The organism is Kitasatospora sp. NPDC094016 (assembly GCF_040304045.1).
GTDB lineage: Bacteria > Actinomycetota > Actinomycetes > Streptomycetales > Streptomycetaceae > Kitasatospora.
Window position 1 is genome coordinate 1 of the sequence record NZ_JBEOUK010000030.1, and the last position, 55,389, is coordinate 55,389.

At 74.0% G+C, this 55,389-nt stretch carries 51 protein-coding genes and 1 pseudogene (1 of these 52 only partly in view); 25 read left to right on the forward strand and 27 right to left on the reverse strand.

Translation table 11 applies throughout. From position 1 onward, the window contains the following. Positions 1-214: 214 nt before the first annotated feature. Entirely contained in the window at positions 215-1,045 is an 831-nt protein-coding gene (locus tag ABT015_RS24935) for an SAM-dependent methyltransferase (protein WP_402452990.1), read from the reverse strand. Between the two features lie 244 nt (positions 1,046-1,289). Here ABT015_RS24935 and ABT015_RS24940 point away from each other — a divergent pair, with 244 nt between their 5' ends. The 4 genes from ABT015_RS24940 to ABT015_RS24955 all read left to right on the forward strand — a co-directional run bounded on the left by ABT015_RS24940 (position 1,290) and on the right by ABT015_RS24955 (position 5,843). Continuing rightward, entirely contained in the window at positions 1,290-1,637 is a 348-nt protein-coding gene (locus ABT015_RS24940; RefSeq protein ID WP_387816669.1) for a PRC-barrel domain-containing protein, read from the forward strand. A gap of 172 nt (positions 1,638-1,809) precedes the next feature. Next, positions 1,810-2,076 carry a metal-sensitive transcriptional regulator gene (locus tag ABT015_RS24945; protein ID WP_063350689.1) on the forward strand — a complete coding sequence of 89 codons (267 nt, stop codon included), beginning with the start codon at positions 1,810-1,812 and terminating at the stop codon, positions 2,074-2,076. A 327-nt stretch (positions 2,077-2,403) separates the two neighbouring features. Then, on the forward strand, positions 2,404-3,837 hold the full coding sequence (locus ABT015_RS24950; protein ID WP_350882673.1) for an endonuclease/exonuclease/phosphatase family protein: 1,434 nt from the start codon (positions 2,404-2,406) through the stop codon (positions 3,835-3,837). A gap of 14 nt (positions 3,838-3,851) precedes the next feature. Continuing rightward, complete coding sequence (locus ABT015_RS24955; protein WP_350882675.1) at positions 3,852-5,843, forward strand: phosphocholine-specific phospholipase C; 1,992 nt, start codon at positions 3,852-3,854, stop codon at positions 5,841-5,843. A 100-nt stretch (positions 5,844-5,943) separates the two neighbouring features. Here ABT015_RS24955 and ABT015_RS24960 read toward each other — a convergent pair whose 3' ends face one another. The 3 genes from ABT015_RS24960 to ABT015_RS24970 form a co-directional block, all read right to left on the reverse strand. Continuing rightward, positions 5,944-7,179 carry an FUSC family protein gene (locus tag ABT015_RS24960; RefSeq protein WP_350882677.1) on the reverse strand — a complete coding sequence of 412 codons (1,236 nt, stop codon included), beginning with the start codon at positions 7,177-7,179 and terminating at the stop codon, positions 5,944-5,946. Positions 7,180-7,294: 115 nt separating this feature from the next. Then, positions 7,295-8,035 (reverse strand): polyprenol monophosphomannose synthase, encoded by a 741-nt coding sequence (locus ABT015_RS24965; protein WP_350882679.1) that lies wholly within the window; start codon positions 8,033-8,035, stop codon positions 7,295-7,297. A gap of 260 nt (positions 8,036-8,295) precedes the next feature. Further along, positions 8,296-9,873: a N,N-dimethylformamidase beta subunit family domain-containing protein gene (locus ABT015_RS24970; RefSeq protein ID WP_350882681.1), complete on the reverse strand. Its 1,578-nt coding sequence runs from the start codon at positions 9,871-9,873 to the stop codon at positions 8,296-8,298. 356 nt (positions 9,874-10,229) lie between these two features. Here ABT015_RS24970 and ABT015_RS24975 point away from each other — a divergent pair, with 356 nt between their 5' ends. Beyond that, a complete protein-coding gene (locus ABT015_RS24975) occupies positions 10,230-12,131 on the forward strand; it encodes an APC family permease (protein ID WP_350882683.1) in 1,902 nt (633 codons plus the stop codon). A 60-nt stretch (positions 12,132-12,191) separates the two neighbouring features. Here ABT015_RS24975 and ABT015_RS24980 read toward each other — a convergent pair whose 3' ends face one another. Together ABT015_RS24980 and ABT015_RS24985 are read right to left on the reverse strand one after the other, a co-directional pair. Further along, positions 12,192-12,461 (reverse strand): GlsB/YeaQ/YmgE family stress response membrane protein, encoded by a 270-nt coding sequence (locus ABT015_RS24980; RefSeq protein ID WP_350882685.1) that lies wholly within the window; start codon positions 12,459-12,461, stop codon positions 12,192-12,194. A gap of 287 nt (positions 12,462-12,748) precedes the next feature. Beyond that, positions 12,749-13,438 (reverse strand): TetR/AcrR family transcriptional regulator, encoded by a 690-nt coding sequence (locus ABT015_RS24985; RefSeq protein WP_502897401.1) that lies wholly within the window; start codon positions 13,436-13,438, stop codon positions 12,749-12,751. 136 nt (positions 13,439-13,574) lie between these two features. On the opposite strand from ABT015_RS24985, the gene ABT015_RS24990 reads away from it, so the two are divergent. After that, positions 13,575-14,849 (forward strand): FAD-dependent monooxygenase, encoded by a 1,275-nt coding sequence (locus ABT015_RS24990; RefSeq protein WP_350882689.1) that lies wholly within the window; start codon positions 13,575-13,577, stop codon positions 14,847-14,849. Here ABT015_RS24990 and ABT015_RS24995 read toward each other — a convergent pair. Continuing rightward, positions 14,833-16,683, reverse strand: a complete 1,851-nt coding sequence (locus ABT015_RS24995; protein WP_350882691.1) for a hypothetical protein — start codon at positions 16,681-16,683, stop codon at positions 14,833-14,835. The genes ABT015_RS24990 and ABT015_RS24995 overlap by 17 nt on opposite strands. A 328-nt stretch (positions 16,684-17,011) precedes the next feature. Between ABT015_RS24995 and ABT015_RS25000 the strand changes: the two genes are divergently transcribed. Continuing rightward, on the forward strand, positions 17,012-17,641 hold the full coding sequence (locus tag ABT015_RS25000) for a CBS domain-containing protein (protein ID WP_350882693.1): 630 nt from the start codon (positions 17,012-17,014) through the stop codon (positions 17,639-17,641). Between the two features lie 158 nt (positions 17,642-17,799). Further along, entirely contained in the window at positions 17,800-18,450 is a 651-nt protein-coding gene (locus tag ABT015_RS25005) for a LamG domain-containing protein (RefSeq protein ID WP_350882695.1), read from the forward strand. Between the two features lie 10 nt (positions 18,451-18,460). Here ABT015_RS25005 and ABT015_RS25010 read toward each other — a convergent pair whose 3' ends face one another. Further along, positions 18,461-18,832, reverse strand: a complete 372-nt coding sequence (locus tag ABT015_RS25010; protein ID WP_350882697.1) for a hypothetical protein — start codon at positions 18,830-18,832, stop codon at positions 18,461-18,463. Between the two features lie 156 nt (positions 18,833-18,988). Between ABT015_RS25010 and ABT015_RS25015 the strand changes: the two genes are divergently transcribed. Then, complete coding sequence (locus tag ABT015_RS25015) at positions 18,989-19,342, forward strand: SHOCT domain-containing protein (RefSeq protein WP_350882699.1); 354 nt, start codon at positions 18,989-18,991, stop codon at positions 19,340-19,342. A gap of 119 nt (positions 19,343-19,461) precedes the next feature. Here ABT015_RS25015 and ABT015_RS25020 read toward each other — a convergent pair whose 3' ends face one another. Further along, on the reverse strand, positions 19,462-19,872 hold the full coding sequence (locus ABT015_RS25020; RefSeq protein WP_350882701.1) for an organic hydroperoxide resistance protein: 411 nt from the start codon (positions 19,870-19,872) through the stop codon (positions 19,462-19,464). Positions 19,873-19,988: 116 nt separating this feature from the next. Here ABT015_RS25020 and ABT015_RS25025 point away from each other — a divergent pair, with 116 nt between their 5' ends. The 3 genes from ABT015_RS25025 (at position 19,989) to ABT015_RS25035 (ending at position 21,977) form a co-directional block, all read left to right on the forward strand. Beyond that, entirely contained in the window at positions 19,989-20,462 is a 474-nt protein-coding gene (locus ABT015_RS25025) for a MarR family winged helix-turn-helix transcriptional regulator (protein WP_350882703.1), read from the forward strand. Between the two features lie 256 nt (positions 20,463-20,718). After that, complete coding sequence (locus tag ABT015_RS25030) at positions 20,719-21,291, forward strand: RNA polymerase sigma factor (protein ID WP_350882705.1); 573 nt, start codon at positions 20,719-20,721, stop codon at positions 21,289-21,291. Continuing rightward, positions 21,288-21,977, forward strand: a complete 690-nt coding sequence (locus tag ABT015_RS25035) for a hypothetical protein (RefSeq protein ID WP_350882707.1) — start codon at positions 21,288-21,290, stop codon at positions 21,975-21,977. The genes ABT015_RS25030 and ABT015_RS25035 overlap by 4 nt, the downstream gene beginning before the upstream one ends. Positions 21,978-22,029: 52 nt before the next feature. Here the strand turns inward: ABT015_RS25035 and ABT015_RS25040 are convergent, their stop codons facing one another. From ABT015_RS25040 to ABT015_RS25060, 5 genes are all read right to left on the reverse strand, one after another. Then, complete coding sequence (locus tag ABT015_RS25040; protein ID WP_350882709.1) at positions 22,030-22,698, reverse strand: GAP family protein; 669 nt, start codon at positions 22,696-22,698, stop codon at positions 22,030-22,032. Between the two features lie 370 nt (positions 22,699-23,068). Next, positions 23,069-24,493, reverse strand: coding sequence for an argininosuccinate synthase (gene argG / locus ABT015_RS25045; RefSeq protein ID WP_350882711.1), 1,425 nt, complete (start codon positions 24,491-24,493; stop codon positions 23,069-23,071). Positions 24,494-24,727: 234 nt separating this feature from the next. After that, positions 24,728-25,258: an ATP-binding transcription factor AbmR gene (gene abmR, locus ABT015_RS25050; protein ID WP_350882713.1), complete on the reverse strand. Its 531-nt coding sequence runs from the start codon at positions 25,256-25,258 to the stop codon at positions 24,728-24,730. A 74-nt stretch (positions 25,259-25,332) separates the two neighbouring features. Further along, complete coding sequence (locus ABT015_RS25055) at positions 25,333-26,022, reverse strand: rhomboid-like protein (protein WP_350882715.1); 690 nt, start codon at positions 26,020-26,022, stop codon at positions 25,333-25,335. 71 nt (positions 26,023-26,093) lie between these two features. Further along, a complete protein-coding gene (locus ABT015_RS25060) occupies positions 26,094-27,740 on the reverse strand; it encodes a serine/threonine-protein kinase (RefSeq protein WP_350882717.1) in 1,647 nt (548 codons plus the stop codon). A gap of 217 nt (positions 27,741-27,957) precedes the next feature. Here ABT015_RS25060 and ABT015_RS25065 point away from each other — a divergent pair, with 217 nt between their 5' ends. After that, positions 27,958-28,665, forward strand: coding sequence for a rhomboid-like protein (locus ABT015_RS25065; RefSeq protein WP_350882719.1), 708 nt, complete (start codon positions 27,958-27,960; stop codon positions 28,663-28,665). A 45-nt stretch (positions 28,666-28,710) separates the two neighbouring features. Here the strand turns inward: ABT015_RS25065 and ABT015_RS25070 are convergent, their stop codons facing one another. Beyond that, positions 28,711-29,604: a YhjD/YihY/BrkB family envelope integrity protein gene (locus ABT015_RS25070; protein WP_350882721.1), complete on the reverse strand. Its 894-nt coding sequence runs from the start codon at positions 29,602-29,604 to the stop codon at positions 28,711-28,713. 154 nt (positions 29,605-29,758) lie between these two features. Beyond that, positions 29,759-30,088 carry a hypothetical protein gene (locus ABT015_RS25075; protein WP_350882723.1) on the reverse strand — a complete coding sequence of 110 codons (330 nt, stop codon included), beginning with the start codon at positions 30,086-30,088 and terminating at the stop codon, positions 29,759-29,761. Between the two features lie 261 nt (positions 30,089-30,349). Here ABT015_RS25075 and ABT015_RS25080 point away from each other — a divergent pair, with 261 nt between their 5' ends. Next, complete coding sequence (locus ABT015_RS25080) at positions 30,350-31,957, forward strand: YDG/SRA domain-containing protein (RefSeq protein WP_350882725.1); 1,608 nt, start codon at positions 30,350-30,352, stop codon at positions 31,955-31,957. 142 nt (positions 31,958-32,099) lie between these two features. Here ABT015_RS25080 and ABT015_RS25085 read toward each other — a convergent pair whose 3' ends face one another. The 7 genes from ABT015_RS25085 to ABT015_RS25115 form a co-directional block, all read right to left on the reverse strand. Then, on the reverse strand, positions 32,100-32,480 hold the full coding sequence (locus ABT015_RS25085; protein WP_350882727.1) for a VOC family protein: 381 nt from the start codon (positions 32,478-32,480) through the stop codon (positions 32,100-32,102). A gap of 123 nt (positions 32,481-32,603) precedes the next feature. Continuing rightward, the gene (locus ABT015_RS25090; protein WP_350882729.1) at positions 32,604-33,566 is read right to left on the reverse strand and encodes an STM4011 family radical SAM protein; all 963 of its coding nucleotides are present in this window, start codon (positions 33,564-33,566) and stop codon (positions 32,604-32,606) included. Beyond that, complete coding sequence (locus ABT015_RS25095; RefSeq protein WP_350882731.1) at positions 33,563-34,894, reverse strand: STM4012 family radical SAM protein; 1,332 nt, start codon at positions 34,892-34,894, stop codon at positions 33,563-33,565. The genes ABT015_RS25090 and ABT015_RS25095 overlap by 4 nt, the downstream gene beginning before the upstream one ends. Then, on the reverse strand, positions 34,891-35,769 hold the full coding sequence (locus ABT015_RS25100) for an STM4013/SEN3800 family hydrolase (RefSeq protein WP_350882837.1): 879 nt from the start codon (positions 35,767-35,769) through the stop codon (positions 34,891-34,893). The genes ABT015_RS25095 and ABT015_RS25100 overlap by 4 nt, the downstream gene beginning before the upstream one ends. 47 nt (positions 35,770-35,816) lie before the next feature. Next, on the reverse strand, positions 35,817-36,956 hold the full coding sequence (locus ABT015_RS25105; RefSeq protein WP_350882733.1) for an STM4014 family protein: 1,140 nt from the start codon (positions 36,954-36,956) through the stop codon (positions 35,817-35,819). Between the two features lie 15 nt (positions 36,957-36,971). Further along, a complete protein-coding gene (locus ABT015_RS25110; RefSeq protein WP_350882735.1) occupies positions 36,972-37,913 on the reverse strand; it encodes an STM4015 family protein in 942 nt (313 codons plus the stop codon). A 73-nt stretch (positions 37,914-37,986) separates the two neighbouring features. Beyond that, entirely contained in the window at positions 37,987-38,943 is a 957-nt protein-coding gene (locus ABT015_RS25115) for an STM4015 family protein (RefSeq protein ID WP_350882737.1), read from the reverse strand. 201 nt (positions 38,944-39,144) lie between these two features. On the opposite strand from ABT015_RS25115, the gene ABT015_RS25120 reads away from it, so the two are divergent. The 3 genes and pseudogenes from ABT015_RS25120 to ABT015_RS25130 form a co-directional block, all read left to right on the forward strand. After that, positions 39,145-39,471, forward strand: a complete 327-nt coding sequence (locus ABT015_RS25120; RefSeq protein ID WP_350882739.1) for a DUF8820 family protein — start codon at positions 39,145-39,147, stop codon at positions 39,469-39,471. A 198-nt stretch (positions 39,472-39,669) separates the two neighbouring features. Continuing rightward, a complete protein-coding gene (locus tag ABT015_RS25125; RefSeq protein ID WP_350882741.1) occupies positions 39,670-40,788 on the forward strand; it encodes a DUF6745 domain-containing protein in 1,119 nt (372 codons plus the stop codon). A 127-nt stretch (positions 40,789-40,915) separates the two neighbouring features. After that, positions 40,916-41,251 (forward strand): annotated as a pseudogene (locus ABT015_RS25130) (SAM-dependent methyltransferase); the annotation flags it as partial. Positions 41,252-41,294: 43 nt separating this feature from the next. Here the strand turns inward: ABT015_RS25130 and ABT015_RS25135 are convergent. Then, the gene (locus tag ABT015_RS25135) at positions 41,295-42,896 is read right to left on the reverse strand and encodes an ABC-F family ATP-binding cassette domain-containing protein (RefSeq protein ID WP_350882743.1); all 1,602 of its coding nucleotides are present in this window, start codon (positions 42,894-42,896) and stop codon (positions 41,295-41,297) included. Positions 42,897-43,151: 255 nt separating this feature from the next. On the opposite strand from ABT015_RS25135, the gene ABT015_RS25140 reads away from it, so the two are divergent. After that, the gene (locus ABT015_RS25140) at positions 43,152-44,051 is read left to right on the forward strand and encodes an ATP-grasp domain-containing protein (protein ID WP_350882745.1); all 900 of its coding nucleotides are present in this window, start codon (positions 43,152-43,154) and stop codon (positions 44,049-44,051) included. 89 nt (positions 44,052-44,140) lie between these two features. Here ABT015_RS25140 and ABT015_RS25145 read toward each other — a convergent pair whose 3' ends face one another. After that, complete coding sequence (locus ABT015_RS25145; protein WP_350882747.1) at positions 44,141-45,367, reverse strand: NAD(P)/FAD-dependent oxidoreductase; 1,227 nt, start codon at positions 45,365-45,367, stop codon at positions 44,141-44,143. Positions 45,368-45,938: 571 nt separating this feature from the next. Between ABT015_RS25145 and ABT015_RS25150 the strand changes: the two genes are divergently transcribed. The 3 genes from ABT015_RS25150 (at position 45,939) to ABT015_RS25160 (ending at position 50,377) form a co-directional block, all read left to right on the forward strand. Continuing rightward, entirely contained in the window at positions 45,939-47,108 is a 1,170-nt protein-coding gene (locus ABT015_RS25150; RefSeq protein ID WP_350882749.1) for a magnesium and cobalt transport protein CorA, read from the forward strand. A 442-nt stretch (positions 47,109-47,550) separates the two neighbouring features. After that, positions 47,551-48,372 carry an SDR family NAD(P)-dependent oxidoreductase gene (locus ABT015_RS25155; RefSeq protein ID WP_350882752.1) on the forward strand — a complete coding sequence of 274 codons (822 nt, stop codon included), beginning with the start codon at positions 47,551-47,553 and terminating at the stop codon, positions 48,370-48,372. Between the two features lie 529 nt (positions 48,373-48,901). Further along, positions 48,902-50,377 (forward strand): GlnX family signal transduction membrane protein, encoded by a 1,476-nt coding sequence (locus ABT015_RS25160; protein WP_350882754.1) that lies wholly within the window; start codon positions 48,902-48,904, stop codon positions 50,375-50,377. A gap of 83 nt (positions 50,378-50,460) precedes the next feature. Here the strand turns inward: ABT015_RS25160 and ABT015_RS25165 are convergent, their stop codons facing one another. Continuing rightward, positions 50,461-50,835: a hypothetical protein gene (locus tag ABT015_RS25165; RefSeq protein WP_350882756.1), complete on the reverse strand. Its 375-nt coding sequence runs from the start codon at positions 50,833-50,835 to the stop codon at positions 50,461-50,463. 95 nt (positions 50,836-50,930) lie between these two features. Here ABT015_RS25165 and ABT015_RS25170 point away from each other — a divergent pair, with 95 nt between their 5' ends. The 4 genes from ABT015_RS25170 (at position 50,931) to ABT015_RS25185 (ending at position 53,888) form a co-directional block, all read left to right on the forward strand. Continuing rightward, positions 50,931-51,527 (forward strand): helix-turn-helix domain-containing protein, encoded by a 597-nt coding sequence (locus ABT015_RS25170; protein ID WP_063350727.1) that lies wholly within the window; start codon positions 50,931-50,933, stop codon positions 51,525-51,527. Positions 51,528-51,595: 68 nt separating this feature from the next. Continuing rightward, positions 51,596-52,600 carry a signal peptidase I gene (lepB, locus tag ABT015_RS25175; protein WP_350882758.1) on the forward strand — a complete coding sequence of 335 codons (1,005 nt, stop codon included), beginning with the start codon at positions 51,596-51,598 and terminating at the stop codon, positions 52,598-52,600. A gap of 138 nt (positions 52,601-52,738) precedes the next feature. After that, a complete protein-coding gene (locus ABT015_RS25180) occupies positions 52,739-52,987 on the forward strand; it encodes a hypothetical protein (RefSeq protein WP_350882760.1) in 249 nt (82 codons plus the stop codon). A 241-nt stretch (positions 52,988-53,228) separates the two neighbouring features. After that, positions 53,229-53,888 carry a double zinc ribbon domain-containing protein gene (locus ABT015_RS25185; protein WP_350882762.1) on the forward strand — a complete coding sequence of 220 codons (660 nt, stop codon included), beginning with the start codon at positions 53,229-53,231 and terminating at the stop codon, positions 53,886-53,888. 120 nt (positions 53,889-54,008) lie between these two features. Here ABT015_RS25185 and ABT015_RS25190 read toward each other — a convergent pair whose 3' ends face one another. After that, positions 54,009-55,389 carry the 3' portion of an LCP family protein gene (locus ABT015_RS25190; protein ID WP_502897395.1) on the reverse strand. The gene runs 362 nt beyond the window's last position, so 1,381 of the gene's 1,743 nt are visible here — the last part of the coding sequence; its start codon lies off the right edge, out of view; its stop codon occupies positions 54,009-54,011.

A 55,389-nucleotide genomic window follows, 5' to 3' on the forward strand; every position in this document is an offset into this window, starting at 1 on the left:
CAGCACAACCCACCCCCACAAACAGCCAACCCACCCCAACCGGCAGGCACTTACTGTCCCACAGCCACCCCGAACCACTTCGCCAGCAGAATCGCGGGTTCGACTTCCTGTGCGCAGGGCGGAATCGTCGGATCAGCGGTTGTTCAGGGAGGGCCGGGGCTTCGGGCAGGAAAGAGTCTGTAGACCGGTCGGTATATTCGTTCGGGGGGAGCCGTCAGGGCTTGCGCCCCACCGCGCCGTAGATGCTGACGCGGTCGGCGCCGGGGGCGGGGGCGGTGTCGGGGCGCCAGAGGGGGACGGTGGTGACGCCGGGGTCGAGGAGGTCGAGGCCGTCGAAGAAGGCGCGGACCTCGTCCCGGGTGCGGCCGACGAGGGGGGCGGTGGCCTTGTCGTAGATGCCGGTGACGCGGTCGCGGACCTCGGCGGGGATGAAGTCGGCGGTGCCGTGCGAGAGAACGAGGTGGCTGCCGGAGGGGAGCGCGTCCATCAGCGTGTCGACCGCCTGGTGGGGCTTGTCCTCGTCGCGCAGGAAGTGCAGGACGGCGGCCAGGACGAGGCCGACCGGTCGGGAGAGGTCGAGGAGCCCCGCGGCCTCGACGGCGGCGAGTACGGCGGACGGCTCGCGCAGGTCGGCCTGGAGGACGGCGGTCCGCCCCGGGCCCGTGCCGGACATCAGGGCGCGGGCATGGCTGAGCACGATCGGGTCGTTGTCGACGTAGACGACCTGCGCCCCGGGACTGGCGGCCTGGGCGATCTCGTGGGTGTTGCCGGCGGTGGGGATGCCGGTGCCGACGTCGAGGAACTGGTCGATGCCGAGGCCGGCGACGCAGCGCACCGCGCGGGTGAGGAAGCCGCGGTTGGCCCGTGCGGTGGAGCGGAACTCCGGATTGGCGGCGAGCGCCTTCTCGGCGGCGGCCCGGTCGGCGGGGAAGTTGTCCTTCCCGCCGAGGTAGTAGTCGTACATCCGGGCCGGGTGCGGGATGTCGGGCCGCAGGTCGGCCGGGGTTCCGGCCTCGCCGGACTCCCACAGGTCGTCGTGTCCCACGGCCGCCGCCTCCGTCTGTTGACGATCGGATGATCTGCTTGCAATTCCCTCGGCGGACAGCCTAAAGCCCAGGTCACGGCCCTGGTGGCGGTTGGCCAGGTCACCCCTGTATGTCCGTTTTCGTCGCCCATCGCGCGCCCCCGGTCGTCCCGGCGGAGGATGGGAGGTCCCGGCGGCGAACCGTCGCCGGGCGACGGAAGCGCAAAGACCGGGGAACAGGAGGTCCGACGCTGTGGTGATCGCTATGGCAGACATCCGCGAATGGCGCGGCCACGCCGTGGTCGACGAGAAGAGCCACCGCATCGGCTCGCTGGAGTCCGTCTACGTGGAGACGGCCACCGACCAGCCGTTCTTCGCCACCGTCACGGTCGGCCTGGTGGCCAAGCGCCGTCTGGTGTTCGTCCCGCTCGACGGGGCCGTCGTCGGGCCGGACTACGTCCAGGTGGCGTTCCCGAAGAGCCAGGTCAAGCAGGCGCCGTCGATCGGCACCGACGACGTCCTGCCCGCCGAGGAGGAACCGGCCGTGTTCGCGCACTACGGGCTCCCGTACGAGACCGGCGCCGGTGGCGAGCGCCGCCTCGCCCGTCGCTGAACACAGTTCGCTGAACATCGGCGCTGAGCAAAGCCGCTGAGCAAAGCCGCTGAACACCGCCGCTGGACCACCGAACACCCCGGTGCCCCCGCCCGCATCGCCCTGCCCCTGGAATGGATACCCCGCCGGGTACAGTTGTCAGTCGACAGTCGATGCGAAAGGCGGCCCGGACATGCAGGTGGACGAGGAGTCGGTCGGCGCGGTCCTGAACCGGCTGCGCCGTGCCCAGGGCCAGTTGGCCGGGGTGATCGCGATGATCGAGGCGGGCCGTGACTGCAAGGACGTGGTCACCCAGCTCGCGGCGGTCTCGCGCGCCCTGGACCGGGCCGGGTTCAAGATCGTGGCCAGCGGCATGCGCCAGTGCATGGCCGTCTCCGACGAGGACACTCCGCCGATGAGCGAGGCCGAGTTGGAGAAGCTGTTCCTCGCCCTGGCATAGGCCGAGAAGCCAAGAAGAAGCCAAGAGAGGCGCAGCAACGCAGCAGCGCAGGAGGGCCGCGGCGGATCCCGTCGCGGCCCTCCTGCGCTTCCGGCCTCCGGGGTTTCCGTCAGGGGTTCCCGCCGCCCGCCACGGAGTTCCCGAACCGCCCGATGGGCCGTCACACGCCGTTCACGTCCCGGTCGCTGACTTTCGGATGAATGAGGGCCGCCCACAGTTGTACAGCCAACTGCCGGGCCTTCCCTTCCCCAGCCTCCGTGACCAGCCGCGCGCGGGCCCGGCGCCGACCCCCGGCGGACCGGCCCCCGGGCGGCGGACAGGACAACCGTGGCCGCAGGCAGCGCCCTGACCCTCACCTCCTCCGCCAACCCCACCGAAGGCGACCGGCTCACCTTCCACTGGACGACCGACGCCCCCGACGCCAAGAACTGGGTCGGCGTGTACGACGGCGGCCGCCAGCCCGGCAACGGCAGCTCCCTCGTCTGGAAGTACGTCCCGGGCACCTCCGGCGACCTCCAGCTCGACACCTCCGCGCTGACCGGCGGCCCGTACACCGCCTACCTGCTCGCCAAGGACGGCTACGGCGTCCTCGCCCAGACGGCCCCGTTCAGCTTCCGCGCCAAGCCGGCCGTCGTCCGCCCGCACAGCGCCGTGGACGCCCTCACCACCGCGCCCGTCGCCCCCGGCTCGGCGGTCTCCGTCAAGCTCGGCGGCCTCTGGTCCCGCCCGGCCGGCAACCCGGCGGGGACCGCCGCCTTCCGCAAGGTCAGCGGGCCGTCCTGGCTGAACGTCACCGCCGACGGCACGCTCACCGGCACCGCGCCCGCGGCGGGCAAGAGCCCCGAGGTGGCCGTCGTCGGTGTCAAGGACAGCGCGGGTGCCGTCGACACCGTCACCGTCCTGATCCCCGTGGTGGACCCCGCCGCGCCGCCGCGCCTCAAGGCCGCCAGCTGGAACCTGCACGACGCCGGCGCCGGGTACACCGACGCGCTGGAGAAGCAGCTGCGGGTCGTCCTCGCCCAGGGCCTGGACGTGCTGGCCCTCCAGGAGACCGCCGGTGAGCGGGCGAAGACCCTGGCCGACGCGCTCGGCTGGTACGCCTACCAGAGCCCCGGCAGCGTCGGCATCCTGAGCCGCTACCCGCTCGCCGACGTCACCCCGCCGACCGCCGACCTGCCCGCCGCCGGGGCCACCGTGCAGCTTCCCGGCGGCCGGGCCGTCCGGTTCTGGGCCGCGCACCTCGACGAGGCCGGCTACGGCCCGTACGCGCTCCAGGACGGTCGGACGGCCGCCCAGACGGAGGCGGCCGAGACCGCCTCGCTCCGCCTGAAGCAGGCCAGGGCCCTGGCCGCCGCGGTGCGCGCGGACATCGCCCGGCGGACTCCGGTGGTGCTCGCCGGTGCCCTCTCCTCGCCGTCCCACCTGGACTGGACGGCGGCCACCGCCGCCGCGCACGGCGGCGTCGGGGCGCTCAACTGGCCCGTCAGCGTGGCTCTTCAGGGCGCGGGGCTGACTGACACCTTCCGCGAGGAGCACCGCGACCCGGTCAGGTTCCCGGGCGCGACCTGGTCGCCCACCCGCAAGCAGCGCGGCGCCAAGCCCGAGCCGCAGGACCGCATCGACTACGTCCAGTACGCGGGCCCGCTGAAGCTGGTCGAGGCGCACTCCCTGGTCGCCGACTGGCCGCAGCCCGAGCCGAACACCGCCGCCAACGAGTGGCCCTCCGACACCGCCGCCGCCGTCGCCACTTTCCAGCTCTGAGAGGCCAGTTCGTGATGTCCGAGCTCTCCCGCCGCACCTTCGTCGGCGCCACCGCGGCCGTCGGCGCCACCGCCCTGACCGGATTGGGCACCGCCCCCGCCGAGGCCGCTCCCGCCGCCGCCCCTGCCGCCTCCGGCCGGCTGACGGGCACCATCAAGGACGTCAAGCACGTCGTCGTGCTGATGCAGGAGAACCGCAGCTTCGACCACTACTTCGGCACGCTCAGTGGCGTCCGCGGCTTCGGCGACAAGCAGGCGCTCCAGTTCCCGGACGGCGCCGACGTGTTCCGCCAGCCGGACAGCCGTCGCAGCGACGGCGGCGCGATGCTGCCGTACCGGATGGACACCTCGAAGTACAACGCGCAGAACGCCGGCGGCCTGCCCCACGACTGGGCGACCGGCCACCAGGCGATCAACAACGGCGCGATGAACAAGTGGATCGCCGCCAAGGGCGAGCGCACCATGGGCTACTTCACCCGGGACGACATCCCCTACCAGTACGCCCTGGCCGACGCGTTCACCCTCTGCGACGCCTACTTCACCTCCCTCGCCGGCCCGACCGACCCCAACCGGCTCTACCTCTGGACGGGCACCTCCGGCCCCGGCCGCGACGGCACCACCGGGCCGTGGATCGACAACACCCCGGTCACCGACAACCCCGTCGCCGACTGGACCACCTACGCCGAGCGCCTGGAGCAGGCCGGCGTCAGCTGGCGGGTCTACCACAACCCCAGCAAGGACGACCGCACCGGCGACTACGACGACAACGCCCTCTCCTACTTCAAGCAGTTCCACAACTTCCCGCCCACCGACCCGCGTTACATCAACGCGATGACCAAGTTCGACCCGGCCGCCTTCGACCGCCACTGCAAGGACGGCACCCTGCCGACCATCTCCTGGCTGGTCGCCCCCTACCTCTTCTCCGAGCACCCGGAGGCCGGCCCGGCGTACGGGGCGCACTGGGTCAACCAGGCCCTCCAGTCGCTGATGTCCAACCCGGCCGTGTGGCAGCACACCGTCTTCCTGGTCATGTACGACGAGAACGACGGCTACTTCGACCACATGGTCCCGCCCACCCCCGAGGCCGGTACCCCCGAGGAGTTCACCCAGGGCCGCGCCATCGGCCTCGGCAACCGCGTCCCGCTGTGGGTCGTCTCGCCCTGGTCGCGCGGCGGCTGGGTCAACTCCCAGGTCTTCGACCACACTTCCGTGCTGCGCTTCATGGAGCTGGTCACGGGTGTCGCCGAGCCGAACATCTCGGCCTGGCGCCGGTCCGTCTGCGGCGACCTCACCAGCTGCTTCGACTTCGCCGCGCCGAACCAGTCCGTCCCGTCGCTGCCCGACACCACGGCCCTGATGGCCAAGGCCGACGCGGGCACCAAGCTGCCCGGCGTCGCCCTCCCGGCGGTCGGAGCCCAGGCGATGCCCGTCCAGGAACGCGGCGAGCGCCCGCACCGCCCGCTGCCCTACCAGCCGTGGGCCGACGTGGAGGTGGACCGCAAGACCGGCAAGGTCACCTGCACGATGAGCAACGACGGTTCGGTGGCCTTCCCGTACACCGTCTACCCGAACATCGCGCTGCCCTTCGCGGGCACCCCGTACACCGTCGCCCCCGGCGCCACCGCCCGGTACGTCTGGGACGCCGCCACCACCAACGGCCGCTACGACTTCACCGTCCACGGCCCGGACGGCTTCGTCCGCCGCTTCGCCGGCACAGTGGTCCGGGACGGGCAGGACGGCCAGAACGACGTCGGCGTGCCGATCGTCACCGCCGACCTGCACGGCAGCGTGCGGCTCACCCTGCAGGTGGCCAACGACGGCATGACCGACGTCTCCTTCACCGCCGCGCCCAACGACTTCGCCGGCACCGCCCAGACCGTCCGGGTCAAGCCCGGGCAGCAGGTGAACCTGTCCTGGCCGCTGGACAAGCAGGGCCGCTACGACGTCGTCGTCACCGCCCACACCGGCCTGCGCTTCGTGCAGCGCTACGCGGGCTGGGTGCACTGACCCGGTAGCGGGCGGGCCGCGGGCCGGGGGCGCCGAACCGGTGACCCCCGGCCGTGGTCCCCCTTCTGACCCTCGACCCCCCCCGGAGTCCGACGCAGGGTCAGCGCCCGGCCCGCACCGCCGGGCGCGCCCGCTCGCCCCGGACGAACCGGCGCAGCCCGGCGAACCGCGAGAACCGCTCCCGGCTCGCCACCGAGGCCCGGTCCAGCTCCTCCATCAGCCGCCGGCTGCGGTGCTCCAGGTCCAGTTCGTCCAGGATCCGGTCCACCTCGGCCAGTATCGAGCCGTGCAACTGCCAGGCCTCCGGGTGCTCCCGCACCTTCTGCAGCAGTACCTGGGCGACGTTCTCCCGGCAGGTCCAGGCCGCGGCCAGCTCGGCGGTCAGCCGCCGCTCCGCCTCCTCGGCGCTGCGGCTCACCTGGGTGGTGACCAGCACCGCGAAGCTGACCATGGCCCCGCCGACGTGCGCCAGCAGTTCCTCCAGGCCCACCGCGACGTCCGGCGGGAACAGCCGCTCGCCGGGCGCGCGCCGCTTGGCCAGGTCGGTCAGCGAGCGCGCCAGCACCCGGATCACCACCACGCAGATCTCCAGGGTGTCCAGCCCGGTGCGCAGCACCAGCCGGGACAGCAGCCCGTCGTTGATCCGCGGATTGAGCCGCAGGCTGTCCTCGGCCTGGCGCAGTGCCACGTCCACGTCGGCGATGGCGTGGTCGAGCCGGCGGGCCTCGTGCAGCTGCTCGGCGGCCCGGGCGACCGGGGTCGGACGGCCCAGTTGCTCGGCGATGTCCAGCAGCAGCTGGCGGGCCCGCCGGGCGAGGTCCTCGATCGACTCCCCGGCGGTGTCCACCCAGACCGGCGGGGCGAACAGCAGGTTGAACAGCAGGCCGACGGCGGCGCCGATCAGCGTCTCCAGCACCCGGTCCCAGGCCTGCGAGGCGAGCCCGCTGACGCCGAGGATCAGCATGGCGCTGATCGCGACCTCCTGGACGAACTCCTCGACCCGGACGAACCGGCCGACGACCAGCGACGCCAGGATGATCAGCCCGAGGCTCCACCAGGAGAGCCCCACCACGGCGCTGAAGCCGGTCGCGATCAGCACGCCGACCACCACCGAGTTGACCCGGCGGATGCTGGTCTTGAGCGTCGAGTAGACGGTGACCTGCACGACCAGCAGCGCGGTGAGCGGGGCCGTCAGCGGGGCCGGCTCGCTGCTGAGGCGGGTGGCCACCGCGAAGGCGAGGGTGGCGGCCACGGTGGCCCGCACGGTCTGGACGACGAAGGGTTCTCGGGCACCGCGGCGGATCAGGGCCGTGAGGGACTCCGGGAGAAGGGGCATGTCGCCCTTCTTTCCCCCTGGTCGCCCTTCACACCGCCGAGCCGCCCGACCGGCACCCGTATGCCCTGGCCCTGCCCTCGACCCGGGCGAGGGCCACGGTCCGGCGGGCCACGCCCTACCGCGGGTCCTGGCGGTTCAGCCGCAGCTTCCAGGGCGCCAGCGCCGACTCGACCTGCACCCCGATGCTCATCTTCGACGCGCCCTCGATCCGCTCCTCGAAGCGGATCGGCACCTCGCGGATCGTCAGGCCGCGCTGGACGACCCGGTAGTTCATCTCGACCTGGAACGAGTACCCGCTGCTCTGCACGGTCGGCAGGTCGATCGCCCGCAGGGTGCTCGACCGCCAGGCCTTGAAACCGGCGGTGGCGTCCCGGACGCCCAGGCCGAGGATGGTGTTGACGTAGAGGTTGGCCCAGGCGGACAGGGCCTTGCGGTGCCAGGGCCACTCCGCGGCGGTCGAACCGCCGGGCACGTAGCGGGAGCCGAGCACCACGGCGGTGTCGTCGGCCAGCAGGGCCTCGACCATCGCGGGTATCGCCGAGGCCGGGTGCGAGAGGTCGGCGTCCATCTGGACCACGACGTCGGCGTCCTCGTCCAGGGCCCGGGCCATGCCGGCCAGGTAGGCGCGGCCGAGGCCGTCCTTCTCGGTGCGGTGCAGCACGCCGACGGTGCCGCCGGACTCGGCGGCGAGCTTGTCCGCGATCTCGCCGGTGCCGTCCGGCGAGTTGTCGTCGACCACCAGCAGGTGCAGGCCCGGTACCGGGAGGTCCGCGAGAAGACCCGCGAGGACCGGAAGGTTCTCCCGCTCGTTGTACGTGGGGACGACGACAACGACCTTCGGGGAGGCCTCGACCATGTTCTGTTTCCCTCGTGCCCTTTCCGGCCGGCACCCGTGCCACGCCGGACGGTTGTCCTTGACGACCTGCGGTGGATGAGACCGTGTGAGTGTATCGGTGTGGCGGACGGTTCCTCGCCCCGGGTGACGGGCTGGGCACGGCCGGCCACGGTCCGGAAAACCGTTCGACCGCGATGCGTGCCCGGGGCGCCGCGTCACCGCCCGATCCGTCGTCCCGGGAAATTTCTTCGACGGTTCCTCGACCGGTGGGCCCAGGGTGTCTACGCCCCGCCGTAGACGGACGCGAGGTTGTCCCGGGCCGGGTGGGTCGGTCCGGCCGGGCCGGCGGCGAAGGTGCGCAGGACGTTCTCGGTGACCCGGCGGACCAGGTCCCCGGCCCGTGCGTCGATCCCGTGGTCGGCGCTGCCGCCCCCGGGCCCGTGCGCGTCCAGGGCCTCCACCCAGCGCATCGTCCCGGAGGCGAACACCCCGGCGCCGCCCGGCACGGTGTAGTACGCGGTGTCGGAGTGCGAGCGGCGGCCCTCGCAGACCACGGGGGAGTGCGCGATCACCTCGATCGGACGCGGGGTGGGGAAGGCGGTGTCCACCCGGTCGTACTCGACGCCGACCAGGTGCGGGAACGACGCCCCGGCGGCGACGCCGGTGCCCTCGAACGCCCAGTGCTCCGGCGAGCCGACCACGTACGGGGCGTCCACCGGGTAGCCGTCGTAGATCACGCCGAGCATCGAGCTCTCCGGGTCGGCGCCCGGGCCGGCCCGGAAGTCGGTGGTCGCCGGGGCGCCGGCCTGGTGGCCCGGGTCCTGCGCCCACGCGTCCTTGTAGCAGACCACCGTCCGGTCCGGGCCCAGTTCCGAGGGCTCGAAGCGGACCCGGCGGAAGCAGCAATTGGCGCCCAGGATCGCCAGGTTGGTGCCGGCGTCCCGGGCCGCGACCACCTGGGCGCGCTGCTCGGGGGACCAGTACTCGTCGTGGCCGAGCGAGAGGACGGCGCTCGCGCCGCGCAGCAGCCCGGGCTCCCGGGCCACGTCGATCCCGGTGGTGTAGGCGAGCGGCAGCCCGAGCCGCTCGGCGAGCGCGACCAGCGGCGCCTCGTACACCAGGAACAGCCCGGCGCCGTGGTCGAAGTCGTAGGGCCGGTCGAAGACCACCCGCAGCGAGCGGGTGGCCAGGCCGCCGGTGGGGCCGTTGTAGAGGCTGTACCCGCCCCACTCGTTGTACGCCTGCCAGGTGGCGGGGGCGCTCATCACGACCGTCCGGCCGGCGGTGGCGGCGGAGCGGACGGTGAGCGGGACGTAGCGCTGGCCGGAGCCGTCCTCGGCGTCCAGACGCAGCAGGTAGGCGCCCTCGGGCCAGCCGGTGGTGTCCACGGCGAGGGTGCGCTGCCAACCGGTCAGCACCGTCCTGGTCGTCGGGTCCACGTGCGGGGCGGGCTGCCGGCCGCCCGGGACGTGCTCACGGCGCCAGACCAGTCGGGCGCGGGCGCCGTCGTACCAGCCGATGCGGTAGGCGGAGACGGTGAAGGCGGCGGCCGGGGTGGAGACGTGCAGGCCGAACTGCTCACCGGGCAGCACGCTGACCCGGTCGGCGAAGCCCTCGACGGCGTCGGCGCGGCCGGGGTCGGTGATCTCCCAGTCGGGCGTGCCGGGCAGGGACTGCTCCGGCGGGACGCCCACGTGCTGGGCGTCGGCGGTCGGGGCGGGGCCGTCGGGGGAGGGGCTCGGTGCCGGGCCGTCGGACGAGGAGTGCGGGGCGGGGTCCGGGTGGCGGGTGCCGCAGGAGGCGGTGGCCGCCGCCAACAGGCCCAGGCCCAGAATCCCCCGCCGACTCGGTTCCGCCACCGCTGCCTCCCTGGTGTCCGTCCACGGCAAACCCGCGCGCATCCGTCGATCGCGCGGACATCCTCGCCGGTTCCGGGCAGTGCGTGCAGCCCGCCGCGCCGGGACGAGCAGCACGGCGGGGCGCCGCCCGCCACCGCTGAGGGCCGTCCGGGGCACCCTGGCGTGTCCGGACGCGCTGCTCCCCGGCGGCACCGATCCGGTCCCCTAGCCTGACCAGGCCCGCCGTCCGGCGGCCTTCGGGGGGCCGGAGCCGAGCGCGGCCGGCCGACTGGTGGACAGGGGTGCACGTGGTGTCGTCGGGTTCGGCCGATCCGGGGGTGGCGCCCGCGACCCACGGTGCGAGGTTCCGGGCGTGGATGCTGGAAGGCCTGTCCGACATGGCCAAGCAGCACCCCGGCCCGCACGCCGAGGCGCCGCACGTCAAGGGCCAGCGCTGGTGGCGGGTGATGTGCCTGACCGGCCTCGACTACTTCTCCACGCTCGGCTACCAGCCCGGCATCGCCGCCCTCGCCGCCGGCCTGCTCTCGCCGCTGGCGACCATCGTGCTGGTGGTCGTCACCCTGCTCGGCGCCCTGCCCGTCTACCGGCGGGTCGCCCAGGAGAGCCCGCACGGCCAGGGCTCGATCGCGATGCTGGAGCGGCTGCTGTCGTTCTGGCAGGGCAAGCTCTTCGTGCTCACGCTGCTCGGCTTCGCGGCCACCGACTTCATGATCACCATCACCCTGTCCGCCGCCGACGCGACCGCGCACCTGGTGGAGAACCCGCATCTGCACAGCGTGCTGACCGGCAGGCAGGTGACGATCACCCTCATCATGGTGGCCCTGCTCGGCGGGGTCTTCCTCAAGGGCTTCAGCGAGGCGATCGGCATCGCCGTCGTCCTGGTCGCGGTCTACCTCGCGCTGAACGTCGTGGTGGTGGCCAACGGACTCTGGCACGTGCTGAAGGCCCCGCACGTCGTCGGCGACTGGACCGCCGCGCTCACCACCGAGCACGGCAGCGTGATCGCGATGATCGGCGTCGCACTGATCGTCTTCCCGAAGCTCGCGCTCGGCCTGTCCGGCTTCGAGACCGGCGTCGCCGTGATGCCGCACATCGAGGGCGACCCGGACGACACCGAGGAGAAGCCCACCGGCCGGATCCGCGGCGCCCGCAAGCTGCTCACCACCGCGGCCGCGATCATGAGCTGCTTCCTGATCACCACCAGCTTCATCACCACCCTGCTGATCCCCGCGGACGCCTTCAAGGCCGGCGGCCAGGCCAACGGGCGAGCCCTCGCCTACCTCGCCCACCAGAACCTCGGCAACACCTTCGGCAGCGTCTACGACCTGTCCACCATCGCCATCCTCTGGTTCGCGGGCGCCTCCGCGATGGCCGGACTGCTCAACCTGATGCCGCGCTACCTGCCCCGCTACGGCATGGCCCCGCACTGGGCCCGCGCGGTGCGCCCCACCGTGATCGTCCTCACCCTGATCGCCTTCCTGGTCACCTGGCTGTTCGACGCCAACGTGGACGCCCAGGGCGGCGCGTACGCGACCGGCGTGCTGGTGCTGATCAGCTCGGCCGCCATCGCCGTCACCATCGCCGCCCACAAGTCCGGGCAGCGCCGCAGGACGGTCGGCTTCGCCGTGATCGCCGGGGTCTTCCTCTACACCACGGCCGTGAACATCGCCGAGCGGCCGGACGGCGTCAAGATCGGCGGCTGCTTCATCGCCGGCATCATGCTGGTCTCCTTCCTCTCCCGGCTCAAGCGGGCCTTCGAGCTGCGCGTCACCGACGTGGTGCTCGACGTCGTCGCCGAACGCTTCGTCCGGGACTACATGCACCGCCCGCTGCGGCTGATCGCCAACGAGCCGAACAGCCGGGATCTCGCCGAGTACCGCGACAAGATGCGCCAGATCCGCGCCGACAACGACATCCCGCCCGAGGACGACCTGGTCTTCGTCGAGGTCACCGTGCTCGACCCGTCCGACTTCGAGGCCGAACTGACCGTGCGCGGCGAGGTGCTGCACGACCGCTACCGGGTGCTGACGCTGCAGAGCTCCAGCGTGCCGAACGCGCTGGCCGCCCTGCTGCTGCGGGTGCGGGACCTCACCGGGCAGCAGCCGCACATCTACTTCGAGTGGACCGAGGGCAACCCCTTCGCCCAGTTCCTCAGGTTCTTCCTCTTCGGCCAGGGCGAGATCGCCCCCGTCACCCGCGAAGTCCTGCGCGAGGCCGAACCCGACCGCAGCCGCCGCCCGGCCGTGCACGTCGGCTGACGGCACCTCCCCGCCGAACGCGTCGGCCGCCTCCTGCCATCGGGGGCCGGGTCGTCCGGGTCAGCGGCTCGGGTGGGACTTGGTCCAGGCCGGGGCGACGAAGGCCACCAGGGCGACGGCGAAGCCGAGTTGGAGAAGGTGCCGGATCCAGTCGATGCCCGAGGTGTGGCGGACGCCGATCCATCCGGAGACGGCGTTGCCGAGCCACGCCCCGGCGGCGCCGAGCAGCATCGTCAGCCACCAGGGGATCGACTGCGGCCCGCGCAGGATCAGCTTGGCCAGTACGCCCAGCACGAAGCCGATGAGCAGAATCCACAGGAGCTGGAACATCGCAGTCCACCTTCCGGGCGCCGCCGGACTGACACCGGTGCGCCGAATCGCCGAGACGCGGTTCGTCCCATGATCGCCCGGATCGGCCGAACGGGCACGTCGGGAGCTTCTACGGATCCGGCTGCACCCGCTCGGTCCCGAGCTTGACCGACGACTCCTGGCAGCCGAAGCGCGTCTCCTGACGGCCGGCCCTCAGCGCTCCAGTGCCGCCTCGACGGCGGCGGGCCCATCGGATTTCCTCGCGAGGCGAGGCGAGGCGCGGCGCGGCGGGGGCAGGGCCGGAGGCGTCAGGCGGTGCCCGCGCGGTGGGTGATCAGGGCGGCCAGGCCGTCGAGGATGCGGTCCAGGCCGAAGTCCAGGGCCTGATCGCGTCCGTTCTCCCCGGTCATGGCGGCGGCCAGGGCGGGGTAGCGGTCGGCGTGCTGGTGCACCAGTGTGCCCAGGGCGGTGAGGAGTTCGGCTTCGGGGGAGCCGTCGGGCCCGGCGGCGCGGGACTGCTGGGCGATGCTGCGGACGTGTCCGGCGAGCAGGACGGCGGCGTCCATCCGTTCGGGGCCGGTCAGTCCGTGGCCGTCGAGGGCGGTCACCACCCGTTCCAGCCAGGTGAGTTCCTTCGGGCCCATCACCCGGGGGCCGACGGTGGCGTCGAGCAGCCACGGGTGGCGGCCGAACGACTCGGTCAAGTGGTGTGCCCAGGCGGTCAGTTGGGACCGCCAGTCGTGGGCGTTCCGGTCCTGCGGGGGCTCGCCGACGGCGGCCTCGACCATCAGGGCGACGAGTTCGGCCTTGCCGGGCACGTAGCGGTAGAGCGACATCTTGGTGAAGTCGAGCAGCCCGGCGACCTTCTGCATCGAGACCGCGCCGAGGCCTTCGGCGTCCGCGATCTCGACGCCCGCCGCCGCGATCCGCTCCAGACTGAGGGCCGGCTTCGGCCCGCGGGTGGGCTTGGCCGGGGGGCCCCAGAGCAGCCGCACCATGTCGTTCGCCGCCTCGCTCACATTCCGCTCCCGTTCTGGGGGTTGCTCGTCCGACCTAACTGCGTCTACCGTACACAGCGGCAAACAGTATCCGCTGGACACAGTTTCTCGATCCTCTCGGACGGAGTGGTTTCCCATGAGTACCAAGGTCCTGATTTCGGGTGCGAGCATCGCAGGCCCCGCCCTGGCGCACTGGCTCGGCCGGTACGGCTTCGAGGTCACCGTCGTCGAACGCGCCCCGGCGCTGCGCGGCGGCGGCCAGAACGTCGATTTCCGCGGCCGCACCCACCTGACGGTGCTGGAGCGGATGGGCGTCCTCGACGAACTGCGCGCGCTCGACACCGGCGGCAGCCCGATGACCTTCCTCGGCGCCGACGGCCGCCGACTCCTGCACCTGCCCGCCGAGTTCGCGGGCGGCGAGCTGGAGATCCCGCGCGGCGAGCTCGCCCAGCTGTTGTACCGGCACAGCCGCACCCGCGCCGAGTACGTCTTCGGCGACTCGATCACCGCCCTGGAGGAGACCCCGGGCGGTGTGCGGGCCGCCTTCCGGCACGGCGCGCCGCGCGAGTTCGACCTGGTGATCGGCGCCGACGGGCTGCACTCCAACGTCCGCCGGCTCGCCTTCGGCCCTGAGCAGCGCTACGTCCGCCACCTCGGCTACTACGCGGCCACCTGGCAGTTCCCCAACGACCTCGGCCTGCCGCCCGGTTCGGTCGGCCTCAACGTCCCCGGCCGGCTCGCCTCGATCGGCGCCGACCACCGCGACCCGGCCCGCGCGGGCGCCTTCTGCCTCTTCGCCTCGCCCGAACTGCGCTACGACCGCCACGATCAGGAGCAGCAGAAGGCCCTGGTGCGGGACGCCTTCGCGGGCCTCGGCTGGCAGGTGCCGCGCCTGCTGGAGAGCCTGCGGCACGCCCCCGAGCTCTACTTCGACTCGATCAGCCGCGCCGACGTCCCCACCTGGTCCAGCGGCCGGGTCGCCCTGCTCGGCGACGCGGCCTGCGGGGCCACCATCGGCGGCATGGGCACCGGCACCGCCGTGGTGGCCGCGTACGTCCTGGCCGGCGAACTGGCCCGGGCCCGCGGCGACCACCGCACCGCCTTCGCCCGGTACGAGCAGCTGCTGCGCGGCTACGCCGAGGGCTGCCAGAAGGGCGGGGACCGCACCGGCCCGTTCCTGGCGCCGCGCACCGCCACCGGACTGCGCGTGCGCAACGGGCTGCTGAACCGGCGCTGGGTGCTGAACCGGATGCTGGAGCTGGGCAAGCAGGTCTCCGGCGTCGAGTTGCCGCACTACGAGCTGCCGGAGTACGAGCCGCTTGAGAGCGAGCTGCCGGGCAACGAGCGATTGGAGGGCGAGCTGCCGGAGTACGCGCGCGAGTCGGCCGGTCGGTTCAGTGCGGCGGGCTGATCCGGGCGCCGCCGTCCAGGGCCGCCTCCACCTGGACGGTCGCCCGGGCCGGGCGCTCGACGGCCAGCGTGTGGTCCGGGGCGGGCCGGTCGGCGGACCAGTCCGGGCCCTTGACGGCGAGCCGGGTGATCCGCCGGCTGCCCGCCGCGAGCAGGAACTCCGCCCCCTGCGGGGATCGCCACCAGGCCCAGCCGACGACGTCCTGCTCGAACCGGCTGCACGCCCGCCCCGGGCCGCCGCCGGTGCGCTGCGGGCCGCGGGCGGTCGGCAGCAGGACGGCGGTGGCGGCGCTGCCCTCACCGGTCCAGCGGTCGGCGCGCAGGCAGACCCAGGACGCCGAGCCCGCGTTCTGCGGCAGCGGCTGCACCGCGAAGGCCCACAGGTTGAGCTGCTTGACGCCCGGCGTGCCGTCCGGGACGGCGCAGCCCGCGCGGGCCCAGGCCAGCAGCGCGTCCTGGCCGGTGGCCTCGCGCGGCTCGCGGGCCGGCTGGGTGCGGTCCGGCGGCGGGGAGTAGGTGAGGTGCGCGGGGACGAGCCCGCCGAGGTCGGTCAGCAGGAAGGCGTGCTTCTCCGCGATGGCGGGGGAGGAGTGCAGCTGGAGCACCGTGGCGCCGTGGCAGTCCGCGAGCCCGCCGCCCGGGACCGCCGCCGTGACCCCGTCAGGGTGGTCCAACGTCCGCGCGGGGGAGTCGGGTTGGTCGATCCGGCGGGTCTCGGCGGCGTCCACCCAGGGGGCCAGCAGATAGCGCACGGCGGTGCCCTGGCGGCGCAGCACCACCGCGCCCGCCGTGGTCACGTCCGAGTCGTCGGCCCGGGCGAGGTCCAGACCTCCGTCGCGCCCGTCGGTGTAGCGGGCGAGCCGCCGGCCGTCGAACAGCACCACCACGGCGGTGCCGTCGACCGTTCCGGCGAACAGCAGTGTGGGCGGGGCGACGGGCGGCGTGGCGTCCACGCCCGGCTCGGCGCGGGTCTGCGGGCCGGGCCGCTCCCAGGCGGCCAGGGCGCGGCCGAGCAGTGCGCCGTCGTCGCGGCGGTCGCCGCGGGCGGGCCAGGCGGTGAAGTCGACCCGCGCGGTGTGCTGCCACCGGTCCGGCTCGACCCGGGTCAGGCGGGCCGGGTCGGCCGCGGTGCCGGACGGGGCGGGCGCGGGGCGGGCCGCGGGCGCGGCAGGCCCGGAGTCGGCCACCACGGCCGCCGTCGTGCTGAGTCCGAGCAGGACGACCAGCAGCGCGGCGCTCCACGTCCGGCGGCGGCGCAGCAGGTCGGTGGGCTGGACCCGCACCGCGCACGGGTCGAAGGCGGGCGGCTCCGGGTCCGTCCCGGCGGTCACGCCGGCCGCCGCCGCGACGGCCGCCTCGGGGTGCTCGACCCCGGCCTGCCGCAGTGCCCCGGCCGCCTGCTCCGGTGTCAGCCCCTCGACCGCGCGCAGGGCGAAGGCCGCCCGGGCGGGGGCGTCGAGGGCCGCGAGTGCGTGGTCCAGCGCCGCGTCCTCCTCGCCGCCGTGCGGGGTGAACAGCCGCAGTCCCCAGATCCGGGGAGCGGGCAGCCGCCGCGCGGGGTGCGGCCGCAGCGCGGCGTGCAGCACCCGCAGGCGCAGTGCGGCGTACACCGGGTCCTGGTCCGCCGCCGACGGGCCGGCCGGGCGGGTCCAGCGGGAGGGCAGGGCGCGCTGGACGGTCGCGTGCGCGGCCAGCACCCGGCTGTGCCGGTCCCGGTCGGCGGGCAGCGCGAGGTACGCCAGCCGGGCCAGCCTGCGGTAGTGGCGCACCAGCGCGGCCTCGGCCTGGGCCACCGGGCGCGGCGCGGCGCCCTGCGCAGGCGATGCCGTGCCCATCGTCCGTCCTGCCAACGTGCCCTCCCCGGATGCCGTGCGTGCTGTCGTGGTGGACGGTCCAACGAGTCGATCATGTGATGGTTGCGCCGTCCGGGTCACCGGGTCACCGGGTTGCCGGGTTGCCGGTTCGGAGGTGTCGGTTCGGTGCGGTGTCGGATCCGTGTTCGGCGGGCGGGCCCAAGGTCCCACCCGTTCAGCCCCTTGGCCCCTGGCGGCCGGTGCCGCCGGGCGCGATGCTGCCGGTACCGGCCGGGACGATCCGTGCCCGGCCGCAAGAGTGTCGTGGACGAGGTGAACCGGCGTGCGGCATGCCACCGTCGAATCAGTGATGACCAGCCCCGTGGTCCGGGTCGCGCCCGAGACCGGCTTCCGGGAGATCGTCGCGCTGCTGACCGAGTACGACATCACCGGGGTGCCGGTGGTGGACGCGCAGGGGCGCCCGCTCGGGATCGTCTCCGAGGCCGACCTGCTGCGCACGCTGGCCGCGCAGGAGGATCCGGGCGCGCTGCTGCCCGCCCCCGAGGCGGCCCAGGCCGGTCCGGGCGGTGCCGTGACCGCGGCCGACCTGATGACCGGGCAGCCGGTCTGCACGACCCCCGGGACCAGTGTGGTCGCGGCGGCCCGGCTGATGAGCCGGCACGGGCTGAAGCGGCTGCCGGTGCTGGACGAGGACGGGCGGGTGACCGGCATGGTCAGTCGCGGGGACCTGCTGCGGGTGTTCCTGCGCGAGGACGTGGTGATCCGCCGGGAGATCGTCGAGGAGGTGCTCGGCCGGATCGACGGGGTGAGTCCGGCGGAGATCGGCGTCGAGGTCGATCAGGGCCGGGTGGTGCTCAGCGGTACGGTGCCCGAGCCGTACCTGGTCCCGATCGTGCTCAACCTGTGCCGCTCGGTGGACGGCGTGGTCTCGGTCACCGACCGGCTCGGTGCGGGCGGGGCGGCCGCTCCGGTGGGCTGATCCGGCGATCCTGCGATCTGTCGATCCGTAGATCCGACCGCTGCGCGCTGCTCCGGCCCGAGCGTCCCGCTCCGCATACTGCGGAGCGTAGCGGGTAACTCACCCTGTGTGCCTGGCGGGTCGAACTGCCGGGGCGCCGGAGCACAGGGGAGGCGGCCGTGGCGGTCGTGTTCGACGCGGACTTCACTTCGACCAGACAGTGGACCGCGGGGCGCAGCAGTGCCTACCCGCGGATGGGGCCGACCAACCGGGGCGACCACAAGCTCGACTACCTCGGCCGCGGCTACTGCCCGGGCGGCGTGTTCAGCGCCACCCGGCGGCTCGTCGGCGGGCTCTGGACGTGCAACCTGCTCACCACCGAGGGCAGTCCGGACGGCTTCCAGGCCCGCACCGGCGACCAGCTGTCGGCACGCATCACGCTGCCCGTCGGGCTGGGCGCCTGGCCGGCCCTCTGGACCTGGCGGAACGGCGGCAACGAGGTCGACCTCTTCGAGTACCACCCCGACCATCCGGACCTGTTGGAGTTCTCCAACCACGTACGGGGCGGGTACCGGTACTGGCACGGCGCCGGCTCGGGGATCGCGCCCGGGGCGACCTTCGACCTGCGGGTCGTGCTCGGCGCGAACTCGGTGGACTGGTACGTCGAGGACGAGCTGGTCTACGCGGACCTGCACGGGGTCGGCCCCAGCTGGCAGGCGTACCTGATCGTCAACCTGTCCGTCGCGGACGGCACGTACCACGACCGGCCGCCGCTGCAGGGGCCGGACCGGCTCAGCTGGGTCTGCCACAGCCTTCAGGTCGAGCGCTGAGCGTCCCGCCTCACGGGGCGAAGGTGGCGGTGACCGGGCCGCGCGGACCGGAGCGCTGGAACCAGACCGTCCGGCGGTGCGCGCCGATGTGCGCGGGGTGGGTCACGTACAGGTCGTCGCGCGGGGCGCGTTCGTTGCCGGGGGCCAGGGCCGCGTCCACGGCGCGTGCGGCGATGGCGTGCAGCAGGGCGGTGGCGGTCGCGTCGGCCGCGGGCGGTGCGATGGCGAGCGCGGTGAGTTCGGCCCAGAGCGCGGTGGAGACGTAGCTGATCGGGGAGTGGCCGAGCGCGGGGAGGGGGCGGTGGTCCCCGTGGCGCCGCAGCACCCCGGCCGCGACGAGCTGCTCGGGCGAGCGGTCGTCGGCCGGTGGGTGGTGGTTCATGGGCGTCAACGCTACCCCGGTGGGCCGGGCGCTGAGCGCCGGAACGTTTTCTCAGGCTTTCTTCAGGGCGCTTCGGCCCGGTGCGGGCGCACGATGGTGGTGAGGCGCTGGTCACCTCGGCGGGCCCCGGTTGCGGGGCCGGAGGAGGAGGTCCCGATGAGGTACTGGCACGGACACGGCCACGTCCTGGGTGGCTGGGGCATCGGCGTGATGGCGGTCATGACTCTGCTGGTCCTGCTGGTGCTGGTGCTCGCCGCCATCGCCCTGTTCCGGTACCTGTCGCGGTCGCGCCGACCGCTGCCGCACGGCCCGGCGGGTCCGGGTGCGGGCCCGGGCCTGGCGGCTTCGGGTGCGGCGGGGCCGGGGTGGGGCGCACCGCACGGCGCCGTGGGCGGGCCGACGCCCGAGCAACTGCTCGCGGAGCGGTTCGCGCGCGGCGAGATCGACACCGAGGAGTACCGGCACCGGCTCGACACGCTGCGCTCGGTGAACGGGCCGGGTGACGGCTGAGCCGGGGCGCGGACGGGCCCGCCACACGGTGGTGCGTGTGGCGAGCCCGTCCGCGGTGGCGGCCTGGCCGGCGTTTGCGTAGCCCGTTCGGCCTACCCGGCGTGCGTGGCCTGCTGGGCCTATTCGACGACCAGCTCGACCGGGATGTTGCCGCGGGTGGCGCGCGAGTACGGGCAGACCTCGTGCGCCTGCTTGACCAGCTGCTCGCCGGTCCCGTCCGCGAGCGCCTCGGGCAGCTCGACGCGCAGCACGACGGCCAGGCCGAAACCGGCGCCGTCCTTGCTGATGGATACCTCGGCGGTGACCGAGACCTCGCTGGTGTCGACCCGGGCCTGGCGGCCGACCAGGCCGAGGGCGCTGGCGAAGCAGGCCGCGTAGCCGGCCGCGAACAGCTGCTCGGGGTTGGTGCCCTGGCCGCTGCCGCCGAGCGCGGGCGGCATCGCCAGCGCGAGGTCCAGCTGCCCGTCGGAGCTGACGGCGCGGCCCTCCCGGCCGTTGGCGGTGGCGGCTGCGGTGTAGAGCGCGTCCATGGTCGGTTCCCTTCGTGTGTTCCGGCGGCCGCGGGGCCGCCCTCCGGAGATAAGTAGAGCACGCAATTCAATTGCGCACAACTAAATGGCGTGAGGGTGATCGGTACCATGGAGTCATGACCACGCTCCCCGGCATGGCGGACGAGGAACTGCTCCGCCTCGACCAGCAGATCTGCTTCTCGCTGAACGCGGCCTCCCGCGCCTTCGGCGGCGTCTACCGGGTGCTGCTGCGCGACCTCGGGCTCACCTACCCCCAGTACCTCGTCCTGCTCGTGCTCTGGGAGGACGGCGACCTGCCCGTCAAGCGGATCGGCGAGCGCCTGCGGCTCGACTCCGGCACGCTCTCCCCGCTGCTCAAGCGGCTGGAGGCGGCCGGACTGGTGCGGCGCGAGCGCAGTCCGGACGACGAGCGGTCGGTCACCGTCAGCCTCACCGCCGAGGGCTCCGCCCTGCGCGAGCGGGCCGGACGGGTGCCGCGCCGGCTGTTCGACGCGACCGGGCTGCCGGTCGAGGACCTGGCCGCGCTGCGCGTACTGCTGGAGCGGGTGACCGCCGCGCTGGACTCGGCGGTGGTGGAGCCGGCGCCGTAGTCGCGGCATCCGCCCTGTCAAATCGGACGGCCCGCGACCTGTGACGTGGGTCACGTGTGTCCGGGCCCCGGGCTCCTGTCGGGGCCGAACCGGCAGGTCAGCGCCGGTGTTCGAAAGTGAACGGAAACGGTCGCCAATTGTCCGCCCGATCCGGTCAACAACCCGGGCCGCCCGGACGGTTACACCACGAGCCCCCAGGGGCCGTCGGCGTGCCACCCGGTGGGCCGGCCAGCTGACCCACGAAAGGGGGGCGCGTGTGCTGAACACCCCCGGGCCGGGCGAGAAGCGGGACCTGCGGGCGGACCCGCTCGGCGCGCTGCCGGCCGACTTCGAGGCCTTCTTCACCCGCGAGCACCCGGGCTACCTCCGGTACGCCCAGCAGCGCCTGCGACATCGCGAGGACGCGCAGGACGCCGTCCAGAACGCGGGCGCCACGCTCTACAAGAACTGGCGCCGCGCCCTGGCCAGCGCCGACCCGCAGGCCTTCGCCTTCAAGGTCGTCAAGGACGCGGTGGTGGACCTCCTGCGCGAGCGCCGCCGCGCCGAACGCAAACGGCTGCGCGTCATCGCGCAGCGCCGGCCCGACACCAGCCAGGACGAACTGGACCAGCTCGCCGAACTCGACGCGCTGGACTGGGCGATGGAGGAACTCGCGCGCGCCGCCCCGGTCCAGGCCGACGTCGTCCGGCTGCGCCAGGCGGGCCTGTCCTACCCGGACATCGGCCGCAGCCTCGGCATCGCGCACACCACCGCCCGCACCTACTACAGCCTCGGGCGGCGCCACCTGGAATACCTGCTGGAGCAGCCGGACGACGGGCAGGCCCCGTGAAGGTCACCGAACTGCTGCGGGCGGACGCCGCCCTGCTGGAACGCGAGTTCCGCGACCACGACCCGGCCGCCTTCACCCGCCGGCTGGCCGAGCGGCTCGCCGCCGGCCGCCGGCCCGCGCCGCCCGCCCGCGAACGCCCGGCCCGCCCGCCCGCGAACGCCCGGCCGCCGCACGCCTGCGGCGAGCCCCCGTGGGCCGGCGGCCGGACGGAGCTCCGACGCGACCTGCGGCACCTGTGCGCCACCGTGGCGGGCGCGGTGGAACCCGGCGAACTGGCGCTGGACCTCGAACTCGCCGAGAAGACGGCCTTCCGCACCCTCGGCTGCCTGCTCTACGGGATGGGCCGCACCGCGGACGGCGTCTTCTGGTGGCGGATCGCGACGCAGTACGGCGACCGGCTGGCCGTGCACTGCCTGGCCGTCCACTACGCGGCCGAGGGCGAGACCCGGGACGCGGCCCGCTGGGCCGCCCAGGCCGAGGACCTCAGCGCCCCCGGCCACCTGCCCGCCCTGGCCCCGGACGCCGGGCCGGGCGGCGCCGCGCAACTGGCGCGGGAACTGGCCGAGCGCTACGACGGCGAGATCCTGCTGACGCTCAGGGACGTGCTGGCGGTGCGCCCGGGGGCGGACGGCGGACGGCTGGGCCTGCGGTCGGTGCGGGGGAGAGGGGTGGTGCGCATCCGGTGAGCCGGGCGGTGGGGCGGTGGTGGGGGGAGAGCGTCGGCGGCCGAGGGCCGGCTCACGCGAGCCCGGTGATGGCGTCGCCGACGTACCCGGCCCCGACCACGGCCAGCACGGTGGTCGTGATCGCCGTGCTGTGCGTGGCCAGCCAGGCCTTCCACTCCCCGAGGGTCCGCGCCGAGCGGTCCCCGCGGAGCAGGTGGACCACGAGCGGAAGCAGCGTGCACAGCGAACCGATCAGCACCATCAGCGCGGCGGCCGCCACCCTGCCCCCGACCCCGGCCGTACTGGCGGCGATCGAGGCCGCGCCGCCGACGGCCAGCGCCAGGTTCTTGGGGCCGGCGGCGACCAGGGCCACCGCGAGACCGGCCGACCGGCCCGCGCTGAAGCGGCCCACCTCCCGCATCCACCTCGGCGGCGCGGTGACGTGCCCCGCGCGGGGCCGGTCGCGCCACTGCTTCCAGGTCATCAGGACGAACAGGACGCCCAGCGCGAGCTCCAGCCAGTACGGCCAGGCCGGTCGGCCACCACCCGAGGCCAGTGCGCTGCCCGCCGCCACCACGGCCGCCACCACCGCCGCCAGGCCGGCCGCCCAGCCGGCCGCGAAGGCGAGCCCGATGGTCCGCCCGCGCGGTGCGGCCAGCATCAGGACCACCGCGACCAGCGCCGGCGGGCTGATCGCGATGCCCACCGCCGACGCCAGCATCGAACCGACCGCCTCGCCCATCCCGCTCCCGCCTCCTCGCCGTCGCCCGGGCCCGCCCGGCGGGGCCGCCGCCCGGGCCCGCGTCCGGTGGAGCCGCTGCCCGGGGCCGTCCGGTGAAGCCGTCGCCCGGGCCTGCTCCCGCCGGGCACACGTCTGCCCCATTCAGCTACGCCCGGGGCCGCCGCGCACGGCCGGGGCCGCTGTGCGGGTGAGGTCCGGAGGGCTGGGGCGTGTCTCATCATTCGCGTCGGATCAGCGCCCAACGCCGCGCGCCCGGCGGGAATGATGAAACACGCCCTCGGGCCCGGAACGGACGCGGTTCGCCCGGAACCGCCGAGGGCCGCCGCACCGGTGTGGTGCGGCGGCCCTCGGCGGTGGTCACGGCAGCGGATCAGTCGGTGCCCGACTCGATCGCAGCGCTGTCGAGCGCGGTGGACTTGGCCGCCAGCGCCTCGGCGTCCGGGCCGGCGGCGGCGATCGGCGCAGCCCCGCCGGGCGCCAGCTCGCCGATCAGGCCGCTCCACGGCGCCAGCTGGCCGTGCACCGCGTACTGCTCCAGCTTGTCGCGCGAGTCGGCGATGTCGAGGTTGCGCATGGTCAGCTGGCCGATGCGGTCGTCCGGGACGAACGCGGCGTCGACGCTGCGCTCCATGGACAGCTTCTCGGGGTGGTAGCTGAGGTTCGGGCCCTGGGTGTCGAGCACCGAGTAGTCCTGGCCGCGGCGCAGTCGCAGCGTGACGCTGCCGGTGACCGGCTGGCCGACCCAGCGCTGCAGGCTGTCGCGGAGCATCAGCGACTGCGGGTCGAACCAGCGGCCCTCGTACAGCAGCCGCCCGAGCCGACGGCCCTGGGTGTGGTAGGTGGCGACGGTGTCCTCGTTGTGGATCGCGTTGAGCAGCCGCTCGTAGGCGGTGTGCAGCAGCGCCATGCCGGGGGCCTCGTAGATGCCGCGGCTCTTGGCCTCGATGATGCGGTTCTCGATCTGGTCCGACATGCCCAGGCCGTGGCGCCCACCGATCCGGTTGGCCTCGTGCACCAGCTCGACGGCGTCGGCGAACGCCCGGCCGTTGATGCGGACCGGACGGCCGAACTCGAACTCGATCGTCACGTCCTCGGTCTGGATCTCGACCGCCGGGTCCCAGAAGGCCACGCCCATGATCGGGCTGACGATCTCCATCGAGGTGTCCAGGTACTCCAGCCGCTTGGCCTCGTGGGTGGCGCCCCAGATGTTGGCGTCGGTGGAGTAGGCCTTCTCGGCGGAGTCGCGGTACGGCAGGTCGCGCTCGGAGAGCCAGGCGGACATCTCCTTGCGGCCGCCGAGCTCGGTGACGAACCGCTGGTCCAGCCACGGCTTGTAGATCCGCAGGCTGGGGTTGGCGAGCAGACCGTAGCGGTAGAACCGCTCGATGTCGTTGCCCTTGTAGGTGGAGCCGTCGCCCCAGATGGAGACCTCGTCCTCGTGCATCGCGCGGACCAGCAGGGTGCCGGTCACGGCGCGGCCGAGCGGGGTGGTGTTGAAGTACGTCTGCCCGGCGGAGCGGATGTGGAAGGCGCCGCAGGCGAGGGCGGCCAGGCCCTCCTCGACCAGCGCCGCCCGGCAGTCGACCAGCCGGGCCTGCTCGGCGCCGTAGGCGCGGCCGCGGGCCGGGACGTCGGCGAGGTTCGGCTCGTCGTACTGGCCGATGTCGGCCGTGTAGGCGTAGGGGACGGCGCCGTGCTCGCGCATCCACGCGACGGCGACGGAGGTGTCCAATCCACCGGAGAATGCGATGCCGATCCGTTCACCGACCGGCAGCTTGCTCAAGACCTTCGACATGCATGCACCCTTGACCCGCGAGGCGCGGGCTCCTGACTTAGCGACGTGTGAGGGGATTCGGCGTATCCGATGCCCGCACTCTGGCATAGGTTTGCAGAGTACCGCAAGAGCATACGATCGGCTCGGCGAGGGGTGGCCGCTCCTGATGCCGCCCCCCGCCGTGGCCGCTCGGTGGTCGCATGGCGCCAACCCGGCCCTCTCCCAGGCGCGTTGGGTGAGGTCGGGTGAGGGGGGTCAGGAGGCGCTGTCGGCGTCCGGCCCCTGGGCGCGCAGGCGGCGGACGTTCTCCAGCGACTCGCGCAGTTCGGTGAGCCAGGTGTCGGAGTGGCGCTGCACCAGGCGGACGCACCAGGCGAGCGCCTCGCTGCGGCTGCGGGCGACGCCCGCCTCCACCAGGGTGTCGAGCACCTGCCGTTCGGGCTGGCGCAGCCGGGTCATGACGGGGGCGGAGAGGGTGGTGAACATGCCCCTCAGGCCGCCGCACTCGGCGCCCCAGGAGACCTTGCGGCCGTAACGGTGCTCGGCCTCCCGGGCGACGGCGATCCGGGCGTCCCTGGTCCGGTCGCGGAACTCGGCGATCCGGCCCTCGAACGCCGCTTCGCGCTCGGCGTCCGAGGCCGTCCGGTCGAGGGTGGGCTCGGTGATGCGGCCGACGATGGTGATCTCTTCGCGGTCCGCGGTGATCTCGACGAGATCGGTGAACAGGTCGGCGGGGAGGCGGCCGGTGAACCACCCCCGGAGCTCTTCGGGCGAGGTTGTAATCATGTAATCAGCATTACTCGGGGCGGGGGTGATCGCAAGACCCCGGGAGGAGCGAGGGGAGGAACATCGGAGGGCCGTCAGCGCGTGGCGGAGGCCGGCAGCCGGGCCCGGGCCCGCGCCCGGCTGCGCAGCCAGGGCGTCCGCGCGGCCAGCGCGCCGAGGCCGAGCGCCACCAGGTGCCCGGCGTCGGCCAGTTGCTGGTCCAGCGCCCAGGTCACGGCCAGCCCCAGCCCGAGCGCGGGCAACCCGAACCGGCGCAGCGGAGCCGGGCCCAGGGCCAGCAGGCAGCCGGCGGTGCCGACCAGCCCGTAGCTGATGCCGACGTCACGCGCCCGGGACAGCGCCCCCGGGATCCGGGCGGTGAGCATCACCCACATGGCGCCCTCGGTGAGCAGGGTGGCGCCCAGGTGCCCGAAGACGAAGACCGCGCCGGCCCGGGCCGGGCCCCAGCGCCACTCGGCCAGGCCCAGCACCACGGCCACCGCCGCGATGCCCGCCCAGGCCGGCACCCCGTCGACCACCAGCCCGCTGGTGAACATCGTCCACCACTTGCCGACCTCCATGTGGTGGACGTTGCTGCTGTTGTGCCGGACGAACCGGGCGCGGGCGCCGTGGCTCTGGCCGGCCAGCCAGCAGGCCGTCGCGGTCAGCAGCAGCACGTACACCGTGGTCAGCCGCAGTCGGTCCACCACGCGCAGCGCCGGGTGCCGCGCTCCGGAGCCGGCGTCGATACCCGCAGGTGCGATCGTCGTGCCGCGCTCGCTCATCGTGCCCGTCGCCCTCGCTGTGCGGTCCCGGTGGTGCCGCCCGGCAGCCCCCGGCGGCCCGTTCCGGGCGGTCAGAGCGCCAGCGTACGCCAGCCCCGGGTGATCTCCTCGCGGACCGAACTCGCGTTCGGCGCCGGGACGCCCGGGGCCGGAGCGGCCGTCAGCAGCTCCAGCAGCGCCGCGCCGTCCGCCGGGCGCCCGGCCGGGTCGGCGTTCAGCGCGCGGACCACCACGGCGGCCAGCGCCGGGTCCAGGGCGTGGACGGCGGCCAGCGCGGCGGGCTCGGGCCCGGTGTCCACGATCCGGCGGATCACCGCGCCCGTGCTGGTCGCCGCGAACGGGCTGGCGCCGTGCGCCGCGCAGACCACGCAGCAGGCCCAGGCCCAGATGTCGGCGGCCGTGCCGACCCGGTCCTCGCCGAACTGCTCGGGTGCCATGTAGGTGAGGGTGCCGGGGCCGCCGCCCGTCATGGTGAGCCGGGTGCCGTCGACCAGCGCCGCGATGCCGAAGTCGAGCAGCCGCGGGCCCGCGGTGGTCAGCATGATGTTGGCCGGCTTGAGGTCCCGGTGGATCAGGCCGAGCCGGTGCACCCCGGACAGGGCCACCGCCAGCGCCAGCGCCAGGGCCCGCAGTGCCTCGGGCGAGCGGACCGGCCCCTGCTCGCGCAGATGGGCGTCCAGCGGGCGACCGTCGAGCAGCTCCATCGCCAGGTACGGCCGGCCGTCGTCCACCCCGCCGTCGAGCACCCGGGCGGTGTAGGCACCGGAGACCATGGCCAGCACCTCGGCCTCGCGCTCGAAGCGGAGCAGCAGCTCGGCGTTGTCGAGGAGTTCGACGTTGATGGTCTTCAGTGCCACCTGCGTCGCCGCGCCCTCGCGCCGGGCCAGGTACACGGTGCCCATTCCGCCGGAACCGATCCGGCCGAGCAGGTGGTAGCCGCCGATGGTGCGCGGTTCGCCCGCGCGCAGGGGCTGGTGCGGGACGGCGCCGACGGGCGCCGGGGCGTACGGGGAGCCCGGTGCGTACGGGGAAGCCGGGGCGTACGGGGCCGTCGGCGCGAACGGTCCGGGTTGTACGGGTTGTACGGGTTGTACGGGCGGGAACGCGGTCGTCGTCGCGGGCGGGACCGCCGCTGTGGACGGGGCGGTGGAGCGGTGGCGCCCGGCGGCCACCACGGCGACGATCTGGAACACCAGGGCGGCCAGCAGCAGCCCGACCGGCAGCACGAACACCCCGAGCACCCCGCGCAGGACGAACCAGCCGGCCACCCGGAGCCGGGTCGAGCCGCTCGACCACACCGCCGGAGGCATGCCGGTGCGCAGCAGGCTGCGCTGGGTCAGGAACCAGAGCAGCAGCCAGAGCACCAGGACGGTCAGCACCGACCCGAGGTAGTAGTACCTCGCGCCGTCGCGCGGAAGGCGCAGTCCGACGGCCAGGTAGTGGGAATTCGAATCGTCGATCGGCATCTGCAGCACATGGGAGGTGACGGTGCCCTGGGGGCTCATCAGGGCCGTCAGCCCGCCGGCGCAGACGAGCCCCACCGCGACCTCGCCGAACAGCGTGGCGAGGCCCTTCGCGCCGGTGCCGCCGCTCAGGGCCGCCAAGGCCCGCTGCCGCACGTCCCGCTGAAAGCGCAGCAGCAGCGGCAGGCTCACCAGCCGGACCGCCACCGCCACGCCGATCACGATCAGTAACGCTGTGCTGAGCGTCGTGTTCACGCGTCCCGCCCTTCCCCCTGCTGTCGGCAGACGGAGTGTAGCCGTCCCGTACTATCACCCGATCGTGGCGACGGGCCCGGCCCGGGCGCCGTACCGAAGGGGCGAATGGGTACCGCGGGAGACCGTCCGCGAGACCCGCTCACCCGAAGGGCGCAGCGCGCCGACGCGCCGGGGGCCGCCCCGGGTGAGGGTGAAGGGAACCGTCGAGGAGGCGCCGATGACCGGTGGCACCACCAACGCGCCCGGACACCGGCGCCCCTGGTGGGCACGCCTCGCGCGCGCGGTCCGGACCTATGTCCGCCGGGCCCCGGGTACCTACGTCTGGCTGGCGATCCTGCTCGCCACCACGCAGGTGATCCGCCACGTCGACAGCGCGACCGCCGACCGGATCCTGGAACGGCGCTCGACCAACCTGCACCACCTCCAGGTCTCACCGGTGCGCGTGCTGATCACCAGCGCACTGTGGATCGCGGGCGCCGGGTGGCTGGGCTACTTCCTGCTCTACAACCTCTTCCACGTGCCCGCCGAACGCTGGCTCGGCACCCTGCGCTGGATCTCGGTGGCGATGATCGCGCACGGCGGCGCGACCTACCTCAGCGAGGGCCTGCTCGGGTGGGCGATCCACCGCGGCATCGCCCCGCCGAGGGCCGTCTACACGCTCGACTACGGCGTCAGCTACGCGCTCGCCGGGGTGGTCGCGGTGCTCACCTATCTGATCGTGCGGCCCTGGCGGTACCTGTATGTGGCCGGTGTGCTGGTCTTCTACGGCCTGGGCGTCGCGCAGAGCCGGGACTACACCAGCATCGGCCACTTCAGCGCCGTGCTGATCGGCTTGGCCTGCTATCCGCTGACCCGGGACCGCCCGGGCTCCTGGGACCCGGTCGCCACGGGCCGGCTCGTCCGACGGCGGCTGCGCCGGCGTTGACGGTGGCGGTGGCGGCGGTGGCGTTGGGGGGTTGGTGGTGGCTGATCAGCCGGTGGTGCGCGGGGGCCCCGGGGCGGGCGCGCCCAGGTAGACGTTCAGCGGGGGCCCCTGGGCCAGTACCGCCCCCGCCGTGACGGAGAAGGTGATGGCGGCGCAGAGCGCGATCAGCCAGGACAGCAGTATCAGCACCAGCCCCAGCGAACCGTACTGGGCCAGACTGCGGTTCAGCGCGCCCGGCATGTAGACATGAGCGGTCAGCGACATCGCGGTGGCCGCGGCGGCCGTCAGCAGCGCGCCGGGCAGCAGCGGCAGCCAGCCGACCCGGGCGCTCAACAGCAGGTGGGTGGTCCACCACCAGACCACGAAGGACGCCGCGAAGGTCAGCGGCAGGCCCAGCCAGAAGCCGACGCCGAAGCCGTCCCGGAGCGAGCCCTGGAAGACCAGCACCGTCAGCCAGGCCACGATCCACAGCAGCCACCGCCAGGCCGCCGTCCGGGTACCGGCCTTCGGCAGCCGCCAGGCGTGCTCGCAGACCCGGGCCACCGCGCGGCTGCAACTGGTCGCCGACAGCAGTGCCATCAGCACACCGATGATTCCGGTGGTGCCTCGCAGGTCCCCGTTGCCGTACAGCGCCTGGCGCAGCTCCTGGTCCGAGGCGCCGGAGACGCCGAACAGCGCGCGGAGCGAGGCCACCAGTTGGTCCCGCACGTCGGCCGGGGCGAACGCGGCCACCGCGAACAGCAGCGGTACGGAGGTCAGGAAGATCTGGGAGGCCATCCGGGTGGCGGCGTCCAGCAGTCCGGGGGAGAGCAGCCGGGCCGTCAGCTCGGTGATCACGGGGAAGCGCCGCTCGGCCTCGGCCCGCTCCCGCTCCCACCGCCCGCGCCCCCTGGCCAGCCGTTCCCGCCAACGGCCGGCGGCCTCCCTCACCGACCTCATCCCTCGGTCCTCCCGCAGTGGGGCAACGATCCGCCCCAGTCAAGGCCAGCCCGGCCCGTCCCGCCACCGGAGCTGTCCGTCCGCAGGCGGGGTGGGCGGCGTCGGGGGTCGGGTGCGGGGAACGGGCGTGGTGCGGTGTGGTGTGGTCGTGGGTCTACCGTCGGGGCGGCAGGCTCGTGGGGCTCGTGGGACTCCGCCCGATGAGGGTGTTGAGCACGTTGAGGGCCGCCTTCTTGCGCTGGGCCTTGCGCGACCAGACCGCCGGGCAGACGACCCCGAAGAAGAACAGCAGCACCACGACGAGGCTCGGGGCCGCCGAGATGATCGCGATGGTGTTGTTGCTCTGGAACCCGGCCGCGACCGGGCCTGCGCCGGTCGCGGCGACTCCGGCCGGAGCGAGCCAGCGGGGGCCCGGTGCGGGCGGTGCGGTGCCCGTGGCCTGGGCGCTTCCGCCCGACGCGGGAATCCCCGTACCCTCGTGCATGTAGTTCTCCGGGTGTTGGTGGGGCTACGAGTGATGACGGCTTCCTGTTGACGCAGGGAGCCGTCGCTCCGTTGTGGGGCGTACGGCTCGTACCGACAGTGGCTACGATGACAGAGCTGCGGAAGGCTGAAAAACCGCAGAAAACATCGCGGGACTTGAGTAAGTGGATGTTGGTCCAGGTCAGGGGCGCACTGGCGTCACCGATGTGACCCACGCCACAGGAAATGGGAGAGGGAATGTGAGGAATCTCACGGTGGGGATATGGCGCGCAGGCTCCCGCTGAGTGGAACGGGCCCGCTGGTCTCCTTTGCCCGCGAGCTCCGCGAACTCAAGGAACGGTCCCGGGGCACGGTCGAGACGGTCGTCGCGCGAGGCGCCTCGCGGACGGCGGTCTACGCCGCCCTGAACGGATCCCGCCTGCCGAGCGCCAAGAACCTGGACGCCATGGTCGAGGCGTGGGGCAGCGGCAGCGAGCTCGAACGGCGGCAGTGGCACGACCGGCGACGTACCGCCGAGGAAGGCCTCGCGGAGGCTGCCCGGCGGCAGGGCGCGGCGACGGCGGGCCGCACGCCCGAGGAGGAGGACTTCACCCGCGCGCTGCGCGGACTGTGGAGCAAGGTCGGCGACCCGTCGACCGAACGGGTGGCGCGCCACTGCGGCCTGAGCGCGCGAACCCTCGACTCCTACCTGGACGGACGGACCATTCCGACGGAGTCGCGGCTTCGCGAACTCTTCGACGGGCTGTCCGCGCTGCGCGCCGATGACAGCGCCTGGCTGGCGGCCACCCGGGACACCTTCCTCGGGGAGGTGCTCTTCCGCGCCCAGACGGCGCGGCAGGAGGAGCGGGCGAGGGTGAGGGAACTGGCCACGGCCCTCCCGGAAGGGCGGGCTCCCGTCGAGTTCGGCCCGTTCCCCGACGGCATCGGGCCGGTGCCGGGCGTACGACTGGGCCAGGAGTTCGACAACCGCCGGACGCTCTCGCTCGCCGGCGTGCACCGGCCGCTCCAGGCCGGTATCTGCGGTCTGCGAGAACTCGGCGCGGAATCGATCGTGGTCTCCGGTGGGTACGAGGAGGACGAGGATCTCGGTGATGTGATCCTCTACACCGGGGAGGGCGGGCGGAGCCCGCAGACGGGGCAGCCGGCCCGGAACCAGCAGCTGACGCGCGGCAACGCGGCCCTGGCGACGAGCGCGGCGACCGGGGCCCCGGTCCGCGTGGTCCGGGGAGTCACCACCGCGACCCGCTCCTTGTACCGCTACGACGGGCTCTTCCGGGTCGAGGACCTCTGGTCCGAGACCTCCTCCGGCGGTTTCCTCGTGTGGCGGTTCCGCCTGGTCGCCTTTCCCCCGGCCGAACAGGCTGCGGCAGTCGCCCGGGTATCGGATCGGGTGACGGCTCCGGTAGCGGCATCGGTGACGGATCGGGTGACGGATCGGGTGACGGCTTCGACGGATGAGGACGGTCGGGAGGCGGGGCCGGTCCGATCCGCGACATCGGTCGAGCGCGTCGTCCGGAACACCGCGATCGCCACCCACGTGAAACGTGCGCACGACTACACCTGTCAGGTGTGCGACGTCCGCATCATGGTCCCGGGCGGCGCCTACGCCGAGGCCGCACACATCACGCCCCTGGGGAGACCGCACCACGGATCGGACACCGTCGACAACGTTCTCTGCCTGTGTCCCAACCACCACGTGATGTTCGACTTCGGGATGCTGATCGTCAACGACGACCTCACGGTGGTGAGCCGCGACGACAGCTCCGTGGTGGGCCGACTGCGAGAGACGGCGGATCACGTCGTCGACCGGAAGCGCCTCGCGGAGCACCGGCTGCGGCACGGGGTTCCCCGCAACGAGGGCATGCGCTGACCCCTGTCCGGGCCGGGCAGGAGCAGAACCGGTCGTACTGGCCTGGCCGTTGCGGGTGGGGGCCGGTCGTCCGGCGGTCCCGGGGCCGCTGCCCCGTCTGCTCGTGGTGAGCGGGCGGGGCAGCGGATCGGGCCCGGGGGCGCTAACGGCCGACGGACTGGGCCAGGCAGAGGATGTTGCCCTCGCTGTCCTTGAACCAGGCAGCGCGCAGATTGTCGCGTTCGGCGATGCCGTTGACGGTCTTCAGCCCGGGGAAGTCGTACTCCTCGAACGTGATGCCGCGCTCACGCAGAGCGGACATCGCGTCGTCGAGGTCGGTGACCTTGAAGCTGGCGAGGGTGTGGGCGGCCTGTCCGCCGCTGGGGGTGTGGTAGATCGTGAACTGGGTGCCGCCGCAGTCGCAGACCAGTTCCTCGTCGGTCTCCTCGGCGAGCTTGAGGCCGAGGGTGTCGGTGTAGAAACTCCTCGCGCGGGCGAGGTCGGCGGCGGGGATGACGGCTTGCAGTGGTGCGTCTCCAAGCATGGCGCTTCGCCTCCTCCTGCTTCCAGGCTAGGGACGTCGGCGGGCGGGCGCCCACGGTGCGGTGGGTGGCGGCGGGGCGTGTGCGGGCGACTGCCGGGTGTTGCCGCGTCCCGCCGCCCGGTCTCAGCCGCGCTGTGGCCAGTCGTGTGGCACCCGCTCCAGCACGCCGGCGCCGAACAGCTCGTACAGCGGCAGGGTCTCCAGGTGGACGTAGCCGATGTGGCAGTCGCAGATCGGCAACGGGCAGCCGCGCGACCGTAGTCGGGTGCGGTAGGAGCCGTCGTACAGGTTGCCGAGGACGTCCCGGACGAAGTGGCAGCGGCGGACGGTGCCGTCGCCGTCCACGGAGAGCACGGACTCGCCGGTGCGGCAGGGACGGTCGGCGCTGGGGTGGGCGTGCCGGCTGTAGCCGAAGTGCGGGTCGACGGCCGCCCAGTCTGCGGCCTCGGCGTCGGTATAGGTGCGGCCCTCGGCGGCGTTGACCCAGAGGTAGACGCCTGCGGCGAGCTCGGCGCGCAGCCGGCGGGCCTCGGCCAGGTGCTCGGGCTGGCCGACCACGCCGACGCTGTAGCGCACGCCCAGGGCGTCCAGCTCCCGGCACTTGGCGAGGAAGCGCTCCCGGGTGACCTGGCCGGGGTGGTATGTCACCCAGAGCGCGAGGGTGTCGGGATCGGCCTCGGCGAGCCAGTCGGTCCGGCAGCTGAGGTTGGTCTGGATCGCCACCCGGCGTACGTGCGGGAGCTTGCTCAGCTGGACCAGCGTTCGTCGGTACCACGACCGCACCAAGCCCTCGCCCCAGGGCGTGAACAGCACGGCGAGGGTGTCGCCGCTGCCCGCCCGTCCGGCCGCCCAGCCGGTGAACCGCTCCAAGGCCGCGCGGTCGGCGCGCAGTTGATCGGGTGTGTCGCGGCGCTTGGCGAACGGGCAGTAGGGGCAGTCGTAGTCGCAGGAGGCGAGCGGGCCACGGTAGAGCAGGGTGAGGTCGCGCCCACGGTCGGCCGCGCCGGTCTCGCCGGCCGGTGCGCTCTCGGCGCTCGGTGTGCGCGGTGCGGGCGGGGTGGTGGACGGCAGCCCGAGGAAGGTCATTTCGCCTCGTACGCCGTCATCAGGGCCCGGACGTCGGGCGAGAACAGCATCGGCCCGACCGCGTCCGAGTGCGCCAGGCCCTCCGGGCTGAGCACCAGGCGGTCCTGGTCATCGGCGAGCCAGCCGCGGGCGGTGAACTCGGCCAGTTCCGCCGGGAAGTCGGCGGCCGGTGTGCTGCCGAAGCGGGCCCGGTAGTCGGCCAGTGGCATGCCCTCGGCCTGGAGCAGGGACTGCACCAGGTGCCGCCGGCGTGGCTCCTCGCCGCTCATCCGGTGGCCCACCTCGGCGTGGTGGAAGTCCTCGGTGGCGACGAAGTCGTCGATGATTCCGCGCACCTCGGTGGCGTTCACCGCGTAGTCGAAGGAGTAGTGCAGCCGCGAGGTGTAGGAGCGGGCGCCGCAGCCCAGGCCGACCATGCCGTCCGTCTGGCAGGCGTACTCGCTCGCCCCGGCCTGCGGGGAAGCGGCGCGGCGGAACATCCGCATCGACACCTGCTGGTAGCCGTGGGCCAGCAGGTGGTCGCGGCCGGCGCGGTAGAGCGCGAGCCGGCGGGTGTCCCAGGAGGAGTGGCTCTCCTGCTCGCCGCGCCGGGCCAGGCCGGTGAGCGGGCGCACGTAGAGCGGGTAGAGGTACAGCTCCTCGGGCTGCCAGGCGAGCGCGGCGTCCAGCGAGTGGAGCCAACTGGCCTCGGACTGGCCGTCGATGCCGTAGATGAGGTCGATGTTGAGCACCGGGAACCCGGCGGCACGGATCCGGTCGAGGGCGGCCTCCACCTCGGCCCGCTTCTGCGGGCGCACGGCGGAGCGGGCCTCGGCGTCGACGAAGGACTGGATGCCCAGGCTCAGCCGAGTGGTGCCCCGGGCGGCCAGGACCTCCAGCCGGTCGGCGGTCGCGGTGGCGGGAGAGGCCTCCACCGAGAGCGGTATCGCCCGCAGGTCGGCGCCCATCCGCCGCTCGGCGATGTCGCACAGCCGCTCCAGCTCGCGGGCCGTGAGATAGGTGGGTGTGCCGCCGCCGAAGGCGGCCAGCGCGAAGCGCGCGCCCTCGTCCAGCGCGGTGCGGACGGCCACCGCCTGGCGCTCCAGGGCGTCCAGGTACGCGGTGGTCAGGCCCTCGGGGCTGCCGATCCTGGTGAACAGGTTGCAGAAGCCGCACCGGACCTCGCAGAACGGGATGTGCAGGTAGAGCGAGAGCGCGTCCTGCGCCTCGCCCGCCCACAGCTCGCGCAGCCCCGGGCGCTCGGGCAGCGGGCGGTAGGCGGTCTTGTGCGGGTAGGCGTAGACGTAGGACTGGTAGGGCGAGTCGGGCCGCGGGGGTGCGGTGGTCATGCGCGCTCCTCGACGGTGGCGGTGGCGGTGGCAGGGACGGCAGCGGCGGTTGCGGCGGCGGCATCGGGGACGGCTGTGGGGATGGTGAAGTGGGCGTACGGGACGGTCCAGACCACCTCGTGGCCGATCCGGTGCCCGGTGTAGCCGTCCTCGCCGTACGCCGTGCCGTGGTCGGAGCAGACGATCGCGAAGCAGGGGCGGCGGGCGCTCATCGCCGCGAAGAGCCGACCGATGTGGGCGTCGACGTACTCCAGGGCGGCGGCGTGGCTGGCCCGGGAATCGCCGTGCTCACGGGTGGCGCCGGGCAGGTGGAACCAGTTGGGCTGGTGCAGTGCCGAGACGTTCAGGAACAGGAACAGCGGTTGCCCGGCGGGCTGTTCGGCGGCGATCCGCTCCGCCCGGGCGACCTGCTCCTCGAAGGACGTCGGGGACGGCACGCCCATCCCGGGCTCCCAGTGGCTCTCCTGGAACAGGCCGGGCAGCACCGAGCCGAGCGGGCCCTGCTTGTTGAAGAAGCCCACGCCGCCGATGCAGACCGTCCGGTAGCCGGCGGCGGCGAGGGCGGTCGGCAGATCCGGCGCGTCGAACACCCAGGTGCGCGGGGCGGTGCTCTCGGAGCCGGCGAAGCGGGCCGCGAACAGGCGCGGGTGGGGGCCGTCGGGGGAGGCCGGGGTGGGCAGGAAACCGGCCAGGATCGCCTGGTGGGAGGCGTAGGTGAAGCTGCCGGGCGCGTGCCGGCGCTCCCAACGGCCGCCGGGGAGGAAGGCGGCGAGGTGCGGGATCCGGCCTGCGGCGGCCAGTTCCTCGGCGACGTCGAAGCGGAGCGTGTCGAGTGTGACGAGCAGCAGGTCGTGTGTGCCGACGACCGCGTTCATGTCGGGGGTCGGAGCGGGAGCCTGGGTGTGGGGGGAGGTCTGGTGGTTCATCGGGAGGGTTCCGTGATCTGGTGGTCCGTCGGAGCGGGGAGGGGCGCTCCGGTGGTGCGGTCGGTGGCCCCGGTGAGGGCGGCGAGCTGGGCGCCGTAGGTGTCGAGGCCCTCGCCGGGGCCGCCGGGCAGGCCGGTGAGGTTGGGGAGCAGGTCGCCGAAGGCGTTGACCTCGCCGACCAGGGCGCGCCGCCAGCCGGCCGTGGGCAGGACGTCGACCCCGACCATCAACGAGCCGGGGAAGCAGGCCGCCGCGCGCTCGGCCGTCTCCAGCAGGGCCGGCCATGCGGGCCCGGCGGCCTCCCGGGCCAGGTCGAGGCTGCCCCGGGCGCCGCCGAGGTGCAGGTTGGTCATCGGTTGCGCGCTCGTGCGCACCACCGCGTGGGTGGCCCGGCCGGCGACCACCACCACGCGCAGGTCGGCCGAGCGGCCGGACTGCGCGGCCTTCGGGATCCACTGCTCGACGTGCAGCCCGTCCGGTGCCAGCCGGTCGATGATCTCGGCCACCTCCCGCTCGCTGCGGTAGTGGCGGACCCGCAGCGAGTTGTGCAGCAGCCCGTCGGCCAGCTCGACCGAAGTGGTGGCCAGGACCTGCCCGCGCGGCCCGAACTGCAGGGCCGTCACCCCGGAGGCGGAGGAGCCGTGCGCGGGCTTGACGAAGACCCGGCGCAGGCCGGCCGTGGCCAGCCGCCCGCGCAACTGCTCCCAGCCGGTGACCTCGCCGCCCAGCGCCCGGGGTACCGGCACCCCGGCGGCGGCGAGGAGTGCGTGTGCCCGCCGTTTGTCGAACATCACGGCGATCTCCTCCGGATCGCCCAGCAGCCGTACGCCGGGGCGCCCGGCGAGCTCGCGCAGCGCGGCCGTCACCCCCGCGTACCAGGCGGCCGTGCCCTCGACCCGGGTCGGTGCGTAGGACGGGCCGAGCGCCGGGCCGCGCAGCAGTTCGTCGACCAGGGCTTCCTCGCCGGGCGACTCGATCCGCAGCAGGCCGTCCTCGGGCAGCCGGTAGTCGCCGCGCAGCACGTCCAGCCAGGGCAGGACGGCGGGCTCGGGCAGCCCGGCGGCCCGGGCGGCGGCGGCGAACAGCGTCACCCGCCGGTGTCCGGGATTGCCGAGGACGGTCAGCCGCGGTGTCATCGTGCCGTCACCCGCCTACTCGGCGACCGCGACGTAGCGGTCCCCGTCGTCCTCGTCCTCGTCGGGGTCCTCGGCCTCGGAGAGGTCGAGCGCGACCCCGGGCAGGGACTCGGTGAGGCGCTGCTGCAGCTCCTCGCTGACGTAGTGGTGGTGCAGGTCGAGGGCGCGCAGGTGGGTGAGCGGCTGGCCCTCCAGCAGGGCGGCGGCGCCCTCGTCGGAGAGCACGCCCATGGACAGGTCGAGCGACTCCAGCCTGGCCACCACGGGCGCGTGCGCGACGGCCGAGGCGATCTCGTCCTGGAACTCGCTGTTGGCCAGCCCGAGGTGGCGCAGGCTCGGGAGGCGGGCGCCGCCCAGGAAGGGGCCGAGGTCGTCGATCGTGGCGTCACCGCCGTACTCGTCCACACCGAGCCAGAGCGTCAGGCGCTCCAGCGCCGGCAGCTCGGAACCCGCCACCGCCCGCACCACCCGGGCCGGCAGGCCGCCGGCCTCGAAGCGCAGCGCGGCCAGCCGGTCGTGCCGCACCGGCTGGAAGCTCAGGCCCGTGCCGCCTCGGACGGTCAGCTCGGTCAGCCCGGGGAAGGCCGTCAGCAGCGGGGTGACGTCCCCCATCTCCATCCAGGAGATCTCGCACTCGTCGTAGGTCACGTCCCCGAGGAAGAGCGCCTCCAGGGCGGGCAGGCGCTCCGCGTCCGCGGCGATGGCGGCGACGGTGGCGGCCACGGAGACGTAGTCGCCGCGCCACCAGGGCCCGATCACCAGGGCGCGGACCCCGGCAGGGTCGACGGCGTCGAGGAAGGTCTGCCAGAGCTGCGCGAAGTCGTGCTTCGCGTCGTAGTCCAGGGCGAGCCGCCAGGCGACCGAGCCGACGACGGGCGGCGTGCGGGTGCCGCCGTCGGGGGTGAAGTCGCGGATCGGCAGGTCGTGGAAGCGGTCGGGGTGGAGGGAGACGGTCATGTCGGCTCCAGACGGATGGGCGTGGTGGGCTGGCTGGTCGGTGCGGCGGTGTCGGGCGCGCGGTCGGTGACGGCTACTCGGCCACGGCGACGTAACGCCACCGGTCGTCGGGCTTTCCGGCCTCGGAGAGGTCGATCTCGACACCCGGCAGGGCCTCGGTGAGGCGCTGCTGCACCTCCCCGGTGAGGAAGTGGTGGTGCAGGTCGAGGGCGCGCAGGTGGGTGAGGGGCTGGCCCTCCAGCAGGGCGGTGGCGCCCTGGTCGGTCAGTACGCCCATGGCGAGGCTGAGCGACTCCAGCCGGGCCACCACCGGCGCGTGCGCCACGGCGGCCGCGATGGCGTCCTCGAACTCGCTGTTCTGCAGGCCCAGATGGCGCACCGCGGGGAAGCGTGTGCCGTCCAGGAAGGGGGCGAGGTCGTTCAGCGTGGCGTCGCCGCCGTAGTTGTCGACGCCGAGCCAGAGTTCGAGCCGCTCCAGGGTGGGGAAGTCGCAGCCGGCCACTGCCCGCACGACTGCGGCCGGCAGGCCGCCGGCCTCGAAGCGCAGTGCTCGAAGCGCCTCGTGGCGCACGGGTGTCAGCTTCAAGTCGTTGCCGCCGCGCACCACCAGCTCGGTCAGCTCGGGATAGGCCGTCAGCAGCGGGGTGACGTCGCACATCTCCAACCAGGAGATCTCGCTCTCCTCGTACGTGACGTCGCCGACGAAGAGCCCTCGCAGTGCGGGCAGCCGGCCCGCCGCCTCGACGATCGCGGCCAGGGCGGCGTCGAGCTCCTCCGGCTCGTCGGAGAACCACGGGCCGATCACCACGGCCGTCACGCGCTCGGTGTCGACCGTGTCGAGGAACTGCCGCCAGCGCTCGGTGAAGGCCTCCTCGGAGTCGTAGTGCAGGCCGATCCGCCAGGCGGCCGCCGCCGGCTCCGGCAGGGTCACGGCTGCCGCGTCGCCGGCGTCGGCGGCCTCGTCCAGGGCCTGGACGAAGTCGAAGACCGGGAGACCGTGGAACTGCTCGATGTGGTGGTTGACGGTCATGCGCTGCTCCTCAGGGGTCGGGGCCGAACACGTGTCTACCAGTCGGGTCCGACAATCCTGTGGCCGGGTGGTCGGCCGGGCGCGTTGTCAGACCCTTGCTCTACGTTCTGGTCGTGGCTCCGGAACGTGACCGCGAACAACACGGTGGAGCCCGGGGTTCCGGCTGCCGCCGGGGCCCGACCGTACGGCGAGGGAGGACTGATGTACCGCCAGGGCGATGTGCTGATCGTGCCGGTCGAGGAGGGCGCCGTGCCGCCCCGGGTGGCCACGCTGGCCGTCCGGCCCCGGGACGGCCGGGGCCGGATGGTGCTGGCCCTCGGGGAGGTCACCGGCCACGCGCACGCAGTGGTCGGTCCCGGGGAACTGCGCCGGGAGGCCGGTCCGTTCGGCGCGGGCTGGCTGCACCTGCCCGAGGGCGGCCGGGTGGTGCACGAGGAGCATGCGGCGATACCGCTGCCGAAGAGCTGGTACCGGGTGGTGCGCCAGCGCGAGTACACCCCGGGTGCAGTACGGGTGGTCGCGGACTGACGCGGAGCCCGACGAGCGGACGGGCGGCTGACGGGCGGCTGACGGACGGGTGGTCGGACGTCGGGCGACGGCCGGCGGCGCGTAGACGGGTGGGCGGGCGCGGCGTGCGACGCGGAATCTGCGGCGTGGAACACGCGGTGCCGAACGGAACGGAAGCAGGCGGCCGGGCGGGGAGCCCGGCCGGGAACGGAGCAGACGATGGAGACGACGATTCCCGACCGCCCGGCGGGCGCGGTGACGGCCGGGCCCGCCGAGGTGACGGCCCGCTGGCGGGCCGCTGCGGCGGCCACCGGTCCGGCCGACCGGTCGGCGGCCGAGCACGCGGTCCGGGCCGCCTACCGGGCGGCCGGGCTGCCCGAGCCCACGGCCGTCCGCTGGTTCGGCTCGCCGTTCGCCGCCGCCGAGGCTGCGCTGCAGCTGCGGGCCGCCGGCGCGGTGAGCGTGCGCGAGGCCGTGCGCACCGGGCCCTGGGAACAGGCCCGGCGGCGGGCCGTCGAGGAGGTCGGCGCGGCCGGGTGGGCGGCGCACTGGGCACTCACCGGCGGCGAGCTCGGCCCGGTCACCACCCCGCTCGCCGACCGCATCCGTACGGCGGTCCTCGACCGGCTCGCCCCCGAGGCCGACCGTGAGGAGGCCCCGGACGACGCGGCCGCCGCCGCCCGCGCCCGGCGCACCACCGTCCGGCTCGCCCTGCTCGACGCCGTGCGCGGCCAGCACGACGCTCCCTGGTTCGCCGCCTTCGAGGCCGCCTCCGCCGAGGCCGGGGGCAGCGCCGAGGCAGTCGCGCCGCTCGCCGGGGTGGCCCGCGAGGCCGGCTGGTGGTGGCCGTACCAGGACGTCGCGCTGGTCAGCGAGCGCCCCGTCGCGCTGCACCGCGACGAGGCCGGGCGCCTCGACCGGGGGGACGGCCCCGCCCTGGAGTATGCCGACGGCTTCGCCCTGCACGCCTGGCGCGGCATGCCCGTGCCCGCCGAGTTCCTGGCCGGGCTGGCCGACGTCACCGTCGAGCGGATCCGTACCGAGGAGAACGCCGAACTGCGCCGCGTCCTGCTGGAGCACTACGGCTACGAGCGCTACCTGGCCGACTCCGGAGCCGAGCCCATCCACCGCGACGAGACCGGGGTGCTCTGGCGGATCACCCTGCCCGACGACGAACCGGTGGTCATGGTCGAGGTCGTCAACTCGACCGCCGAGCCCGACGGCACCTTCCGCACCTACTGGCTGCGCGTCCCGCCGAGCACCCGCACCGCCCGCGCCGGGGTCGCCTGGACCTTCGGCATACCCGAGTCCGAGTACCACCCGCAGCGCGAGACCTGACCGGCCCAGCCCCAGCCCCCGGCGCAGGCCGCTGAGCCGCGAATCCCGGCCGGCCGCTCCCGGCGCTGTCCTCGGCGGGCCGCGGAACAGGACAGCCCACCCCCGGCGCGCCCGCCCCCGCGGAGCGCTTCCGGCCGCCATGGCAGCCACCGAGTCCTGGCCGCCGAACGTCGCGCGCGCCACCGGCCTGCTGCACCCGCTGGGCGTGGTGGTGGTCGCGGACCCGGACGAGCCGCCGCTGCCGTTCGGCGACGGGGCCTTCGACCTGGTCACCGGCCGTCATCCGGTGAAGGCCTGGTGGTCGGAGATCGCCCGGGTACCGCGGCCCGGCGGCATCCACTGCGCCCAGCACGTGGGGCCGGCGTCCGCCTTCGAACCGGTCGAGTACTTCCTCGGCCCGCAGCCCGAGGCACGCCGGGCCCGCCGCCCGGAGGACGAGAGCGCCGCCGCGCGGGATGCCGGGCCGGCAGGTGGCGTTGTCACGCGCCGGCGTCAGGCGGCGCCGCTCACGCCAGGGCGACCAGCTCCAGGTAGGAGTCGTGCCACAGGTCCTCGTCGCCGTCCGGGAGGAGCAGGACGCGGTCGGGCCGCAGGGCCTCGATGGCACCCGGGTCGTGGGTGACCATCACGATCGCGCCCGGGTATGTGCCGACCGCCGCCAGCACCTCCGCCCGGGAGGCCGGGTCGAGGTTGTTGGTGGGCTCGTCGAGCAGCAGGACGTTGGCGCCGGAGTGGACCAGGCCGGCCAGCGCCAGCCGGGTCTTCTCACCGCCCGAGAGGACCCCGGCCGACTTGTCGGCGTCGTCGCCCCGGAACAGGAACGCGCCGAGGACGTGCCGCAGTTCGCCGTCGCTCAGGTGCGGCGCGGCCTGGGCGAGGTTGTCGCGGACACTGCGCGCCGGGTCGAGGGTGTCGTGCTCCTGCGCGAAGTAGCCGAGCCGCAGGCCCGGGCCGGGCACCACCCGTCCGGTGTCCGGGCTCTCGTGGCCGGCCAGGATGCGCAGCAGGGTGGTCTTGCCGGCGCCGTTCAGGCCGAGCACGACCATCCGACTGCCCCGGTCGACGGCCAGGTCGAGGCCGCTGAGCACCGGGCGGCCGGCGTAGGCCTTGGCGAGACTGATCGCGCCGAGCGGCATCCGGCCGCAGGGGGCGGGTTCGGGCAGCCGGATCCGGGCCGTCCGTTCGGCCTGCCGGGCGGGTTCGAGGTCGGCGAGCATCCGGTCGGCGCGGCGGGCCATGCTGCGGGCGCTGGTGGCGGTGGCGACGTTGGCCCGCATCCGGTCGGCCTGGGCGTGCAGGGCGGCGGCCTTGCGTTCGGCGTTGGCCCGTTCCCGGGTGCGGCGGCGCTCGTCGGCGGCGCGCTGGTCGAGGTAGGCCCGCCAGCCTGTGTTGTGGACGTCGATCGCGGCGCGCTGCGGGTCGAGGTGGAAGACCCGGTTGACGGTGTCGGCGAGCAGGCCGAGGTCGTGGCTGATCAGGACCAGCCCGCCCTGGTGGGCTGCCAGGAAGCCGCGCAGCCAGGAGACGGAGTCGGCGTCGAGGTGGTTGGTGGGTTCGTCGAGCAGCAGGGTGCCGTGGTCGGCGAAGAGGATCCGGGCCAGCTCGACCCGGCGGCGCTGGCCGCCGGAGAGGGTGCCGACCGGGGCGTCCATGACCCGGGTGGGCAGTCCGAGGCCGGCGGCGACCCGGGCGGCCTCGGCCTCGGCCGCGTAACCGCCCCGGGACTGGAACTCGGCCTCGGCGCGGGCGTAGGCGTCCATCGCCCGGCGCTGCTCGTGCGGTCCGTCGGCCCGCGCCATCGCCTCCTCGGCGGCGCGCAGCGCGCGGACGGCGGTGGCCAGGCCACGCGCGGACAGGATGCGGTCGGTGACGGTGGCGGACGGGTCGGCGGCGCGGGAGTCCTGCGGGAGGTAGCCGACGGGGCCGGTGCGGGTGACCGTCCCGGCGGCGGGCGGGAGCTCTCCGGCGAGGGTGGCGAGCAGGGTGGTCTTGCCGGCACCGTTGCGGCCGACCAGGCCGATCCGGTCGCCGGGGGCGATGTGGACGGTGATGTCGGACAGCAGGAGGCGGGCGCCGACGCGCAGGTCGACACCACGAGTGGTGATCATGGGATAACGCTCCGAAACAGCGAACGGACACACGGGTGGCGTGGAAGTGGGTCCGTCGGCTAGGAAATTCGGGGCGTAGACATGCTGGCCAGGGTACGGGGCGGGCGGAGCGTCCGCATCCGAATTGCCGGCGTCCGCGCACCGCGTCCGCGCGGGTTTCGGCCAGCGGGGCGGGTGTTGGCTCGTGGGGCCGCCTTGCCGGGGTACGGGCCCCGCGCTTCCATGACCCGCATGGGTCGACGTGAGCTCGTTCTCTTGACTGATCACAGTTCGACCGAAGGAAGCCGGGACGTCCTCGTGGCCGCCGCCCGGGCCTTGACCGGCCGGGCGCCCGTGCTGCTCGACGCCCGGCACTTCATGACCGGCGGGGGCGGCCGGATCCGCCCCGACGACGAGGGCGGGCTGCGCCTGGAGGCGGACGGCCGCAGTGTGGCGGCCGACGCCGTCGTGGTCTACGAGATCCCGCCGCACCGGCGGCGGGACTTCGCGCCCTGCCAGCGGCTGCTGGGCGCGCACGGCGCCCGCTCGCTCGGCACCGGCGTGCAGGCCTGGCGGGCGGCCACCGAGAAGGACCTCACGGTGGCCCGCTTCATCCGCGACGGCGTCGCGCACATGCCGACCGTCTCGCTGTCCCGGCCGAGCCCGCGGGCCGCCGCCGAGGCCTTCGACCGGCTCGGCGGCGATGTCTGGGCCCGGCCCTGCGTCGGGATGGGCGGCGACGACGTCTTCCACGTCACCACCCACGCCCAGCTCGTCTCCGCCGCACGGCACTACGAGCGCGGCGGGGCGGACTGGCTGATCGCCCGGGACGCCCTCAACTTCACCCCGGACGGCCGCCGCCACCAGTACCGGGTGGTGGTGCTCGACGGCCGGGTGGTCCGGGTCGTCGAACACGTGCAGGCGGATCCGGACGCCCCCTGCAACGAGAGCCGCGGCGCCGTCTCCGCCCTGCTCACCGCCGCCGAACTGCCCCGGGGGCTCGCGGACCTGGCGATCCGCGCGGTCGCCTGCCTCGGCCTGCCGTTGGCCGGGGTCGACCTTGCTGCCGAGAGCGGCGGCGTGGTCTTCGAGGTCAACGTCCACCCGGCGTTCGGCCGCGGCGCCTTGGAGCAGGTCGCCGTACCGTACGTGGCCGCGCACCTGGAGTCCGTCTGACGGTTCCGGCCGGGCGAACGGCGTGCGGGCCCCTGGCCGGCGGCCGGTGAAGGGGGCTGGTCGGCTCCGCAGGATGGCGAGGGCGCCGGTCAGCTCCGCAGGATGGCGGCGAGGAGCGACGGGCGGAACAGCAGCGTCGGCGGGGCGACCAGCGACATCACCTCGTGGAACGCGGCGGTGACCGCCGGGTTGTGGGCGGCGCCGGCCAGCACCTTGTCGAGGAAGCGGTGCTGCAACGCGAGCAGGGCGCCGGAGGGGCCGCCGGTGGTGGCGGCGAAGCGGACGTCCTCGGTGCAGGACATCACCCACGGGTTCTTGGAGACGGTCGCGAGCGCGCGCCGGGCGTCCCGGGCCGTGGCGTGGCCGATGCCGCCGTGGCGCAGGGCGGTGCGGCGCAGCTCCCGGGCGCAGAACAGGGCGACGGTGACGCCCTGCCCGTACACCGGGTTGAAGGTGCTGGCGGCGTCGCCGACCACCACCAGGCCGTCCGGGGCGCCGCGTTCGTAGTGCCGCCGGATGCCGGGGCCGGGGACGAAGCCGCGCACCTCGCAGGCCGGCTCGGCCTGCTGGAGCGCCTCGCGGATGCTCGGGTCGCGCAGCTGGGCCAGCTGCTTGGTGAACCCGGCTTCGCCGGGCTCGGGTTCGGCGCCGCGCATGCCGGCGACGCTGACGATCCAGCGGTCGCCCTCGACGGGCAGCAGCACGCCCAGGCGGGGCGCGTCGGGGGCCTTGGTCTGCAGGTAGATCGCCTTGTAGCCGATGTCGACGCCGGCCGGGCGGTGGAACAGCCGGGAGGAGTACGCGACGCCCGCGTCCACCCGCTCCTCGGGCACCGGCGGGTGGCCCAGTTCCGCCAGCCAGTCCGGCACCGAGGTCGTGCGGCCGGCCGCGTCCACCACCAACTCGGCCGGGATCTCCTGGACTTCGCCGCGCTCGGGCCCGCGGGCGCGGACCTTGACGCCCGTCACCGCGCGGGCCGACCCGAGCAGGCCGACCACGTCGGTGCCCTCCAGGAACTCGATCGTGGGATCGGCGCGGACCCGGTCCAGCACCGCCTTGTCCAGCACCGGCCGGGTGCAGGAGAGGAAGGCGAGCTGCGCCGGGTACTGCGCCATCCACCCGGCCGAGCTGAGCCACTTCAGATCGCCCGAGACGGCGATCCGCGCCGCGCCCGCCTCCGTGAGCTCCTTGTTTATGCCGGGCATCATCTCCTCCAGTGCCCGGTGCCCGGCCTCCAGCACCAGGTGCGCGTGCCGGCTCTGCGGCACCCCGGCCCGGAACGTGGGCTCCGCCGGGTAGTGGTCCCGCTCCACCATCACGATCCGTTCGGCGAACCCGCGCAGGGTCCCCAGGCCGCCACCGTGCCGGCCAGTCCGCCGCCGATCACCACCGCCGTGACCCGCCCGGGGGCCGTTCCCGAAGAAGTCATGACACGTAGCGTAGTCGGGCGGTAGCGGCCCCGTAATCGCATCGGCGGGACGAACGGGCAGGGTTCGGGCGGCCGTTGGTGCCCGAACGCGCCGGGCGCACGACCAGCCCGGAGCACTGCCGCGCGGGCTCCCCGGGGGCGGGCGGTGGGAGGCACTCGGGAGCGGGTACTACACTCGGCGGGAGTTGTGCAGGCCCCCCTTCCGGTGCGCGGGCGCGCGGAGCCGAGGAGGTGAGAGCCGTGGAGTGCAGTAGTCCGGGTCGAAGTCGGCCCCGCCCCCGGTTGTCCCGCACCATTCGCGGCACCCGGCGTTCCTCCTCCCGTACGGCTCCCACGCGGCGCTGACCTCGTCCTCGACGAGGTGCCGCCGGTCGCGCCGTGCGCGTGGTGGCCGGCCGGGCGCCTCCGGCCCGCCGTCCCCGGACGGTGGCCGGGCACCCACCGTGGAGGTATCCGCCATGTCCGACTGGCGTGTGCGCGCCGTGCGCGCGAGCAAGCGTCCGTTCTCCCGCCCCGCCGGAGGCCCCGGCCCCACCGACGCGCAGCCGGCTCCGGAGCACTCGATGGATCCGCGGCCCGACCAGCCCGTCGAGCCGGTCACCCTGGAGCGCTCCGTGGTGGACGCGGCGGTCTACCGGGACGGGCGGCGGATCGACGCACCGGCGAACCTCGCCGACATCTACCGCGAACTGCCCGACCGGCCCGGCGCGATGGCCTGGATCGGCCTGTACCGCCCGGCCGAGGCGCAGCTGCTGGAGGCGGCGGACCGTTTCAACCTGCACGAACTGGCCGTCGAGGACGCCATCGTCGCCCACCAGCGGCCGAAGCTGGAGCGCTACGGCGACACGCTGTTCGTGGTGCTGCGCGCCGCGCGCTACCTGGACGAGGCGGAGGAGGTCGACTTCGGCGAGATCCACCTCTTCGTGGGCCCCGACTTCGTGCTCACCGTCCGCCACTCCCAGGCGCCGGACCTGTCCGCGGTGCGCCGCCGCCTGGAGACGGACCCGGACCTGCTCGCGCTCGGCCCGGAAGCGGTGCTGTACGCGGTGCTGGACGCCGTGGTGGACGGCTACGCGCCGGTGATCGCCGGGCTCCAGCACGACATCGACGAGATCGAGACGGAGGTGTTCGGCGGCGACCCGCAGGTCTCCCGGCGCATCTACGAGCTGTCCCGCGAGGTGATCGAGCTCCAGCGGGCCACCCGGCCGCTGCTGGAGATCATGAGGAGCCTGGAGGCGGGCTTCGGCAAGTACGGCACCGACGACGAGCTGCAGCGCTACCTGCGCGACGTCGCCGACCACGCCACCTACGCCGCCGAGCGGGTGGACGGCTTCCGGCAGATGCTGCAGAACATCCTGACCGTGAACGCGACGCTGGTCTCGCAGCGGCAGAACGAGGAGATGAAGCAGCTCGCCGAGGCCGGGCACGTGCAGAACGACGAGATCAAGAAGATCTCCTCCTGGGCGGCGATCCTCTTCGCGCCGACGCTGATCGGCACCGTCTACGGGATGAACTTCGAGATCATGCCGGAGCTCAAGTGGGCGTTCGGCTACCCGTTCGCGGTCGGGCTGATGGCGCTGGTCTGCACCGGGCTGTACGTGGTCTTCAAGCGCCGCAACTGGCTCTGACGTCGGGGCGGGGCGCGGTCGGCTCGGGCGCGGTGCTCGCGACCGGCTCCGCCGTGCCGCCGAAAACCGGTGAGGGTTGACCGGTCGCCGCAACCGGCGCCGACCGCACGGCTGTTCGCCCGGCGTCAGGGATTCGTCAGGGCGGCGGCGCGGCGCTTGCCCCGGTCCGCGCCCGCCGGTTGGATGAGGAGCATGAACCGCCCGGCACGCCACCACGACCGCCCGCCGCATCCGCGGCCGCCGGTCCGCGTCGCCGCGGCTGCCATCGCCGTGCGCTGATCCGAGCCTCCCCGCCGGAAGGCACGGCACGTGCCGCGCCCCGCCCCGTCGCCCGATCGGCGCGGGGTGCGGGCGGGCGCGCGAGTTCCGCATCTCATCAGGTCTTTTGAGCCCGCACCCCGGCCCGGACAGGGCCGGGGTGCCCCGCACCCTGGGAACGGTCATGTCCGAATCCGTCCTGTCCGCTCGTACCGCCCTCGTCACCGGCGCCTCCTCCGGCATCGGCTGGGAGACCGCCCGGCTGCTCGCGGGGCTGGGTGCCACCGTGCTGGTGCACGCCCGGACCACTCCGGAGGCCGAGGCGGCCGTCGCCAGGCTGGTCGACGCCGGCGCCCGCCGGGACCAACTCGTCGAGCTGGCAGCCGACTTCACCCGTCTCTCGGAGGTCGCGGTGCTGGCCGGCACGGTCGTCAAGCACTACCCGGCGCTGGACCTGCTGGTCAACAACGCCGCCGCGATGGCGCCCGAACGCTGCACGCTGACCGACGACGGCAACGAGGTCTCGCTGCAGGTCAACTTCCTGGCCGCGCACCTGCTGGCCAGGCTGCTGCGGGCGCCGCTCTCGGCATCCGGCGAGGCCCGGATCGTCAACGTCTCGTCCTCGTTGCACCGGACCGCGTCGATGAACTGGTCGGACCCGCACCGGGTGAAGAGGTACTCACGGGTGGCCGCGTACGCGCAGTCGCAGCTCGCGCTCACCATGGCGACCGCCGACATGGCCCCGGCCGGCTCCGGCATCACCGCCGTCAGCCTCAACCCGGGCCTGTGCGACACGGCGCTGCTGCCGTTGTACGGGCGGGCCGGCGCGCCGGCGGCGGAGGGTGCGGCGGCCGTCGTCCGGCTCTGCCTGCCGGACGTTGCGGTCGCCAACGGCGCCTACTATGACGGCGGTTCGGTGGCGCCCGTGGCGCAGGCCGCCCAGGAGGAGCGTTCGCTGAAGCGCCTGGTCAAGCTGGCGGACCAGTTGGTCGGCCAGGCCGCTTGAAGCCCTTCCCCGGAATCGGAGAGCACGCGATGTCCAAGCGCGCCCGCAAGAAGAGGGCCCGGCGGAAGAACACGGCGAACCGCGGCCGCCGGGCCGGGCAGGGCTGATCCGCCCACCACCGCAGGCCACCACCCATCACCACTCACCACTCACCACCGCCGAGAACCGCCGCGAACCGCCGCGAACCGGTGGACACCGCCGGGCGCCGGGGACGGTCGCCAAGGATGCGTCAAGAACGGCGCCCGGCGGCGTCAAGGAGCCGTCAGGGGGGGGCTTTCCACAGGTGGCGCGGCACTAGCGTCGCCCGGCGGAGAGAAACGGTTCTGCGCCGGTTTCAGCAGGAAACCCCGGCGGACCGTGCCACGGGGGAGAGGAACGTGCGGCCATGACCACCTCGGCAGCGGGCACGACGGCCACCACGGGGGAGACGGCCCCGGGGACGGAAGCCGATCCGGCGGGGGAACCGGCCCCAGCCGGACCAGCGGCCGGACCAGCGGCCGGACCAGCGGCCACGACAATGGCCACGACAATGGCCCCGACAACGGCCGCCCCGACCCCCCGCCCGAGCACCCTGGCCCGGCTCCGGCACGGCGCGCGGACGGTCGGCGGCCGCGCCTACTGGACCACCCCGCGCCTGGTCCGCGGCCTCACCGCACTCAGCCTGGCCGCACTGATCGGCCTCGGCGCGGCCGCCACCACCGTCCTCGGCGGGGCCCGCGACGGCACCGACACCATCGGCCACCGGGCCGCCCCGCAGGCCACCCGCGCCGCCGACCTCTACTTCGCGCTCAGCGACATGGACGCCCAGGCCGCCAACCTGCTGCTGGTCGGCGCCGACCCCGACTACACGACGCTGCGCAAGCAGACCCTCGACACCTACGAGCAGCGCCGCGCGCAGGCCGACGGCGACCTCCAACAGGCCGCCCAGGCCGCGGCCGCCGACCCGGCCGGCCAGCGCGCCGTCCAGCAGGTGCTCGGCCGGCTGGGCAGTTACGAGGCACTGGTGGCACGCTCCCAGCTGCTGGAGGAGCAGGCCAAGGCCCCGGCCGGCCAGCCCTCGCCCGCCGCCCTGGACGCCTACCGCCAGGCCACAGACCTGCTGCGCCAGCAACTGCTGCCCGCCGCCGACCAGGTCACCGCCGCCAACGAGGCCACCGTCGAACAGGTCTACACCGAGCGCCGTGACGCCCTCGGCAGCGGCTGGTGGTGGCTGCTCGCGGTCGGCCTGCTCGCGCTCGCCGCGCTGCTCGGGCTCCAGCGCGTCCTGGCGGTGCGCTACCACCGCGTCGTCAACCCGGCGCTGGCCGCGGTCACGCTGCTCACCGGCGTCGTGCTGGCGATCGGCCTGCACCTGGTCGGCCGCGCCGACGACCACCTGGTGACCGCCAAGAGCAACGCCTACGACTCGGTGATCGCGCTCAGCCGCGCCCGTGCCGTCGCGTTCGACCTGAACGCCGACGAGAGCCGCTACCTCACCGACCCGTCCCGCGCGGCCGCCTACGAGCAGAGCTTCCTCGACAAGACGCAGGCGATCGCCCGCCTGGACGGCGCCACCCTCGCCGACTACAACGCCCGACTGGCGGACGCCGCCGCCCGGCACCGCGCCGACCACACGGCCGTCCCCTTCGGCGGCTACCTCGGCACCGAACTGCACAACATCACGTTCCCCGGTGAGCAGGACGCCGCCGAGCGGGTGCTGGCCGCCTTCCAGCAGTACCAGCAGGACGACCGGAAGATCCGCGCGCTGCGCGACGAGGGCCGGCTCAAGGAGGCGGTGACGCTCAACACCGGCCTCTCCCAGGGGCAGTCCAACTACGACTTCGACCAGTTGAGCACGGCCATCGGGGACACCATCGCGGTCAACGCCAGGGCGATGGACTCGGCGGTCGCCGCGACCGACGGCGACCTCGACGCCGGCACGGCGGCCCTGGCGGCGGGGGCGCTGGTGGCGGCGCTCGCCCTCACCGCGCTGGGCGTCCGGCCGCGCCTGCGCGAGTACCGGTAGCCGCCGGCCCCGCGCCGCGGGTCGGCCGGTCGCGCACCGGGCGGGCGTCGGCGAAGCCCCGGCGGGCTCCGGCGCCCCCGGCCTCAGCCGGCGGCGAGCCGGTCGTACTCGGCGTCCGGGTCCAGCTGGCGCCGGTACTCGGCGTGCAGCCGGACGTCGCCGTCCGGGCCGGCCAGGCGGGCGAGCGGGCCCCGGACGCCCGGGAGCGGCCGGGCGCGCGGCCACTGCTGGGCGAGTACGGCGAGCGGGGTGCCGTCGCCGGTGCGCAGGATCCAGCTGGCGCGGCCGCCGCCGATCAGGGGCAGGTACGGCCGGGGGAGCCCGAGGGCGGCGAGCGCCTCCGGCAGATCGAGGCCGTCGGGCAGGTCGAGGCCGTCGGGGAGGGCGGGCGACGCGGCGTGCGGGGCGTCGGCGTCGTCGCCGGCCGCGACGCTGTCCCGGGTGAGGTGGATGCGCATGGCCGGACAGCATAGGGCGCGCCGACGGGCCCGCGCGCCCGTGCACCGGTGTGCCGGTTTGACAAACACCCTTGCCGTCCCGGCGAATGGCAGGCATGGCCGACGAAGACTTCGAGAACGTCCTCACCACGGTGGGCCCCCGGCTGCGTGCCCTGCGACGCGAGCGCGGCACCACCCTCGCCAAACTGGCCGCCGCCACCGGGATCTCGCTCAGCACGCTGTCCCGGCTGGAGTCCGGGCAGCGCAAGCCGACCCTGGAGCTGCTGCTGCCGCTGGCCCGGGAGTACCGGGTGCCGCTGGACGAACTGGTCGGCGCCCCGGCCACCGGCGACCCCCGGGTCCATCCCCGCCCGGTGACCAGGAACGGTCAGACCATCATCCCGCTCACCCGCCACCTCGGCGGTCTGCACGCCTTCAAGCAGATCATGCCGCCCGGCCGGGGCACCGAGCCCGAGTTGGAGCTGAAGGTGCACGAGGGCCACGAGTGGCTGTACGTCCTGTCCGGCCGGTTGCGGCTGGTGCTCGGTTCGCACGACCTGGTGCTGACGGCCGGTGAGGCCGCCGAGTTCGACACCCGGACCCCGCACGCCTTCGGCAACGCCGGGCCGCAGCCGGTGGAGTTCCTCAGTCTGTTCGGTCCTCAGGGTGAGCGGATCCATGTCAGGGCGCGCCCGGGAACCTCCGTTCGGTAGGTTCGTTCCCTGACAGCGGGGGTTTTCCGTTCCGGTCTCCCGCCAGGCCGTCGGGAGGGGCCGAGAAGATGAGTGTCCAGCAGAGCACGGAGTCCGGCGAGAGCGGTGGAACCGGGGAGCGCGGCGCGGTGGGTGCGGCCGAAGTCCCGGGCGCGGCGGGGGCCTTCGAGGCCTCCGGCGGCGGCGCCGGCCGGGTCGGCGGCGGTGGTTCCGGCGGCGACGGGAGCGGCGGCAGCGGTCCGAGCGGTGGGGCCGGCGGCGCCGGCGGCGCGGAGCCGGACGCCAAGAGCGCGCGGAAGAAGCGCCCGTTCTGGCAGGAGCTCCCGATTCTGCTGGTGATCGCCCTGCTGCTCTCGCTCGGCATCAAGACCTTCTTCGTCCAGGCCTTCTCGATCCCCTCGGGCTCGATGGAGCAGACCCTGGCGATCGGCGACCGGGTGCTGGTCGACAAGTTGACGCCGTGGTTCGGCGCCGAGCCCGAGCGCGGCGAGGTGGTGGTCTTCCGTGATCCGGGCGGCTGGCTGGAGAGCGTGCCGACGCACGCGGACGGCTCGGTGATGAGCTCGGTCCAGAAGGTGCTGAGCACCGTCGGCCTGATGCCCTCGGCGGACGAGAAGGACCTGATCAAGCGGGTGATCGCGGTCGGCGGGGACACCGTCGAGTGCAAGGCGGGCAGCCCGCTGAAGGTGAACGGCGTCGCGCTGGACGAACCGTACCTGTTCCCCGGCTCGGCGCCCTGCGATCAGGACCCGGTGGGCACCGTCACCGTCCCCAAGGGCAAGCTCTGGGTGATGGGCGACCACCGCAACAACTCGCGGGACTCCCGCCCGCACCACAACGAGACCGGTGACGGCTTCGTGCCGGTGGGGAACGTGATCGGCCGGGCCTTCGTCGTCGCGTGGCCGCTCACGGACTGGTCCACCCTGCCCGTCCCGGACACCTTCGGCAAGGTGCCGGCGGGCGCGGCCGCGCCGGTGCAGGCGCCGTCGGCGCCGGACGCGCTCGGGCTGGCCGCCGTCGTGCCGTTCGCCCTGTGGCGCCGCCGCCGTGGCGCGCGCCGAAACCGCCGCTGAGCCGGGTGAGGGCTTCGGCGGAACTCCTCCCGTCTTTCTCTACACGCCTGTAGAGTTTCCGGGGTGAGCTGCACGCCTGGTCGCGTGGCCGCCCGACCGGGGAGGCCGCGCACCGGGGCCGGGTCGGGAGGCGGAACCGTGGTGGAGAGTCGGCGCAGTCCTGTGGCCGTCGGGGAGCCGGCGGACCCGGACGTCCAGTGGGTGTACCAGCCGGTCGAGGTGGACCTCGGCGACGGCACCTGGGCGTCCGGGCGGATCAGCGGCTGGTGGCAGGACTCCGCCGGGCAGCGGTGGTGCCGGTTGCGGGTGAGCCGCAGCGGGCAGCCGGCCGGCTGGGAGCGGTTCGACCCGGCGCGGGTCCTGCTGCTGCCGGTCGCCGGGCTCTGAGGAGGCGTCGGCCCTTCCTACGGGACCGGTTCCGATCGGACCGGTACCGGCCTGATCGGAACCGGTCCGGTGGGTCCGGACGTCCCTCGGTGCGGCGGTCACGAGGCGTTGTCCATAAGAGATTCACAAAATATGACGGCATGTGCGATTCTGTGCAGCGCCCCCGTGACCCGCCCCATCCGTGTCGGCACCTTGGGGGGCCCGGGGCCGCCGACATGCCACCTCATCGACCGGGGACGACGTGAGTTCCGAGATCTACTTCAGCAGCAACTACCGCGACCTGTGTGAGCAGCACGGCACCGGCGCGGGCTTCCAGTTCGAGTTCTCCTGCCACCGCTGCTCCGACACCTGGCGCTCGCCGTTCGAGGCGTTCACCACCGGCCAGGTGGCGGGCTGGATCGGCAAGGGCGTCAGCGCCGCCTGGAACCTCATCGGCGGCAACGCCAACACCATCAGCAACGCCGCCGACGGCCTGGCCGGCCACACCTGGGGCAACGCGCGCGACGCCGCCTTCCAGCGCGCGATCACCAACGCCCAGGTGCACTTCAACCGCTGCGCCCGCTGCACCTACTACGCGTGCGGCCGCTGCTTCGACCCGGGCCAGGGCCTGTGCCACAACTGCGCCCCGGACACCGCGGCCGAGGCGATGGCGGCGCAGCGACGCGGCCTCAACGACATGGTGTCCGACCGCTCCTACCAGCAGGGCCAGCAGTCCGGCGCCGAGTTCGACGTGCGGACGCCGCGCCAGCTCGTCTGCCCGCAGTGCTCGGCGGAGACGCACGGCACGCCGTTCTGCCCGGGCTGCGGCCACCGGCTCGCCCAGCCGACCCAGTGCGGCCAGTGCCACCAGGACATCCCGGAGGGCGCCGCGTTCTGCCCGTCCTGCGGCGCCAGGCGCTGACACCGCGGGCCTCGTAGACCTCACAGGCCCACCCCGTGCACCCCGCGCACCTCGCGACGGCGGGGCGCCTGCGGATCAGGATCCGCAGGCGCCCCGCCGTCGTCGTACGTCCCGACCGGGTCAGCCGTACGACACGTTGGCGCACGGGTCGTCGTCGGCCGACCGGGCGGCGTTGGCGACGCTGCTGGGCACCGGGGCCGGAGCGGCCGGGGCCCCGCCGGGCGACGCGGAGGCGGACGGGTCGGCGGCACCGGCCGGATTGGCGGCGGCGAAGTCGTGGCCGAGCACCACGCTGACGCCCTTGCCGCCGGCCTGGACGGTGGCGCCCGGGAACAGCTTGGCGACCGCGTCGGCCGCGGCGCGCTCGCCCGCGCCGTACTCGACGACCGTGGTGGCGCGCGGCTTGCCGGTCGCGTTGCCGACGCTGGTCACGGTGTAGCCGGCGCCCTTGACGGCCTCCGCGGCCTTGCCGCCGAGCCCGGTCGCGCCGGTGCCGTTGAGCACGGCGACCTTCACGTCGGCGGGCTTGGCCTCGCCGCCCTTGGCGTCCGGGACGGGGGTGGTGGCGGTGGGGCTGGGGGTGGCCTCGGCGGCGGGGGTGCCCGGTGCGGCGGAGTCCGCGGCGGTGGCGCTGGCGTCCTGGCCGTCCAGGGTGCGGTCGGCCTTGAGCGCGGCCCAGAGCTGGTCCGAGTCGGGGTGGAGCAGGGCGACCCGCGGGCCCTCGTAGCGCCACGGCGCCGTCACGAACTTGACGTCGTGCAGGTTGACGTCCTTGAGCGACATGGCGAAGGAGAGCAGCTTGGCCGCCGAGCCGAGGTCGGGGTCGACGGTGAGCGACTTGGTCGCGGCGTCGGCGAGCGGCAGCAGGGTGGTCGGGTCCATGCCGCGGGACTTGACCTCCTTGATGAGCGAGGAGAGGAAGGCCTGCTGACGCTTGGTGCGGCCGATGTCGGAGCCGTCGCCGATGCCGTGCCGCACTCGGACGAAGTCGAGCGCGGACTGGCCCTCCACCTTCTGCTTGCCCTTGGGGAAGACCAGCTTGCCCTTCTTGCCCAGGTTCGGGTTGAGATCGCCCTCGTGGATGTCGTTCGGCAGGCAGACCTCGACTCCGCCGACCGCCTTGGTCATCGAGGCGAAGCCGTTGAAGTCCACCACGATGGTGTGGTCGACCCGCAGGTTGGTGAGCTTCTCGACGGCGTTCTGGGTGCAGGCCGGGTTGCCCTGGTCGCTGTTGCCCACCGAGAAGGCGCTGTTGAACATCGCATTGGTCTGTTCCTTGGTCCACTTGCCGTTCGGGAGCTTGCACGGCGGGATGGTGACCAGGGAGTCGCGGGGGATGGAGATGCCGACGGCGTGCTTGTGGTCGGCGTAGACGTGCAGCAGGATCGCGGTGTCCGAGCGGGCGCCGCCGTCCCCGCCGCCGCCCAGGTCGCTGTTGCCGTTGCCGCGGCTGTCCGAGCCGATCAGCAGGACGTTGACCGGGGTGCGGCCCTGGGAGTCC

Excerpts from the sequence above, each read along its gene's own strand:
- ABT015_RS24940 (WP_387816669.1), top strand. The coding sequence starts at position 1,290 with ATGGCAGACATCCGCGAATGGCGCGGCCACGCCGTGGTCGACGAGAAG.
- ABT015_RS24945 (WP_063350689.1), top strand. The coding sequence starts at position 1,810 with ATGCAGGTGGACGAGGAGTCGGTCGGCGCGGTCCTGAACCGGCTGCGC.
- ABT015_RS24955 (WP_350882675.1), top strand. The coding sequence starts at position 3,852 with ATGTCCGAGCTCTCCCGCCGCACCTTCGTCGGCGCCACCGCGGCCGTC.
- ABT015_RS24960 (WP_350882677.1), bottom strand. The coding sequence starts at position 7,179 with ATGCCCCTTCTCCCGGAGTCCCTCACGGCCCTGATCCGCCGCGGTGCC.
- ABT015_RS24965 (WP_350882679.1), bottom strand. The coding sequence starts at position 8,035 with ATGGTCGAGGCCTCCCCGAAGGTCGTTGTCGTCGTCCCCACGTACAAC.
- ABT015_RS24975 (WP_350882683.1), top strand. The coding sequence starts at position 10,230 with ATGCTGGAAGGCCTGTCCGACATGGCCAAGCAGCACCCCGGCCCGCAC.
- ABT015_RS24980 (WP_350882685.1), bottom strand. The coding sequence starts at position 12,461 with ATGTTCCAGCTCCTGTGGATTCTGCTCATCGGCTTCGTGCTGGGCGTA.
- ABT015_RS24985 (WP_502897401.1), bottom strand. The coding sequence starts at position 13,438 with ATGGTGCGGCTGCTCTGGGGCCCCCCGGCCAAGCCCACCCGCGGGCCG.
- ABT015_RS24990 (WP_350882689.1), top strand. The coding sequence starts at position 13,575 with ATGAGTACCAAGGTCCTGATTTCGGGTGCGAGCATCGCAGGCCCCGCC.
- ABT015_RS24995 (WP_350882691.1), bottom strand. The coding sequence starts at position 16,683 with ATGGGCACGGCATCGCCTGCGCAGGGCGCCGCGCCGCGCCCGGTGGCC.
- ABT015_RS25000 (WP_350882693.1), top strand. The coding sequence starts at position 17,012 with ATGACCAGCCCCGTGGTCCGGGTCGCGCCCGAGACCGGCTTCCGGGAG.
- ABT015_RS25010 (WP_350882697.1), bottom strand. The coding sequence starts at position 18,832 with ATGAACCACCACCCACCGGCCGACGACCGCTCGCCCGAGCAGCTCGTC.
- ABT015_RS25015 (WP_350882699.1), top strand. The coding sequence starts at position 18,989 with ATGAGGTACTGGCACGGACACGGCCACGTCCTGGGTGGCTGGGGCATC.
- ABT015_RS25020 (WP_350882701.1), bottom strand. The coding sequence starts at position 19,872 with ATGGACGCGCTCTACACCGCAGCCGCCACCGCCAACGGCCGGGAGGGC.
- ABT015_RS25025 (WP_350882703.1), top strand. The coding sequence starts at position 19,989 with ATGACCACGCTCCCCGGCATGGCGGACGAGGAACTGCTCCGCCTCGAC.
- ABT015_RS25040 (WP_350882709.1), bottom strand. The coding sequence starts at position 22,698 with ATGGGCGAGGCGGTCGGTTCGATGCTGGCGTCGGCGGTGGGCATCGCG.
- argG (WP_350882711.1), bottom strand. The coding sequence starts at position 24,493 with ATGTCGAAGGTCTTGAGCAAGCTGCCGGTCGGTGAACGGATCGGCATC.
- abmR (WP_350882713.1), bottom strand. The coding sequence starts at position 25,258 with ATGATTACAACCTCGCCCGAAGAGCTCCGGGGGTGGTTCACCGGCCGC.
- ABT015_RS25055 (WP_350882715.1), bottom strand. The coding sequence starts at position 26,022 with ATGAGCGAGCGCGGCACGACGATCGCACCTGCGGGTATCGACGCCGGC.
- ABT015_RS25065 (WP_350882719.1), top strand. The coding sequence starts at position 27,958 with ATGACCGGTGGCACCACCAACGCGCCCGGACACCGGCGCCCCTGGTGG.
- ABT015_RS25070 (WP_350882721.1), bottom strand. The coding sequence starts at position 29,604 with ATGAGGTCGGTGAGGGAGGCCGCCGGCCGTTGGCGGGAACGGCTGGCC.
- ABT015_RS25075 (WP_350882723.1), bottom strand. The coding sequence starts at position 30,088 with ATGCACGAGGGTACGGGGATTCCCGCGTCGGGCGGAAGCGCCCAGGCC.
- ABT015_RS25080 (WP_350882725.1), top strand. The coding sequence starts at position 30,350 with ATGGCGCGCAGGCTCCCGCTGAGTGGAACGGGCCCGCTGGTCTCCTTT.
- ABT015_RS25085 (WP_350882727.1), bottom strand. The coding sequence starts at position 32,480 with ATGCTTGGAGACGCACCACTGCAAGCCGTCATCCCCGCCGCCGACCTC.
- ABT015_RS25090 (WP_350882729.1), bottom strand. The coding sequence starts at position 33,566 with ATGACCTTCCTCGGGCTGCCGTCCACCACCCCGCCCGCACCGCGCACA.
- ABT015_RS25095 (WP_350882731.1), bottom strand. The coding sequence starts at position 34,894 with ATGACCACCGCACCCCCGCGGCCCGACTCGCCCTACCAGTCCTACGTC.
- ABT015_RS25100 (WP_350882837.1), bottom strand. The coding sequence starts at position 35,769 with ATGAACGCGGTCGTCGGCACACACGACCTGCTGCTCGTCACACTCGAC.
- ABT015_RS25105 (WP_350882733.1), bottom strand. The coding sequence starts at position 36,956 with ATGACACCGCGGCTGACCGTCCTCGGCAATCCCGGACACCGGCGGGTG.
- ABT015_RS25110 (WP_350882735.1), bottom strand. The coding sequence starts at position 37,913 with ATGACCGTCTCCCTCCACCCCGACCGCTTCCACGACCTGCCGATCCGC.
- ABT015_RS25115 (WP_350882737.1), bottom strand. The coding sequence starts at position 38,943 with ATGACCGTCAACCACCACATCGAGCAGTTCCACGGTCTCCCGGTCTTC.
- ABT015_RS25120 (WP_350882739.1), top strand. The coding sequence starts at position 39,145 with ATGTACCGCCAGGGCGATGTGCTGATCGTGCCGGTCGAGGAGGGCGCC.
- ABT015_RS25125 (WP_350882741.1), top strand. The coding sequence starts at position 39,670 with ATGGAGACGACGATTCCCGACCGCCCGGCGGGCGCGGTGACGGCCGGG.
- ABT015_RS25135 (WP_350882743.1), bottom strand. The coding sequence starts at position 42,896 with ATGATCACCACTCGTGGTGTCGACCTGCGCGTCGGCGCCCGCCTCCTG.
- ABT015_RS25145 (WP_350882747.1), bottom strand. The coding sequence starts at position 45,367 with ATGGTGGAGCGGGACCACTACCCGGCGGAGCCCACGTTCCGGGCCGGG.
- ABT015_RS25150 (WP_350882749.1), top strand. The coding sequence starts at position 45,939 with ATGTCCGACTGGCGTGTGCGCGCCGTGCGCGCGAGCAAGCGTCCGTTC.
- ABT015_RS25155 (WP_350882752.1), top strand. The coding sequence starts at position 47,551 with ATGTCCGAATCCGTCCTGTCCGCTCGTACCGCCCTCGTCACCGGCGCC.
- ABT015_RS25160 (WP_350882754.1), top strand. The coding sequence starts at position 48,902 with ATGGCCCCGACAACGGCCGCCCCGACCCCCCGCCCGAGCACCCTGGCC.
- ABT015_RS25165 (WP_350882756.1), bottom strand. The coding sequence starts at position 50,835 with ATGCGCATCCACCTCACCCGGGACAGCGTCGCGGCCGGCGACGACGCC.
- ABT015_RS25170 (WP_063350727.1), top strand. The coding sequence starts at position 50,931 with ATGGCCGACGAAGACTTCGAGAACGTCCTCACCACGGTGGGCCCCCGG.
- lepB (WP_350882758.1), top strand. The coding sequence starts at position 51,596 with ATGAGTGTCCAGCAGAGCACGGAGTCCGGCGAGAGCGGTGGAACCGGG.